The organism is Streptomyces sp. NPDC032161 (assembly GCF_040636995.1).
GTDB lineage: Bacteria > Actinomycetota > Actinomycetes > Streptomycetales > Streptomycetaceae > Streptomyces.
On the sequence record NZ_JBEZVN010000001.1, the window covers coordinates 115,344 to 173,014 of the forward strand.

At 71.8% G+C, this 57,671-nt stretch carries 48 protein-coding genes, 5 tRNA genes and 2 pseudogenes (1 of these 55 only partly in view); 12 read left to right on the plus strand and 43 right to left on the minus strand.

Annotated features, from left to right (window positions below; genetic code table 11):
- Positions 1-158 precede the first annotated feature (158 nt).
- The 5 genes from trmD to AB0E67_RS00495 all read right to left on the minus strand — a co-directional run bounded on the left by trmD (position 159) and on the right by AB0E67_RS00495 (position 3,157).
- Complete coding sequence (gene trmD / locus AB0E67_RS00475) at positions 159-980, minus strand: tRNA (guanosine(37)-N1)-methyltransferase TrmD (protein WP_362019028.1); 822 nt, start codon at positions 978-980, stop codon at positions 159-161.
- Positions 980-1,597, minus strand: a complete 618-nt coding sequence (gene rimM / locus AB0E67_RS00480) for a ribosome maturation factor RimM (RefSeq protein ID WP_362019031.1) — start codon at positions 1,595-1,597, stop codon at positions 980-982. Before rimM ends, trmD begins: the two co-directional genes overlap by 1 nt.
- A gap of 130 nt (positions 1,598-1,727) precedes the next feature.
- Positions 1,728-1,967 (minus strand): RNA-binding protein, encoded by a 240-nt coding sequence (locus tag AB0E67_RS00485; protein ID WP_005311361.1) that lies wholly within the window; start codon positions 1,965-1,967, stop codon positions 1,728-1,730.
- 2 nt (positions 1,968-1,969) lie between these two features.
- Positions 1,970-2,407, minus strand: coding sequence for a 30S ribosomal protein S16 (rpsP, locus tag AB0E67_RS00490; RefSeq protein ID WP_073784878.1), 438 nt, complete (start codon positions 2,405-2,407; stop codon positions 1,970-1,972).
- A gap of 156 nt (positions 2,408-2,563) precedes the next feature.
- Positions 2,564-3,157, minus strand: a complete 594-nt coding sequence (locus AB0E67_RS00495) for a hypothetical protein (protein ID WP_073784876.1) — start codon at positions 3,155-3,157, stop codon at positions 2,564-2,566.
- 618 nt (positions 3,158-3,775) lie between these two features.
- On the opposite strand from AB0E67_RS00495, the gene AB0E67_RS00500 reads away from it, so the two are divergent.
- Positions 3,776-4,636 (plus strand): class I SAM-dependent methyltransferase, encoded by an 861-nt coding sequence (locus AB0E67_RS00500; RefSeq protein WP_362019034.1) that lies wholly within the window; start codon positions 3,776-3,778, stop codon positions 4,634-4,636.
- A gap of 204 nt (positions 4,637-4,840) precedes the next feature.
- Here AB0E67_RS00500 and ftsH read toward each other — a convergent pair.
- The 6 genes and pseudogenes from ftsH to AB0E67_RS00530 form a co-directional block, all read right to left on the minus strand.
- Positions 4,841-6,666, minus strand: a pseudogene (gene ftsH / locus AB0E67_RS00505) (ATP-dependent zinc metalloprotease FtsH).
- Positions 6,667-6,795: 129 nt separating this feature from the next.
- Positions 6,796-8,343, minus strand: a complete 1,548-nt coding sequence (gene ffh, locus AB0E67_RS00510; protein WP_360104065.1) for a signal recognition particle protein — start codon at positions 8,341-8,343, stop codon at positions 6,796-6,798.
- A gap of 339 nt (positions 8,344-8,682) precedes the next feature.
- Positions 8,683-11,277, minus strand: a complete 2,595-nt coding sequence (locus AB0E67_RS00515; protein ID WP_362019036.1) for a [protein-PII] uridylyltransferase — start codon at positions 11,275-11,277, stop codon at positions 8,683-8,685.
- Positions 11,278-11,414: 137 nt separating this feature from the next.
- Positions 11,415-11,753 carry a P-II family nitrogen regulator gene (locus AB0E67_RS00520; RefSeq protein ID WP_362019039.1) on the minus strand — a complete coding sequence of 113 codons (339 nt, stop codon included), beginning with the start codon at positions 11,751-11,753 and terminating at the stop codon, positions 11,415-11,417.
- The gene (locus AB0E67_RS00525) at positions 11,750-13,120 is read right to left on the minus strand and encodes an ammonium transporter (protein ID WP_362019042.1); all 1,371 of its coding nucleotides are present in this window, start codon (positions 13,118-13,120) and stop codon (positions 11,750-11,752) included. The genes AB0E67_RS00520 and AB0E67_RS00525 overlap by 4 nt, the downstream gene beginning before the upstream one ends.
- Before the next feature lie 528 nt (positions 13,121-13,648).
- Positions 13,649-15,124, minus strand: coding sequence for a hypothetical protein (locus tag AB0E67_RS00530; protein ID WP_362019045.1), 1,476 nt, complete (start codon positions 15,122-15,124; stop codon positions 13,649-13,651).
- A gap of 444 nt (positions 15,125-15,568) precedes the next feature.
- Here AB0E67_RS00530 and AB0E67_RS00535 point away from each other — a divergent pair, with 444 nt between their 5' ends.
- On the plus strand, positions 15,569-16,228 hold the full coding sequence (locus AB0E67_RS00535) for a bifunctional DNA primase/polymerase (RefSeq protein WP_362019048.1): 660 nt from the start codon (positions 15,569-15,571) through the stop codon (positions 16,226-16,228).
- Between the two features lie 224 nt (positions 16,229-16,452).
- Here AB0E67_RS00535 and ftsY read toward each other — a convergent pair whose 3' ends face one another.
- Entirely contained in the window at positions 16,453-17,664 is a 1,212-nt protein-coding gene (gene ftsY, locus AB0E67_RS00540; RefSeq protein WP_362019051.1) for a signal recognition particle-docking protein FtsY, read from the minus strand.
- Between the two features lie 144 nt (positions 17,665-17,808).
- Between ftsY and AB0E67_RS00545 the strand changes: the two are divergent.
- Together AB0E67_RS00545 and AB0E67_RS00550 are read left to right on the plus strand one after the other, a co-directional pair.
- Positions 17,809-18,117, plus strand: a pseudogene (locus AB0E67_RS00545) (cytosine permease); the annotation flags it as partial.
- Between the two features lie 379 nt (positions 18,118-18,496).
- On the plus strand, positions 18,497-19,465 hold the full coding sequence (locus AB0E67_RS00550; protein ID WP_362019054.1) for an LLM class flavin-dependent oxidoreductase: 969 nt from the start codon (positions 18,497-18,499) through the stop codon (positions 19,463-19,465).
- A gap of 54 nt (positions 19,466-19,519) precedes the next feature.
- On the opposite strand, the gene AB0E67_RS00555 is transcribed toward AB0E67_RS00550, so the two are convergent.
- From AB0E67_RS00555 to AB0E67_RS00570, 4 genes are all read right to left on the minus strand, one after another.
- Positions 19,520-20,938 carry a sugar porter family MFS transporter gene (locus AB0E67_RS00555; RefSeq protein ID WP_362019057.1) on the minus strand — a complete coding sequence of 473 codons (1,419 nt, stop codon included), beginning with the start codon at positions 20,936-20,938 and terminating at the stop codon, positions 19,520-19,522.
- A gap of 248 nt (positions 20,939-21,186) precedes the next feature.
- Positions 21,187-24,762 carry a chromosome segregation protein SMC gene (gene smc / locus AB0E67_RS00560; RefSeq protein ID WP_362019060.1) on the minus strand — a complete coding sequence of 1,192 codons (3,576 nt, stop codon included), beginning with the start codon at positions 24,760-24,762 and terminating at the stop codon, positions 21,187-21,189.
- A gap of 450 nt (positions 24,763-25,212) precedes the next feature.
- Positions 25,213-25,425: a hypothetical protein gene (locus tag AB0E67_RS00565; protein ID WP_362019063.1), complete on the minus strand. Its 213-nt coding sequence runs from the start codon at positions 25,423-25,425 to the stop codon at positions 25,213-25,215.
- A 438-nt stretch (positions 25,426-25,863) separates the two neighbouring features.
- On the minus strand, positions 25,864-26,145 hold the full coding sequence (locus tag AB0E67_RS00570; RefSeq protein ID WP_351516806.1) for an acylphosphatase: 282 nt from the start codon (positions 26,143-26,145) through the stop codon (positions 25,864-25,866).
- A 168-nt stretch (positions 26,146-26,313) separates the two neighbouring features.
- Here AB0E67_RS00570 and AB0E67_RS00575 point away from each other — a divergent pair, with 168 nt between their 5' ends.
- Positions 26,314-27,246 (plus strand): CAP domain-containing protein, encoded by a 933-nt coding sequence (locus AB0E67_RS00575; protein ID WP_362019066.1) that lies wholly within the window; start codon positions 26,314-26,316, stop codon positions 27,244-27,246.
- Between the two features lie 47 nt (positions 27,247-27,293).
- Here AB0E67_RS00575 and mutM read toward each other — a convergent pair whose 3' ends face one another.
- From mutM to AB0E67_RS00620, 9 genes are all read right to left on the minus strand, one after another.
- Positions 27,294-28,154 (minus strand): bifunctional DNA-formamidopyrimidine glycosylase/DNA-(apurinic or apyrimidinic site) lyase, encoded by an 861-nt coding sequence (mutM, locus tag AB0E67_RS00580; protein ID WP_362019069.1) that lies wholly within the window; start codon positions 28,152-28,154, stop codon positions 27,294-27,296.
- An 81-nt stretch (positions 28,155-28,235) separates the two neighbouring features.
- The gene (rnc, locus tag AB0E67_RS00585; protein WP_362019072.1) at positions 28,236-29,057 is read right to left on the minus strand and encodes a ribonuclease III; all 822 of its coding nucleotides are present in this window, start codon (positions 29,055-29,057) and stop codon (positions 28,236-28,238) included.
- Between the two features lie 19 nt (positions 29,058-29,076).
- Entirely contained in the window at positions 29,077-29,250 is a 174-nt protein-coding gene (gene rpmF, locus AB0E67_RS00590; protein ID WP_003965982.1) for a 50S ribosomal protein L32, read from the minus strand.
- Positions 29,251-29,252: 2 nt separating this feature from the next.
- Positions 29,253-29,924, minus strand: coding sequence for a DUF177 domain-containing protein (locus AB0E67_RS00595; RefSeq protein WP_362019075.1), 672 nt, complete (start codon positions 29,922-29,924; stop codon positions 29,253-29,255).
- 184 nt (positions 29,925-30,108) lie between these two features.
- Entirely contained in the window at positions 30,109-31,197 is a 1,089-nt protein-coding gene (locus tag AB0E67_RS00600; RefSeq protein ID WP_362019078.1) for a cell division initiation protein, read from the minus strand.
- 98 nt (positions 31,198-31,295) lie between these two features.
- On the minus strand, positions 31,296-31,775 hold the full coding sequence (gene coaD / locus AB0E67_RS00605; protein WP_362021325.1) for a pantetheine-phosphate adenylyltransferase: 480 nt from the start codon (positions 31,773-31,775) through the stop codon (positions 31,296-31,298).
- A gap of 26 nt (positions 31,776-31,801) precedes the next feature.
- Positions 31,802-32,386, minus strand: a complete 585-nt coding sequence (gene rsmD, locus AB0E67_RS00610) for a 16S rRNA (guanine(966)-N(2))-methyltransferase RsmD (RefSeq protein ID WP_362019081.1) — start codon at positions 32,384-32,386, stop codon at positions 31,802-31,804.
- 168 nt (positions 32,387-32,554) lie between these two features.
- Entirely contained in the window at positions 32,555-34,870 is a 2,316-nt protein-coding gene (gene recG, locus AB0E67_RS00615; RefSeq protein WP_362019084.1) for an ATP-dependent DNA helicase RecG, read from the minus strand.
- A gap of 291 nt (positions 34,871-35,161) precedes the next feature.
- The gene (locus AB0E67_RS00620) at positions 35,162-36,784 is read right to left on the minus strand and encodes a DAK2 domain-containing protein (protein WP_362019087.1); all 1,623 of its coding nucleotides are present in this window, start codon (positions 36,782-36,784) and stop codon (positions 35,162-35,164) included.
- A gap of 257 nt (positions 36,785-37,041) precedes the next feature.
- On the opposite strand from AB0E67_RS00620, the gene rpmB reads away from it, so the two are divergent.
- Complete coding sequence (gene rpmB / locus AB0E67_RS00625) at positions 37,042-37,227, plus strand: 50S ribosomal protein L28 (RefSeq protein WP_030928661.1); 186 nt, start codon at positions 37,042-37,044, stop codon at positions 37,225-37,227.
- Positions 37,228-37,349: 122 nt separating this feature from the next.
- Here rpmB and thiD read toward each other — a convergent pair whose 3' ends face one another.
- Both thiD and AB0E67_RS00635 read right to left on the minus strand, forming a co-directional pair.
- Entirely contained in the window at positions 37,350-38,168 is an 819-nt protein-coding gene (gene thiD, locus AB0E67_RS00630; protein ID WP_362019090.1) for a bifunctional hydroxymethylpyrimidine kinase/phosphomethylpyrimidine kinase, read from the minus strand.
- Between the two features lie 80 nt (positions 38,169-38,248).
- Positions 38,249-39,220, minus strand: a complete 972-nt coding sequence (locus AB0E67_RS00635) for a thiamine-phosphate kinase (protein ID WP_073784825.1) — start codon at positions 39,218-39,220, stop codon at positions 38,249-38,251.
- A 323-nt stretch (positions 39,221-39,543) separates the two neighbouring features.
- Here AB0E67_RS00635 and AB0E67_RS00640 point away from each other — a divergent pair, with 323 nt between their 5' ends.
- The gene (locus AB0E67_RS00640) at positions 39,544-39,777 is read left to right on the plus strand and encodes an Lrp/AsnC ligand binding domain-containing protein (protein ID WP_362019094.1); all 234 of its coding nucleotides are present in this window, start codon (positions 39,544-39,546) and stop codon (positions 39,775-39,777) included.
- Positions 39,778-39,797: 20 nt separating this feature from the next.
- Positions 39,798-40,283, plus strand: a complete 486-nt coding sequence (locus AB0E67_RS00645) for a DUF3515 domain-containing protein (protein ID WP_362019096.1) — start codon at positions 39,798-39,800, stop codon at positions 40,281-40,283.
- A 140-nt stretch (positions 40,284-40,423) separates the two neighbouring features.
- On the opposite strand, the gene AB0E67_RS00650 is transcribed toward AB0E67_RS00645, so the two are convergent.
- From AB0E67_RS00650 to AB0E67_RS00660, 3 genes are all read right to left on the minus strand, one after another.
- Positions 40,424-41,581, minus strand: a complete 1,158-nt coding sequence (locus AB0E67_RS00650) for a D-alanine--D-alanine ligase family protein (RefSeq protein ID WP_073784819.1) — start codon at positions 41,579-41,581, stop codon at positions 40,424-40,426.
- A gap of 233 nt (positions 41,582-41,814) precedes the next feature.
- A complete protein-coding gene (locus AB0E67_RS00655) occupies positions 41,815-42,825 on the minus strand; it encodes an NAD(P)H-dependent glycerol-3-phosphate dehydrogenase (protein ID WP_362019099.1) in 1,011 nt (336 codons plus the stop codon).
- Positions 42,822-43,574 (minus strand): lysophospholipid acyltransferase family protein, encoded by a 753-nt coding sequence (locus tag AB0E67_RS00660; protein WP_362019102.1) that lies wholly within the window; start codon positions 43,572-43,574, stop codon positions 42,822-42,824. The genes AB0E67_RS00655 and AB0E67_RS00660 overlap by 4 nt, the downstream gene beginning before the upstream one ends.
- Before the next feature lie 178 nt (positions 43,575-43,752).
- Here AB0E67_RS00660 and cofC point away from each other — a divergent pair, with 178 nt between their 5' ends.
- Together cofC and AB0E67_RS00670 are read left to right on the plus strand one after the other, a co-directional pair.
- A complete protein-coding gene (gene cofC / locus AB0E67_RS00665; RefSeq protein ID WP_362021328.1) occupies positions 43,753-44,427 on the plus strand; it encodes a 2-phospho-L-lactate guanylyltransferase in 675 nt (224 codons plus the stop codon).
- 10 nt (positions 44,428-44,437) lie between these two features.
- Positions 44,438-44,641: a hypothetical protein gene (locus AB0E67_RS00670; protein WP_362019105.1), complete on the plus strand. Its 204-nt coding sequence runs from the start codon at positions 44,438-44,440 to the stop codon at positions 44,639-44,641.
- Between the two features lie 146 nt (positions 44,642-44,787).
- Here AB0E67_RS00670 and AB0E67_RS00675 read toward each other — a convergent pair whose 3' ends face one another.
- The 4 genes from AB0E67_RS00675 to leuC all read right to left on the minus strand — a co-directional run bounded on the left by AB0E67_RS00675 (position 44,788) and on the right by leuC (position 47,925).
- Complete coding sequence (locus tag AB0E67_RS00675; RefSeq protein WP_362019108.1) at positions 44,788-45,420, minus strand: HU family DNA-binding protein; 633 nt, start codon at positions 45,418-45,420, stop codon at positions 44,788-44,790.
- Between the two features lie 143 nt (positions 45,421-45,563).
- Positions 45,564-45,791 carry a hypothetical protein gene (locus tag AB0E67_RS00680; RefSeq protein WP_073784807.1) on the minus strand — a complete coding sequence of 76 codons (228 nt, stop codon included), beginning with the start codon at positions 45,789-45,791 and terminating at the stop codon, positions 45,564-45,566.
- A gap of 104 nt (positions 45,792-45,895) precedes the next feature.
- Positions 45,896-46,489 carry a 3-isopropylmalate dehydratase small subunit gene (gene leuD / locus AB0E67_RS00685; protein ID WP_362019111.1) on the minus strand — a complete coding sequence of 198 codons (594 nt, stop codon included), beginning with the start codon at positions 46,487-46,489 and terminating at the stop codon, positions 45,896-45,898.
- 5 nt (positions 46,490-46,494) lie between these two features.
- Entirely contained in the window at positions 46,495-47,925 is a 1,431-nt protein-coding gene (gene leuC, locus AB0E67_RS00690; protein ID WP_362019114.1) for a 3-isopropylmalate dehydratase large subunit, read from the minus strand.
- Between the two features lie 174 nt (positions 47,926-48,099).
- Between leuC and ndgR the strand changes: the two genes are divergently transcribed.
- Positions 48,100-48,816: an IclR family transcriptional regulator NdgR gene (ndgR, locus tag AB0E67_RS00695; RefSeq protein WP_073784801.1), complete on the plus strand. Its 717-nt coding sequence runs from the start codon at positions 48,100-48,102 to the stop codon at positions 48,814-48,816.
- 262 nt (positions 48,817-49,078) lie between these two features.
- Here the strand turns inward: ndgR and AB0E67_RS00700 are convergent.
- The 9 genes from AB0E67_RS00700 to AB0E67_RS00740 form a co-directional block, all read right to left on the minus strand.
- Positions 49,079-49,151, minus strand: a tRNA-Glu gene (locus AB0E67_RS00700).
- Between the two features lie 26 nt (positions 49,152-49,177).
- Positions 49,178-49,249: transfer RNA gene (locus tag AB0E67_RS00705), tRNA-Gln, on the minus strand.
- Between the two features lie 12 nt (positions 49,250-49,261).
- A tRNA-Glu gene (locus tag AB0E67_RS00710) sits at positions 49,262-49,334 on the minus strand.
- A gap of 61 nt (positions 49,335-49,395) precedes the next feature.
- Positions 49,396-49,468 (minus strand) — tRNA-Glu (locus AB0E67_RS00715).
- A gap of 26 nt (positions 49,469-49,494) precedes the next feature.
- Positions 49,495-49,566, minus strand: a tRNA-Gln gene (locus AB0E67_RS00720).
- An 87-nt stretch (positions 49,567-49,653) separates the two neighbouring features.
- Positions 49,654-50,373: an HAD family hydrolase gene (locus AB0E67_RS00725; RefSeq protein WP_362019117.1), complete on the minus strand. Its 720-nt coding sequence runs from the start codon at positions 50,371-50,373 to the stop codon at positions 49,654-49,656.
- A gap of 333 nt (positions 50,374-50,706) precedes the next feature.
- Positions 50,707-52,182, minus strand: a complete 1,476-nt coding sequence (gene gltX, locus AB0E67_RS00730; protein ID WP_362019120.1) for a glutamate--tRNA ligase — start codon at positions 52,180-52,182, stop codon at positions 50,707-50,709.
- Complete coding sequence (locus AB0E67_RS00735) at positions 52,175-52,951, minus strand: fumarylacetoacetate hydrolase family protein (protein ID WP_360103984.1); 777 nt, start codon at positions 52,949-52,951, stop codon at positions 52,175-52,177. The genes gltX and AB0E67_RS00735 overlap by 8 nt, the downstream gene beginning before the upstream one ends.
- Positions 52,952-53,097: 146 nt before the next feature.
- Positions 53,098-53,286, minus strand: coding sequence for a hypothetical protein (locus AB0E67_RS00740; RefSeq protein ID WP_362019123.1), 189 nt, complete (start codon positions 53,284-53,286; stop codon positions 53,098-53,100).
- Positions 53,287-54,108: 822 nt separating this feature from the next.
- Here AB0E67_RS00740 and AB0E67_RS00745 point away from each other — a divergent pair.
- Positions 54,109-57,671 carry the 5' portion of a nitrate- and nitrite sensing domain-containing protein gene (locus AB0E67_RS00745; protein WP_362019126.1) on the plus strand. It continues 22 nt past the right edge of the window, so only the first 3,563 of its 3,585 coding nucleotides appear in the window; the start codon lies at positions 54,109-54,111; its stop codon lies off the right edge, out of view.

Consider the following 57,671-nt stretch of genomic DNA (forward strand, 5'->3'; position numbering starts at 1 on the left):
TCTGCTTTCTTCGCCGATGCCACAGGTCATCGACGGAAGGTCGTGAGGATGGGATGCCGCGCGCGCCGGACGGGCGTCTGGATCGCTCCCCCGCGTACGGAGGAGGCGGGGGCCGTTCCCCCTGTGGCAGGGGCGCACGCCGGACGCACAGCAGCGGCCTATTCTTCCACGGCCTCGGGTCTGCGCCAAAATCGGCCCCCGGGTTCCGGGGACCAGCCGAGGATGGAGAGGATCTCGCGGTCCTTCCTGTCGAAGCCGCTCGCCTCGCAGCGCTCGATGAGGTCGGGCCGGTTGAGCGCGGTGCGGCGGAACGCCTCGTCCCGGCGCCAGCGCGCGATCCTGCCGTGGTGACCGCTGAGCAGGACTTCCGGGACGCTCCGGCCGCGCCACTCGGGCGGCTTGGTGTAGACGGGCCCTTCCAGCAGGTTGGCCATCGCGCCGGGGGCGAAGGAGTCGTCCTGGTGCGACTCCGCGTTGCCGAGCACTCCGGGCAGCAGCCGGGCCACCGCCTCCGTGATCACCAGCACCGCGGCTTCCCCGCCGGCCAGCACGTAGTCGCCGATGGACACCTCGACGACCGGTATGCGGGTCGCGTACTCGTCCATCACCCGTCGGTCGATGCCCTCGTAGCGGGCCGGGGTGAAAATCAGCCACGGCCGCTCGGAGAGCTCGACGGCGAGTTCCTGGGTGAACGGACGGCCGCTGGGCGTGGGCACCACGAGCACCGGGGCGTGCGCCCCCGCCTCGTAACCGCTCGCGAGGACGTCGTCCAGTGCGTCCCCCCAGGGCTCGGTCTTCATGACCATGCCGGGGCCGCCGCCGTACGGGGTGTCGTCGACCGTGTTGTGCCGGTCGTACGTCCAGCCCCGCAGATCGTGGACGTGCACGTCGAGCCGGCCGCGGGCGCGGGCCTTGCCGACCAGGGAGACGTTCAGCGGTTCCAGGTACTCGGGAAAGATCGTGACGACGTCGAGACGCATCAGGCGTCCTCTCCGGAGCCGGACGCCCGGGTCCCGTCGACTCCGGTTCCGTCCTTCCGGACCTCGTCCGCCGCGTCCTCGTCGCGCGAGGAGGCGATCACGGCCTGGGTCTCGTCGATCAGTCCCGGCGGCGGAGCGATCACCGCGCGCTGCTCCTCCAGATCGATCTCGGTGACGATCTCCTCGACGAACGGGATCATCACCTCGCCCCCGTCCGGACGCTCCACGATGAGCAGGTCCTGGGACGGCAGATGCGTGATCTCGACGATCCGGCCGATCTCCGTGCCGTCGGCGAGGACGACGTCGAGGTCGATCAGCTGGTGGTCGTAGAACTCCTCGGGGTCCTCGGGGAGCTCGGCCGGGTCGACCTCGGCGATCAGGAGCGTGTTGCGCAGCGCCTCGGCGGCGTTGCGGTCGCGCACACCCTCGAAGCGCAGCAGCAGCCGCCCGCTGTGCACCCGGCCGGTCTCGATCGTCAGCGGTCCGGCGGAGGCCGGATCGGTGGCGAGCACGGCCCCCGGTGCGAGCCTCAGCTCCGGCTCGTCCGTACGCACCTCGACCGTGACCTCGCCCTTGATGCCATGGGCACGGCCGATCCGCGCGACTACCAACTGCACCTTGTGTTTCTCCTGTCCCTACGACCCTGTTCCACCCGACCCCGTCCCACGACGCCCCGCCCCCTGTCGTACGACGACGGGCCGGGGCGGGCGTATGGCCCTCCCCGGCCCGTGCCGGTGTTCAACTCTCTCAGCGAACCTGGTCCACATCGACGAGGTCGACGCGGATACCACGACCGCCGATGGCGCCCACGACGGTACGCAGCGCGCGTGCGGTGCGGCCGTTGCGGCCGATCACCTTGCCGAGGTCATCGGGGTGGACCCGGACCTCCAGCACGCGACCGCGGCGCAGGTTGCGCGAGGCGACCTGCACGTCGTCGGGGTTGTCGACGATGCCCTTCACGAGGTGCTCGAGAGCCTCCTCGAGCATGCTCAGGCCTCGGTCGACTCGGCGGGAGCGGCCGCGTCAGCAGCCTCGTCCGCCTTCTTGTCGGACTTCTTCGCCTTCTGCGTGATGGCCTCGCCCTTGGCCTCCTCGCCGTCGCCCAGGCTCTCGAAGAGGGCCCGCTTGTCGGCCTTCGGCTCCGGCTGCAGCAGCGGCGCGGGGGCCGGGAGACCCTTGTGGGCCTGCCAGTCACCGGTGAGCTTCAGGATCGCGAGAACCGGCTCGGTCGGCTGGGCGCCGACGGAGAGCCAGTAACGCGCACGCTCCGAGTTGACCTCGATGCGCGAGGGGTTCTGCACCGGGTGGTACAGGCCGATCTCCTCGATGGCCCGGCCGTCACGGCGGGTACGGGAGTCGGCGACGACGATGCGGTAGTGAGGCGAACGGATCTTGCCCAGACGCTTCAGCTTGATCTTGACTGCCACGGGAGTGGTGTCTCCTGGTCTATGACGTGATTGGGCACGACGAAATGCCACGTGGGGTTGCGGTACTCGGGTGCCCGATGGACGCGTCAGCCGGAGGAGAGAGGGGTCCTGTGCGGCTGTCGAGTACAGCTAGCCATTGTGCCACACCCCATGAGGTCACCTCACAGCGACCGCCGGTTCCGGAATACGGAACGGCTTTCCGCATCCTCCGCAGACGATCGGCGCCTGCGCCAGGACCGACGGGACGACCCGCACGTTGCGACCGCAGTCGCAGACGGCCTTGACGCGGACACCTCCTCCGGAGGAGCCGTGCCGGGCGGCGGGCCCGCGGAACGAACGCTTGGTGTCGGCGGCGGTGGCGACGGTGTGCGCCTTGAGGGCGCGCTGCAGCCGCTCGATCGTCGGGCGGTACCGGCGCTTGGCCTCGGGATTGAGCGTGACCAGCGAGAAGCCGCTGCTGGGGTGGGGCTCCTCGGCGTGGTCGAGACCCAGTTCCTCGGCGATCGCGAGGAATCGACGGTTGTGATAACGGCCGGCCCGCGAGGTGTCACGCACACCTCGCGCGGCGGCGATGCCATGGACTGCCTCGTGCAGCAGTCGCTCGAATGAGAGTTCGGCGCCACAGGCGGACGAGGACTCTCCGATCAGGGACTCGGGAGCGGCGAGATCCGGCAGCTCGGGGTGGTACCGCTGAATGTCGGCCCACGCCTGCGCCAGCTCCGCGGCAAGTACAGGTGGTGTCGTGCTCACGTCGTGACAACGAGCGCGAGTGCCCCGGTGTTCCGATTCCGGGCCATCCCAAATAATTTGCACGTACCAGTCAGTTGCCGTTGATGCGTCCTGACGAGGGCGGGTGCGCAGATCTGCGGAGAACTCTCACAGCTCACGCCAAGGTGGTACGTAGCGACTCGTACGCCTGGACGCGTAGACGGGTGTGTAGACGGCAACCGTACGCGGGCCGCCTGGCGGCCTCCGAGGCGGGTGCGTGTTCCCTGGACGGGTACGGCGCCGCCGACGGGCGCACCGGCGACGAGGAGTAGCCGTCGGCCGGGCGGGTGTGCGCCGACGGCGCGGCGTCCTCGACGTGCCCGGTTCCGCGTGTCGGGTAAGACTGGGTGAGGAACGGGCAACAGGCGTACGGAACACCCGCTTTCCGGTGTTCGCCTGTGGGCGCCCGTCGTCGGCGCCCGCGCGCCGACGGGGCGTGCCGCGCCGCGTGCCCTCGACGAGGAGGCCGCCTCCCGGAGGCGAGTGGCGGGCGCGCGGTTCCCCGGCCCGCGGAGGGCGGCGCGGACGGACGCGACGGGGGCACCACTCGGGCACGACCGATCGGACAGGACCGACCTCTCGGCGGATTGGGGCGCTTCCATGACACGTACGCTCGTCCGGCACCACGGCCACGCGGACACGGCCGGCACGGTGGCCCCCGGTACTCGCGCCCGGGACTGGGCCGAGATCCAGGAGCGGATGCTCGCACCGCTGTACGAGGCGGTCTACGAGCGGCTCGAAGTGGGAAAGGGCACCCGATTGCTCTCCCTCGGCTGCGGCTCCGGTCTCGCGCTGCTGATCGCCGCCGCGCGCGGGGCGCGGGTCACCGGCGTCGACGCCGACCCGGACCGGCTGGAGCTCGCACGGGCCCGGCTGCTGCCCGATGCGTCGGGCGACGAGGGCCCCGGCACGGCGCGGCATCGGCTCGTGGCCGGTGATCCCTCGGAGGCGACCCCGCTGGACGGAACGCCGTACGACCTGATCACGGCGTTCACCCCGCTCGGGTGCTCGGACGGCGACGACGAGCGGCTCGTGGCGACGCTGCGCGCCGCCGTACCACTGGCCGCCCGGGGAAGCGCGGTCGTCCTGACCGGGTGGGGTCCGCCGGAGCGGTGCGCGACGGCGCCGGTGCTGCGGGTGGCGGGCCGGGGTTCCGACGGGGGCCGGGCGTCACGTTCCGGCGGCTGGCGTCCGCCGCGCCGGGACGACCTCGAAGAAGTGGCGTTCCGGGCGGGTCTGATGCCGGACGGTTCCGGGAGGGTGGCGTGCCCGTTCGGTTACGCGGACATGGAGAGCGCGGTCCGGGGACTGCTGTCCACCCGGCTGTTCGACAGGGCGGTGCGGGCGAGGGACCGGCGCCGGGTGGAGAGCGAGGTGGCGCGGGCCCTGCGTCCGCACCGGCGGCGGGACGGCAGCGTCTGGATGCCGAACGTCTTCCGCTATCTCGTGTGCACCGTCTGAGGCCGCTGTCCTGCCCGCGCGCGGCTACGACCTGCTGGACGTGTCCTGTCGCATCCTCCGAGGCGTCGGCCTCCCGCGCCTCCGAAGGGTCTCCCCCCTTCTGCACGCCGCCGCCCGTGCGCGGTCCCATCCGTACGCCTCCGTACGCGGGCCGGGGCGTCTTGAAACCTCGTCCCCCCGCACACGTCCGGGTGGTGGCGGTCGCTATTCGCCCAGGCGGGTGATGCCCGCTGCCTGGTACGCCTCGGCCTCGTCCAGGGTCTCGTTCGCCAGCAGGGCATCGGCCAGCGCGTCCAGCCGGTCCCGGTTCTCGCGCAGCAGCCCGCACGCCGCCTCGTAGCACTCGTCGACGATGCGCCGCATCTCGCCGTCCACGGCGTCCAGCGTCGCGGGGGCGGCCGACAGTCCGTACGCCTGCGGGCGTCGGCCGGGATGGCCGTCAGTCTGCCGGCCCTGGGGCTCATGCCCCAGCGGCCGACCATGCCCCGGGCCAGTCGGGTGACCTGCTCCAGGTCGCTCTCGGCGCCGGTGGTGATGACTCCGAAGACGACCTGTTCGGCGGCCATCCCGCCGAGCGCGCCGATGATCCGGCCGCGCAGATACTCCTCCGTGTACGCGTACTTGTCGGCCTCCGGTGTGGAGAGGGTGACGCCCAGGGCCCGGCCGCGCGGCACGATGGTGACCTTGCGGACCGGGTCCGCCCCCGGCTGGACCATGCCGAGCAGGGCGTGGCCGCTCTCGTGGTACGCGGTCCTGCGGCGTTCCTCGTCGGACATGACCAGCGAGCGTTCGGCACCGAGCTGGATCTTCTCCAGGGCGTCCGAGATGTCGGAACGGTTCACCTCGGCCTGCCCGCGCTTGACGGCGAGCAGCGCGGCCTCGTTGGCCAGGTTGGCGAGATCGGCGCCGGTCATGCCGGGGGTCGTGGTGGCCACCTGGCCCAGGTCCACGTTGTCGGCAAGCGGGATCCGGCGGGTGTGGATCTCCAGGATCGCCTCCCTGCCGTTCCGGTCGGGCGGGCTGGCCTGGACGATCCGGTCGAAGCGGCCGGGCCGGGTCAGGGCGGGGGCGAGGACGTCCGCGCGGTTGGTGGCGGCGAGGACGACGACGCCCTCGGAGCCGGAGAAGCCGTCCATCTCGGTGAGGATCTGGTTCAGTGTCTGCTCGCGCTCGTCGTGGCCGCCCATGCCGGCGCCGCCTCCCCGGGCCCGCCCGATGGTGTCGATCTCGTCGATGAAGACGATCGCGGGGGCGACCTTGCGCGCTTCCTCGAACAGTTCCCGGACCCGGCTCGCGCCGACGCCGACGATCATCTCGATGAACTCGGAGGCCGACGCCGAGAAGAACGGCACCCCCGCCTCGCCCGCGACGGCCCGGGCGAGCAGGGTCTTGCCGGTGCCGGGCGGTCCGACGAGGAGCACGCCCCCGGGCATCCGGGCGCCCATCCTCCGGTACGCCTGAGGGTTCTTCAGGAAGTCCACGACGTCGTCGAGTTCGCCCTCGACCTCGTCGATCCCGGCCACGTCCTTGAAGGTGGTGCGCTTGTCGGCCTCCAGTGCGACGGGCTTGGGCGGGGCCTTGCGGCCGAGGCCGCCGAGCCCGCCGCCCATGCCCCGGGCCATCCGCCGGGCGAAGAACACCCAGAGCAGCACGAGCAGCAGCATCGGGGCCAGCGAGATCAGCAGGTTCGCGAGGAAGCTCCGCTGGTGCACGACGGGCTCGGCCGTGACCGTGACATCGCTCCTGACCAGTTCGGCCCAGAGGTTGTCGTCCGCGAAGGCGGGGCGCTGGGTGACGAACCTGGTGTACTTGTGGTCGGTCCCCGGGGCCTTCGCCTCCTTCTTGAGCTGCCCCTCGATGGCATCGCCCTTGGAGTAGATCTTGGCCACGTTCCCCGAGGTGACCTGCTTGCTGAACTCCGTGTAGGAGATCGACCGTTCCCCTGCGCCATTGAAGAAGGACAGCACCAGGTTGGCGAGCAGGTAGACGGCGAGCGCGGTCAGCAGCAGCCCGCCCCAGCCTCCCGGCATCTTCCGGCCCTGCGGCGGGGGCGGCGGGGCGCCCTCGGATTCCAGGAGTCGTTCGCTGGAAACCGGGGTCGGCGGGCGCCCCTCGCGTACGGGCCGTCGCACGGCCCGCGTCCACAATCGGCGGTGCGGTCAGCCCATGAACTTCTTGAACTCGTCCGGCAGCTCGAAGCCCTTGTCCCCCGGGGCCGGAAGGCCGGGCGCACCGCCCTGCGCGGCCTGGGCGCGACGGGCGGCGGCGGCCTGCTCCTCGGCCTTGCGCTTCATCGGGTTGCCGCTCTTGCGCTTGCCCTTGGCCTGCTTGACCTGCTTCTTCTGACGGCCGGGGCCACCACCCATGCCGGGCATCCCCGGCATACCGGGCATACCGCCGCCCTGCGCCATCTTCGACATCATCTTGCGCGCCTCGAAGAACCGCTCCACCAGGTTCTTCACCGCGCTGACCTCGACGCCGGAACCCTTGGCGATGCGCGCCCGGCGCGAGCCGTTGATGATCGTCGGCTCGGCCCGCTCCTTCGGGGTCATCGACTTGATGATCGCGGCGGTGCGGTCCACGTCGCGCTCGTCGATGTTGTTGATCTGGTCCTTGATCTGACCCATGCCGGGCAGCATCCCGAGCAGCTTGGAGATGGAGCCCATCTTCCTGACCTGTTCCATCTGGGCCAGGAAGTCGTCGAGCGTGAAGTCCTGCCCCTTCTTGGACGCCAGCTTGGAGGCCATCTTGGCGGCCTCTTCCTGGCTGAAGGTCTTCTCCGCCTGCTCGATCAGGGTGAGCAGGTCACCCATGTCGAGGATGCGGGACGCCATGCGGTCGGGGTGGAAGGCGTCGAAGTCGTCGAGCTTCTCACCGTTCGACGCGAACATGATCTGCTTGCCCGTGACATGGGCGATCGACAGGGCCGCACCACCGCGGGCGTCGCCGTCGAGCTTGGAGAGCACCACGCCGTCGAAGCCGACGCCGTCGCGGAACGCCTCGGCGGTGTTGACCGCGTCCTGACCGATCATCGCGTCGACGACGAAGAGGATCTCGTCGGGGCTGACGGCGTCACGGATGTCCGCGGCCTGCTGCATCAGCTCCTGGTCGATGCCGAGACGGCCGGCGGTGTCGACGATCACGACGTCGTACTGCTTGGACCGGGCGTGCTCGATCGAGTCCTTGGCGACCTGGACCGGGTCGCCGACGCCGTTGCCCGGCTCGGGGGCGTACACCGCGACACCGGCGCGGTCGGCGACGACGCTGAGCTGGTTGACGGCGTTGGGGCGCTGGAGGTCACAGGCGACGAGCAGCGGGGAGTGGCCCTGGCCCTTGAGCCAGCGGCCGAGCTTTCCGGCCAGGGTGGTCTTACCGGCACCCTGGAGACCCGCGAGCATGATCACGGTCGGCGGGTTCTTGGCGAACCGCAGCCGCCGGGTCTCGCCACCGAGGATGGAGACGAGCTCCTCGTTGACGATCTTGACGACCTGCTGGGCCGGGTTCAGCGCCTGGGAGACCTCGGCGCCGCGCGCCCGCTCCTTCACGTTGGCGATGAAGGCCCGGACGACGGGGAGGGCGACGTCCGCTTCGAGCAGGGCGATACGGATCTCGCGTGCCGTGGCGTCGATGTCCGCCTCGGACAAGCGGCCCTTGCCCCGGAGGTTCTTGAAAGTCGCGCTAAGACGGTCGGAGAGAGTATCGAACACGGCGCTCGTCGGTCCTCGGGGTCGGGGGCATAGCAGATCGCTCTCTAGAGTATCCGGCTCGGGCAAGCGGCAGCCCTTGCCCGCCCTCTCCGGCCGACGAGGGCCGCGGCGCGGCGGTGGCGGGGAGCGGTGTCCGCCCCGGCGGGGAGCGGGATGTCCGCACCGGGCGCGCACGCAGTGGACGGTGATCGACGCCGGAACGTCCTGCGGCCGACGGGGAACATGTCCATCGGCACTCGCCCGGTGTCCACCCGGACGAGCACGCCGTCCACGCGGGCGAGCATGCCGTCCACGCGGGCGAGCATGCCGTCCACGCGGGCGAGCGCGCTCCCCCATGTCTCAGCGCAAGGCGTCCTCCAGAGCCTTCGCGAGGGTCGCCGCCTCCTCGTCCGCCAGCACCGAGCCGTCCTCCCGTGTGACGTAGACCGTGTCCACCGCGTTCGCCCCCAGCGTCGACACACGCGCGCCGCGAACCCGCACCGCGCTCCCCTCGAGCGCGCGGCCGATCCGGTGCAGCAGCCCGGGGGCGTCCTGTGCCCGCACCTCGATCACCGTCGCCAGCCGTGAGGCGGCCGGCGCGACCGTCACCCTGGGCGGCGGGGCCTGTGCCCCGCGCCGCCTCGGCCGGGCGGCCTCGCGTTCGGCCAGGCGGGCGCCGAGGTCCAGGCCGCCGTCCAGGGCCCGTACGAGATCGGCGCGGAGCCGGGCGGCCTGCGGCAGCGAGCCGTACTCGGCCGCGACCCGCCAGCGCAGCAGGAGCAGGCGCGGGCCGCCGGGTGCGCCGACGGCGGCCTCGGCGACCCCGGCGGGGAGTTCCAGGGTGCGCAGGTCGGCGGCGCGCACGGTGAGCCGGTGCAGAGCGAGGACGCCCGCGGTGGCGGGAAGCACGCCGGGGCGGTCGGGCAGGACGACGAGGAGTTCGGCACCGACCGGTTCCGGTGTGCCGTCCGGATCACGTGCGTGGCCCCGGGCCGGATCGGCGTCCGGATGCGGTGTGCCGCCCCGAACCGGTTCGCCCTCCCGGACCGGGGCCCCTGTCCGGGCGTGCAGGGCGAGGGCGGGCCCGCCGGTGCGCAGGGTCTCGACGGCGAGCCGTTCCTCCTCGGCGCCGGGCCCGACGGGTTCCGGTTCCTCGGGTTCCCGGCCGGCGAGCACGGCGGCGACGCGCCCGACGAGGTCGTCGACGAGCTGGGCGCGCCAGGCGGACCAGGCGGCGGGGCCGGTGGCGAGGGCGTCCGCCTCCGTGAGGGCGTGCAGGAGCTCCAGGGTGGACGGGGTGGGGACGGCCTCGGCGACGGAGCGGACGGTCGCGGGGTCGTCGAGGTCGCGCCGGGTCGCGGTCCCGACGAGCAGCAGGTGATGGCGTACGAGAGTGGCGATCACGCCCACGTCGTGCCGGTCGAATCCGATCCGGGCCGCCGTGTCGCGGGCGATGACCTCACCGGTGACCGAATGGTCGCCCGGCCGGCCCTTGCCGATGTCGTGCAGGAGCGCGGCGACGAGCAGGAGGTCGGGCCGTCCGACGCGCCGGGCGAGCGAGGAGGCCCGGACCGCCGTCTCGACGAGGTGGCGGTCGACGGTCCAGGTGTGGACGGGGTTGCGCTGGGGGCGGCAGCGGACACGTTCCCAGTCCGGGAGCAGTCGGCCGATCAGCCCCTCGGCTTCGAGCGCCTCCCAGACGGGGACGGCGGCCTCGCCCGCGCCGAGGAGGATGACGAGTTCCTCGCGGGCCTCGGCCGGCCAGGGCACCGGGAGCGGGCGGGCGGTGGCGGCGAGGCGGCGTACGGCGTGCCGGGAGAGCACGAGCCCGGAACGGGCCGCCGCCGCGGCGGCGCGCAACGGCAGCACCGGGTCGCGTTCGGGGCGGGCTGTCCGGGCGAGGACGGCCTCGCCATCGGCCTCGACCACGCCGTCGGCGAGCGGGGTGCGCTCGGTCCCCGCGGGCCTGCCGCCGTTGAGGAGGGCACGCGGCCGGGGGCGGGCGGAGCGGGCGCGCAGGACGCGGTCGACCTCGCGCCAGGTGGTGTCCGCCGCGTACGAGACCGTGCCGGCGGCCTCGTACACCTGCCGGAGCAGGGCGTCGGCGTCGAGGAGTCCGAGGGCGGCGGCGACCTGGTCCTGTTCCTGGAGGGCGAGGCGGTCGGTGGCGCGGCCGGTGGCGAGGTGGAGTGCGTCCCTGGTGTCGAGGAGGACGCGGCGGGCCCCGGCGAGGCCCTCGCGCGGGGCGTCGGCGATCCACGAGGCGGCCACGGCCCGCAGGGCGGTGAGGTCGCGCAGACCGCCGCGCGACTCCTTGAGGTCGGGTTCGAGGAGGAAGCGCAGCTCGCCGTGGCGTTCGGCCCGTGCGCGGCAGAGTTCGGCGAGGGCGGGGAGCCGCCCGGGAGCCTGATCGCGCCAGTCGGCGAGGACCGCGGTGCGCAGGGCGGCGACGAGGCCCGGGTCCCCGGCGACCGGCCGGGCGTCCAGCAGTCCGAGCTGGACCCTGAGGTCCCGGCCGGCCGTCCGGCGGGCTTCCGCGGGGGTGCGTACGGAGTGGTCGAGCGCGATGCCGAGGTCCCAGACGGGGTACCAGAGGTGGTCGGCGAGGGCGGCGACGGCTCCGGCGTCGGCCCTGCCGTCGTGCAGGAGCAGCAGATCGAGGTCGCTGCGCGGGGAGAGTTCGCCGCGTCCGTAGCCGCCGACCGCGACGAGGGCGGCGCCCCCGACGCCGGTCCGCCCGGTGGCGGTGGTGAACAGCGCGGTGAGCCAGTCGTCGGTGAGCGACGCGAGGGCGGTGCGGCGCCGCGGCCCGGACCGCTCCGCCGCCCGGAGGAGGCGCAGCCGGGCCGCCGCGTAGCCGCCGTGCCCCGAGGCCGTGGGTGCGATGGTCGCGTCGGTGGTCGCATCGGTGGTTGCACCGGCGTTCACGTCGGGGGTCGCTTCGGTGCTCGTCATCCGGGTGCCTTTCGTTTCGGGGCCCCGGGGAGGCCGTGCGGGCCGCCCCGGGGTCCGGGCCGGTCCCGGGCGGTGTGCGCCCGGTCCTCGGCCGGCCGGAACGCGCCCCAGCACGCGTCCGGTCGGAGATGGTCCGTTCAGAGCGCGTCCGGGCCGCGTTCGCCCGTCCGGACCCGGACGGCGGTGTCGACCGGCACGCTCCAGACCTTGCCGTCACCGATCTTGCCGGTCCGGGCCGCCTTCACCACGACGTCGATGAGCTGTTCGGCGTCGTCGTCCTCGACGAGGACCTCGATGCGGATCTTGGGGACGAGGTCGACGGTGTACTCGGCGCCTCGGTAGACCTCGGTGTGGCCGCGCTGCCGTCCGTATCCGCTGGCCTCCGTGACCGTGAGTCCCTGGACGCCGAAGGCGTGCAGGGCCTCCTTGATCTCGTCGAGCCGGTGCGGTTTCACGACCGCCGTGATGAGCTTCATGCGTCCACCTTCCTGGTGTGCGCTACCGCCGTGGAGCCGGATCCCGGGGCCGTGGCCGTGGCCGTGGCTGCGGCGCGCGGCGACGTTCCGCCGCCCGCACCACCGAAGTCGTAGGCGGTCTCGGCGTGTTCGGCCCGGTCGATACCGGAGATCTCGTCGTCCTCGCCGACCCGCATCCCGATCGTCCGGTCCAGGAGGAAGGCCAGGGCCGCGGAGACGACCAGGGAGTACGCGAGGACGGAGAAGACCCCGACGGCCTGCTTGCCGAGCTGTTCGAGGCCACCGCCGTAGAAGAGGCCCTTGGCGTGGGACTGGACGCCGCCGGTGGCGAAGAGACCGACGAGGAGGGAGCCGACGACACCGCCGACGAGGTGGACGCCCACGACGTCCAGGGAGTCGTCGTAGCCGAACCGGTACTTCAGGCCGACGGCCGTGGCGCACAGCACCCCGGCGACGGCCCCGACCGCGAGGGCACCGAGCGGGCTGACGGCGCCGCCGGACGGTGTGATGGCGACGAGGCCCGCGACCGCGCCGGAGGCCGCGCCGAGCGTGGTGAAGGAGCCGTGGCGGAGCTTCTCGTAAGCGAGCCAGGAAAGCATCGCGGCGGCGGCGGCGACCTGGGTGTTGACGAACATGACCGCGGCGACGCCGTCGTCGTTGCCCAGCCACGATCCGGCGTTGAAGCCGAACCAGCCGAACCAGAGCAGTCCGGCGCCGAGCATCACCAGCGGCAGGCTGTGCGGCCGCATCGGGTCCTTCGCGAAGCCGACGCGCCTGCCGATGACGAGGACGACGCCGAGGGCGGCGGCGCCCGCGTTGATGTGGACGGCCGTACCGCCCGCGAAGTCGATGACGCCCATCTCGTAGAGCCAGCCGCCCGAGCCCCAGACCCAGTGGGCCACGGGGAAGTACACGACGGAGGCCCACAGCGTGATGAACAGGGCCCAGGAGGTGAACTTCACCCGGTCGGCGAGGGCGCCGCTGATCAGTGCCGGGGTGATGACGGCGAACATCAGCTGGAAGACGGCGAAGACGTACACGGGGATGGTGCGGCCGTCCCAGAGCCGGTTCGGGCCGATCCCGCTCAGACCCACGTAGTCCGAGGCCCAGCCGACGACCGAACCGACGTCGTTGCCGAAGGCGACACTGAACCCGTAGAGCACCCACAGGACGGTGACGATCCCGAGGCTGATGAAGCTCATCATCAGCATGTTGAGGGTGCTCTTGACGCGGACCATTCCGCCGTAGAAGAAGGCCAGGGCCGGGGTCATGAGCATCACCAGGGCCGAGCAGATGAGCATGAACCCGGTGTTGGCGGCAGACAGGCTCGGGGGGTCTGCGGCGAGCGTCGTGATGCCTGGGGGCATCGGCGCCTCCTCGTCGTCGGAGCGGCCGCGGCGCGACGGACGGGCCGTGTGCGCGACCGCTGGGAAGGACCCGTGCGGGACCGTCGGGAAGGCCGCGTGCGGGACCGCCGGGAAGGACAGGTGCGGACCGCGGGGAGGGTGCGGGCCGTCGTTGCACCACGAGATTCGCCCGGCGCGGTTTCCGGCGATGCCGCACGGTGTTTCACGGCGGTGACGAACGGGTCCGGTGTGTTAAGTCCCCATGAACCGCCGATGGCGCCCGCGCCCCGGGTACGTGCGACGCCCGACGCCGCACACGGGCCGCTCCGGCGCCCGCGAGCAGGGCCCGGCCGGACCCTTCCGTGTTCCGCCGGGCTCACTCACCGGCTTCGCGCGCCGGTCTCCCGTGCGCGCGCCTCGCGTCGGCTTCCGCACCAGGGGCGGGAACGCGAACCGGCCACGCCGACCGCCCCGCGACTTGGCGATTGGGGGAGCCGAAGTCGATGTGTGCGGGGCGGCCGTCGTGGCCGGTGTCCGGGGCGTCGCCCGTCAAACCGCGTCGGCGGTTTCGGGCAGCTGCTCGGTGAGGAGGTCGGTCAGCCTGGCGACCTCGGGGAGGTCCCCGAAGTCCCTGGCCGCGGTGTCGACGGTCTTGCGGAGTCGGGTGTTGACGCGTTCGGAACGGATCTTCTTGGCGATCCGGAGCGCCTTCTCGGCGAGCGTCGTGGACTCCTCGGGCTCGCGTTTGAGCAGGTGGACGGTGGCGAGACCGATCAGGTTGAGCGCGTAGGACCGCTGATGCTCGTTGTCCTCGCTGAACAACTGGACCGCCTTGCGCATGCGCGGTTCGGCGAGCCCGGCGTACGTGGGCCTGCGGCCCGCGATGTAGGCGAGGTCGCGGAACGAGTGGGAGTTCTCGCCGTTGAGCTCGGCCTCCGAGAAGAAGCGGATCCAGTCGGGTTCGGGCTCGCCGTCGATCCCGACGTCGAGGAACGTGTCCTCGGCCATCCGGACGGCCCGCTTGCACTTGGCCGCCTGGCCCATGTTGGCGTACGCGCGGGCCTCCATCGCGTACAGCATGGCCTGGGTGCGCGGGGTGGCGCAGTCGCGGCTGCCGTACTGGGCGAGGTGGATCAGTTCGAGGGCGTCGTCGGGCCGTCCGAGGTGGATCATCTGCCGGCTCATGCTGGACAGAACATACGAACCGAGCGGTTTGTCCCCGGCCTCTTTCGACGCGTGCAGCGCCAGAACGAAGTACTTCTGAGCCGTGGGCTGGAGACCGACGTCGTAGCTCATCCAGCCCGCCAGCTCGGCCAGCTCGGCCGCGCAGCGGAAGAGGCGCTTGGCGGTGGCCTCCGGCTGAGGCTCCTGCAGGAGGTCGGTGACCTCGTGGAGCTGGCCGACGACGGCCTTGCGGCGCAGACCGCCGCCGCACTGCGCGTCCCACTGGCGGAACATCGCCGTGGTCGACTCCAGCAGGTCGAGCTCGGGCCCCGAGAGCTTGGAGGGACGACGGGCCGCCGCGGCCGGCTCGGGCTCCGAGGGTCCGGAGGCGGCCACGGGCACCAGCCAGCGCTGCATGGGTTCGACGAGGGCGGGTCCGGCGGCGAGAGCGAGCGAGGACCCGAGGAACCCGCGCCGCGCGAGCATCAGATCGCTGCGGGAGAACTCGCTGAGCAGGGCGACGGTCTGCGGTCCTGCCCAGGGCAGATCGACCCCGGACACGGAGGGCGACTGGTGCGCGGCGCGCAGTCCGAGATCCTCGACCGCCACGACCGAACCGAAACGCTCCGAGAACAGCTCGGACAGAATGCGCGGAATGGGCTCGCGCGGCTGCTCGCCGTCGAGCCAGCGCCGCACCCGGGAGGTGTCGGTGCTGATGTGATGCGCGCCCATTTGCCGCGCCCGCCGATTGACCTGCCGCGCCAGCTCGCCCTTCGACCAGCCGCTGCGCACGAACCACGAGCTCAATTGCTCGTTGGGGCGCTTACCGGCATTCGTATCGCCTGCGCCGCTGCCACTCACTGGAACGCCCCCATCCCACTGAAACCGTCGCGATCCCGACGAACGCTGTCGCGCGAACCGCTATCAGAATGCCCTGATCCGATGACGCTCATACGGAGACCGCACGCGATCGAACAGGAAATCGGGTTGCCTCCGGCATACCCATGCGCGCACATACTTCCATGGTTCGTGTACCGACGGTAATCCTACGATCACCACCTCGGCGAGGGTGCTCACGGAAACGCCACCATTCGCCACCCCTTCGGATGAACGCGAACGCCACGGGGCGCGATTCACTTGACACACGGTCGATCAATTGTGGTTGCAGCGACGCACGAAAGGGGCGCACGGCTCACGCCGCGCCACCGCGTGCGCACCGGCGCATCACGGATCGCGACGACGACGGGGTGTCATGCCGTCATTCCGCGTCGTAACCACCGGCGAGTCGGACCCGTTGGAGGGGGCATGGGCTTCACGATCGGCGGCATCCGCGAGATGCGCACCGGCTCACGACGCCGCGGCCGCACGGCCGAGAGCACGGCGGTGGCCGAGTACACGGGACTGTGGGGCTGGGCCGTGGCACCCGGAGCGCGCGTCGTGGACGGCCGCTGCTCGTGCGGGAAGGACCGGTGCCCCTCCCCCGGCGCCCATCCCCTCGACTTCGCGCCCGAGATCCCGCCGGGCGCCGCGCTCGACGCGGCGGTGGAGGGGTGGGCCCGGGTGCCGGGTGCCTCGCTGCTGCTGCCCGTGGGGCGCGGTTTCGACGTGCTGGACGTCGCGGAGGCCGCCGGGCGCCGGGCCCTGGCGCGCATGGAACGGATGGGGCTGCCGCTCGGCCCGGTCGTGCTGACGCCGTCGGGGCGGGCGCGGTTCTTCGTCGCCCCGGGCGCCGCCGCCGAGCTCCCGCGTCTGCTCTACCGGATGGGCTGGGACGACGCGGGGCTGGACCTGCGGGCGCTGGGCCCGGGCCACCACATCACGGCCCCGCCGTCCGACGAGGGCGGTCTCGGCCCCGCCCGGTGGCTGCGCCCGCCGGTGCTGGACACGGCGGCCGCGCCGCCCCCGGCCCGGCTGCTGCTGGGCACGCTGGCATACAGCTGCCATCGCGCACCCCTGCGCGGCTGACGTCGGCGCGCCGCCCCGCGCATTCGGGGGGCTCGCGCGCACATTCGGGCATCCCCGCGCGTTCGGTGTCCGCCGCGCGCGTTCGCGGCGTCCCCACGCACGAGGGTCCGACACCCGAAAGGATCGGGCACGAAATCGGGCCCGGGAGAGGGTCCGGCACGAAAGAGCCCGACCGCCGGCGTTCCGGCGGTCGGGCTTCTTCGCGAACGGGGACGGCGCGGGCGTCAGTCCCCGATCAGGGCGTCCACGAACGCCTCCGGCTCGAACGGCGCCAGGTCGTCCGGTCCCTCGCCGAGGCCGACCAGCTTCACCGGTACGCCCAGCTCGCGCTGCACGGCGACGACGATGCCCCCCTTCGCGGTGCCGTCCAGCTTCGTCAGCACGATGCCGGTGATGTCGACGACCTCGGCGAACACCCGGGCCTGCACCAGGCCGTTCTGCCCGGTCGTCGCGTCGAGGACGAGCAGGATCTCGTCGAGCGGCCCGTGCTTCTCGACGACCCGCTTGACCTTGCCGAGCTCGTCCATGAGGCCGGTCTTGGTGTGCAGCCGCCCGGCGGTGTCGATGAGGACGACATCGGCGCCCTCGGCGATGCCCTCCTTCACCGCGTCGAAGGCGATCGACGCCGGGTCGCCGCCCTCGGGGCCCCGGACGGTACGGGCGCCGACGCGCTCGCCCCAGGTCTGGAGCTGGTCTGCGGCGGCGGCACGGAAGGTGTCGGCCGCGCCGAGCACGACGCTGCGGCCGTCGGCGACGAGCACCCGGGCCAGCTTGCCGGTGGTGGTGGTCTTGCCGGTGCCGTTGACGCCGACGACCATCACCACACCGGGGGTGTCCAGGCCGCTCTCGGTCTTGACCGCGCGGTCGGCCTCGGTGCCGATCAGTGTGAGGAGTTCCTCGCGCAGCAGGGCGCGCAGCCCTTCGGGGGTACGGGTGCCGAGGACGCGGACGCGCTCGCGGAGCCGTTCCACCAGCTCCTGGGTGGGAGCGACGCCGACGTCCGCGGTGAGGAGGGTGTCCTCGACCTCCTCCCAGGTCTCCTCGTCGAGGTTGTCCCGGGACAGGAGCGTGAGCAGCCCCTTGCCCAGGGAGTTCTGCGAGCGGGCGAGCCGGGCGCGCAGCCGGACGAGCCGGCCGGCGGTGGGCTCGGGTACTTCGAGGGCGGGGACGGCGAGCGCCTCCGGCCCGACCTCCTCGACGGCCTCCGCGGCGGGCGCCTCGGCCGTGGGGGGAGCGACCTCCTCGATGGTGCGGCGCGGTTCCTCGCGCGGCGTCTCGGCTTCCTCGCCGACTTGGGGCTCGGCGGGAGGAGTGATGGTCGGCGTGCTCGGCGGCGCCGGGGGCAGCTGCTTCTTCTTGCGGCCGCTGACCACGAGCCCGCTGATCACGCCGACTGCGACCAGGGCGATGACTACAGCAAGGATGACGAATTCCATAACCCGTCCAGTATCAGCCACACCCGGCCGTGCGGGCTGCCCCGAGGAGCAGGCCGCGCGAGGCACCACGGAGAATCACCCGCACCCCCACATCGCCGTTATGCGCTTTTTCGTGACATCTGCGGCAAAAATATGATCCCGTCCATGGGGACCCGCGGCCTGGAACCCGTCCCCGACAGCCAACGCACCGGCCGGGTCCGGGCCCTCTTCCCCGCCTGGGTCGGCGCGAACCCGACCGTGCTGCCGCTCACCATCGGCGCCGGGCTCGTCGTCTTCGACGGGCAGAACCTCCGGCAGGTGCTCACCGTCGCGCTCGCGGCTTTGGCCATCGGCTTCGGACCGGTCGGACCGATCTCCCTGGCGGGCCGGAGCGGTGGGGCCCCGGGTATGGCGCCCTCACGCACCGTCTTCGGGCCGCGCGGCAATCTGCCGCCCGGCGGGATCGTCCGGGTGCCCGCGGGCCCGGGCTGCGCCCGCCGCCTGCCCCGTTCGACGTCCGGTCCCGCGGTCGTCGGCGCGACCGCGTCCGGCGCCCGGCTCGTCCGCGTACCGCCGGTGTCGCCGGCGGATTCTCCGTACCGGCGGTGGCCGCGGGGCCGGCGACGGGACTGCTCCTGACCGGCGTGGAGTGGTTCTCCGGCACCTGGGCCGGGCGGCACGTGGCTGAGGTGGGTGGCCACGATCGCCGTCTCCGCGACGCTGTACGCGGCCCTGCCGCGGCCCGTCCCCGGGCGCGCGGGCGGACCGCGGAACGACACACCCCTACACTTCTGATGGTGCGTCAGATAGTGTCCGGTCTCGCCGAGTCCGACCGACGAAGAGGACACGCCTCATGGCCTTCACAGTGGTCCGGTTCAATCTCGTCGATCCCGCCGCAGGCCCCGAGTCGCTCTCGGCCCGCTACCGCGCCTCGCTGGAGATGGCCGCGTACGCCGACGAGCACGGGATCGACACCGTGCAGACCGAGGAGCACCACGGCGCCGAGAACTCCTGGCTGCCCTCCCCCTTCGTCTTCGCCGGGGCGGTCCTCGGCTCCACCCGCCGGATCGCCGTCACCGTCTCGGCGATCATCGGACCGTTGCACGACCCGCTGCGGCTGGCCGAGGACATCGCGGTCCTGGACCTGCTGGGCGCGGGCCGTCTGATCACGGTGGCGGGGATCGGATACCGGCCGCAGGAGTACGAACGGGCGGGCGTCGAGTGGACGAACCGCGGCAGGCTCCAGGACGAGCTGCTGGAGACCCTGGTGCGGGCGTGGACCGGGGACCCCTTCCCGTACCGCGGCCGTACGGTCCGGGTCACGCCGCGCCCGTACACCCGTCCGCACCCTCCGTTGCTGGTGGGCGGCAGTTCGCGGGCGGCGGCGCGGCGTGCGGCGCGGTTCGGTCTGCCGTTCTTCCCGAGCGCGCATCTGCCGGAGCTGGAGGCGTACTACCACGAGCGTCGGGCGGAGCTCGGGACGGACGGGTTCTGCATGATGCCGTCGGCCGAGACGCCCCTGCTGCACGTGTCCGAGGACCCGGACCGGACGTGGGCGGAGCACGGCGAGCACTTCCTGCACGAGGCGCGCACGTACGCCTCCTGGCAGTCCGCGGGCATCCGTTCCGCCGTACGCTCGGCGGCGGGCACGGTGGGCGCGCTGCGGAACGAGGGCGTCTACCGGGTCGTCACCCCGCGGGAGTGCGCCGCTCTGGCCGGGAAGCTCGACAGTCTGGTGCTGCATCCGCTGTGCGGCGGGATGCCCCTCGAAGAGGGGTGGCGCAGCCTGCGGCTGTTCTGCGAGGCGGTCGCGTCGCACTGATCCGGCGCGTGGGCGGTCCGCGCCAGGGACGGAACGCGGAGGAACGGGCACAGGTCAGCCCATCTCCTCCAGCGCCTTGCCCTTGGTCTCCCGCACGAACCTGAGCACGAACGGGATGGAGAGCGTGGCGAAGCACGCGTAGATGATGTACGTGCCCGAGAGGTTCCAGTCGGACAGGCTCGGGAAGCTCGCGGTGATCAGCCAGTTGGCCATCCACTGCGCGGAGGCGGCGACCCCGAGCGCCGCCGCACGGATCCGGTTCGGGAACATCTCGCCCAGGAAGACCCAGACGACGACGCCCCACGACAGGGCGAAGAAGAGCACGAACACATGGGCCGCGACGAGCGCCACGACGCCCTGGGTGTGCGGCAGCTTCCCGCCGACGAGCGGGGCGGAGAAGGCCCATGCCTCGAAAGCGAGGGCGACGGCCATGCCGGTGGAGCCGACCAGCGCGAGCGGCTTGCGCCCCACCCGGTCCACCAGCGTCATCGCGATGACGGTACCGATGATGTTGATGATCGACGTGGTGAACGAGTAGAGGAACGACTCGCTCGGGTCGATGCCGACGGACTGCCACAGCGTCGCCGAGTAGTAGAACGCCACGTTGATGCCGACGAGTTGCTGGAAGACCGACAGACCGATGCCGATCCAGACGATCGGCAGGAAGCCGAAGCGCCCGCCGAGCAGGTCCTTGAACGTGGACTTGTGCTCCCGGTGCATGGCGGTCTCGATATCGGCCACCCGCGCGTCGAGGTCGACGCCCTTGCCCTCGACCTCCTCCAGGATCTTCCGGGCCCGGTCCTTGCGGCCGATCGAGATCAGGAACCGGGGCGATTCCGGGATCGCCAGCGACAGCAGCCCGTACAGGGCGGCGGGGACGACCATCACACCGAGCATCCACTGCCACGCCTCCAGACCACCGATCCGGCCGCGCTGATCCCCTCCGGCGAATTGCAGGATGCCGTAGTTGACCAGCTGCGAGATGGCGATGCCGACGACGATCGCCGCCTGCTGGAAGGAGCCGAGGCGGCCCCGGTAGGCGGGCGGCGAGACCTCTGCGATGTACGCGGGGCCGATCACGGACGCCATGCCGATGGCGAAGCCTCCGATGATCCGCCACATGGCCAGGTCCCAGAGCGCGAACGGGAGTGCGGAACCGACGGCGCTGATGGTGAAGAGCACGGCGGCGATCTGCATGCAGCGGATCCGGCCGATGCGGTCGGCGATGCGTCCCGCCGTGGCCGCGCCCAGCGCACAGCCGATCAGGGCGATGGCGATGACCTGGGCGAGTGTCGCCGAGCCGATGGCGTACCGGCTGCGGATCGCCTCCACGGCGCCGTTGATGACCGAACTGTCGTAGCCGAAGAGGAAGCCGCCCATGGCGGCGGCGGCCGTGATGAAGACGACATGGCCGAGGTGATCCGGTTGGGCGGCGCGGGCTCCGGACGCCGGTCCCTGCGCGGTGTCGGTCACATGAACTCCTGATGCCTGGACGCGTCGTCAGGTGCGGGCAACGAGCCGTGCGGGAAGCGTGCTCCCCACAGGGGACACACCCCAGTGGGGCACAACTTTCCGGCTGCCACCACTTGAAGAGGTGGAGCGGGCCGTACGGCCGTCGCGTTCGGCTCCCGAAGACGTCGTCGCCGCATCGGCACCCGTCCGTTTCGGGACAACGCGCGAGAGGGGTTGGAGTGTCGGAGACCGACAAACCCTGGCGGGACTCAGCGCAGCCGCTGGCTGATGACCTTGGAGACCCCGTCCCCCTGCATCGACACGCCGTACAGCGCGTCGGCGACCTCCATCGTCCGCTTCTGATGCGTGATCACGATCAGCTGCGAGCTCTCCTGGAGCTCCTCCATGATCCGGATCAGCCGCCGCAGATTGGTGTCGTCGAGGGCCGCCTCGACCTCGTCCATCACATAGAACGGGCTGGGCCGGGCTTTGAAGATCGAGACCAGCAGGGCCACCGCCGTCAGCGAGCGCTCCCCCCCGGACAGCAGCGAGAGCCGCTTGACCTTCTTGCCCGGCGGCCGGGCCTCGACGTCCACCCCGGTCGCGAGCATGTCGTCCGGGTCGGTCAGGACGAGCCGCCCCTCACCGCCCGGGAACAGCCGCGAGAACACGCCCTCGAACTCCCGGGCCGTGTCCCGGTACGCCTCCGTGAACACCTGCTCGACCCGCTCGTCGACCTCCTTGATGACCTGCACCAGATGGGCCCGGGTCTTCTTCAGGTCTTCGAGCTGCTCGGAGAGGAACTTGTGCCGCTCCTCCAGGGCCGAGAACTCCTCCAGGGCGAGCGGATTCACCTTTCCGAGTTGCTGATACGCCCGTTCGGCCGCCTTCAGCCGCTTCTCCTGCTCGGCCCTGACGAACGGCCTCGGCCGGTTGCGCGGATGTCCGGGATCGTCCGGCACCTCCTCGCCCACCGCGGCGGGCGAGGGGGGTACGGGCTGGTCGGGACCGTACTCGGCGACCAGGGCGGCCGGCTCGACGCCCAGCTCCTCCAGCGCCCTCGCCTCCAGCTGCTCCATCCGCAGCCGCTTCTCGGCGCCGAGCACCTCGCCCCGGTGGACCGAGTCGGTGAGCTTGTCCAGCTCGTCCTTGAGCGCGCGGCCCTGGTCGCGCTCGGCCGTCAGCTCGCGCTCGCGCTCCGCCTTCGCCTCCTCGGCCGCGGACCGCTCGCGCTCGGCCCGTACGACGGACACCTCGACGTGGGCGAGCAGCTGACGCGCCCCGGTCGCGACGGCGGAGGCCACATGGGCCTCGTGCCGCCGCCGGGCGCGGCGCCGCTCGGCACGGGCCCGGGCCTCGCGTTCGGCGCGGGCCGCCCGGTCGAGGGAGTCCGCGCGGCCCGCGAGCCCCTTGACCCGCTCCTCGTGGGTACGCACCTGGAGGCGGGCCTCCATCTCGGTCTGGCGGGCGTTGGCCCCGTCGGCGGCGAGCCGGTCGCGCACGGAGGTGTCCGGCTCCTCCTCGATGGGCGTCTCCTGGGCGACGAGCAGCCGTTCGGCCAGCTCCTCGGCCTCTTCCGTCGCCCGGTCGAGGGCTTCCTGGGCACGCGCGGCGGACGCGGTCGTGCGCTCGGCCTCACCCGCCGCGCCACGCGCCTGCCCGGCGAGCCGTCCCAGCCGCTGGGCCACCCCGGACTTCTCCCGTTCGGCGGCCCGGCGCCGTTCCCCCAGCTCCTCGACCTGCCGGGCGCAGGCCTCACGCCGTTCCCCCGCGATCCGCTGGGCCTCGGTCAACTCCGCACAGCGCAGGGCAAGTTCCTCCATCTGGGCGGCGGCCTCGTCGACCGACGCCTGCACTTCGAGGAGGCTGGGCGCCCCGGCGGAACCGCCGTGCGCGAAGTGGGCCGAGAGGACGTCGCCCTCGGCGGTCACGGCGGTCAGTCCGGGATGCTCGGCGACGAGGTCCTCGGCGTCCTCCAGCGTGCCGACCACCACGGTGTCCCGCACCAGTCCGCGTACGGCGTCCACCAGTTCGACGGGGCCGCTGACCAGGTCGGCCACGGCCGGCGGCGTCCCGACCGGTCCCGCACCGGCCCCCTCGGCCGGCCCCGCCACCGGGCCTCCGACGGGGGCGCCCAGCAGCAGGGCCGCCCGCCCCGCGTCCTGCTTGCGCAGCAGCCGGATCGCCTCCGCCGCCGTGGCCGGGTCGGTCACCGCGACCGCGTCCGCCGCGGCGCCCAGGGCCGCCGCCACCGCCACCTCGTACCCGGGCTCCACGGACAGGAGCTCCGCGGCCGGCCCGAGCAGGCCGGGCAGCCGGCCCCGTGCGCCGAGCAGCGCGCCCGTGCCGTCCTTGCGGCGCAGCCCGAGGGCCAGGGCCTCGTGACGTGCCGCGACGGCCGCCCGCTTTCGTTCGGCGGCGGTGGCGGCCTCCCGGGCCGCGGAGAGCGCCGCCTCCGCCTCCGCGAGTTCCCGCCGGGCGTCCTCGTACCGCTCGCCGAGCTCCGCGTCGCCCACGTCCAGACCCTCGACCTCGGCCCTGAGCTGCTCGTACTCCTCCTGAGCGGCGACCGCCCGCTCCTGGGCCTCGTCGCGTGCGGCGGCGAGCCGGTCGATCTCGGCCTGGGCCGAAGCGGCCCTGCCGCGGGCCGCGTTGACCTGTCCGCCGAGCCGGGCGAGCCCTTCGCGGCGATCGGCGATGGCCCGGGCGGCGTCCTTGAGCCCGCGCTCCTCGGCGGCCAATCGCCGTTCCAGCTCGGCGCGGTGGGCGGCGGTGTCCTCCAGCGCGTGTTCCGCCGCCTCCAGGGCGGCCGTCAGCTCCGCCTCCTGCTCACGGATGCGGGTGGCCTCCCGTTCCATGTCCTCCGGATCGCGGCCGCGCCGCTCCTCCTCGACGGGCGCGGTGGCGCTCTTCACCCGGGCATCGGCCAGCGAGATCGTGCCGCGCACCCGTTCGGCCAGCTGCGACAGCTCGTACCAGGTCTGCTGGGCCCGCTGGAGTCGTGGCGCCAGCCGCCGCACCTCGTCCTCCAGGCTCGCCTCGCGCGCCAGAGCCGTCTTGAGCTCCGCCTCCGCGGCCTCCCGGCGCTCCTTGAGCGCCGCCTCGTCCGCGAGTTCGCTGCGCAGCGCGGCACGCAGCGCGACCAGGTCGTCGGCGAGCAACCGCAGCCGTGCGTCGCGCAGATCCGCCTGGATGACGGCGGCCCGCCGTGCCACGGCCGCCTGCCTGCCCAGCGGCTTCAACTGCCGTCGCAGTTCGTCGGTCAGGTCCTGGACGCGGGCCAGATTGGCTCCCATCGCGTCCAGCTTCCGCAGCGCCTTCTCCTTCCGCTTGCGGTGCTTGAGCACACCCGCGGCCTCCTCGATGAACGCGCGCCGCCCTGAGGGGTCGGCGTGGAGCACCGAGTCCAGCTGCCCCTGGCCGACGATGACGTGCATCTCCCGGCCGATACCGGAATCCGAGAGGAGTTCCTGGATGTCCAGGAGCCGGCAGGTGTCACCGTTGATCTGGTACTCGCTGCCGCCGTTGCGGAACATGATCCGAGTGATCGTCACCTCGGCGTATTCGATGGGCAGTGCGCCGTCGGAATTGTCGATGGTCAGCGAGACCTCGGCCCGCCCGAGCGGCGGCCGCCCGGTGGTGCCGGCGAAGATCACGTCCTCCATCTTGCCGCCGCGCAGGGATTTGGCCCCCTGTTCCCCCATGACCCAGGAAAGCGCGTCCACCACATTGGACTTGCCCGACCCGTTCGGGCCGACGACGCACGTGATACCGGGTTCGAACCGCAGCGTCGTGGCGGAGGCGAACGATTTGAAACCACGCAGGGTCAGGGCCTTGAGATGCACGCCGCCGGACTCTACCTTTCGCGCTCGGTTTCACCGATGAAGGTGCAGGGCACATCAGACGGTAAGGGAAGGGGTGTATGCCGGGGGGGACCGGTCCCGTTCACCCTGTGGGCACCGCGGCCGTCCGGGCCCGGCGCACGCGGGAAGCCGGAGCGAAGAAGCCCGGCCTGGGACACCGAAAAGGCTCGGCCGCGGGGGCCGGAAACCGGTCGCGGAGGAAACCGGTCGCGCAGACCGGGAAAGAAAGAAGGGACGCCGGGGCGCCCCTTGTGAAATCTTGCCGCGTTGTTGCGTATGCGATCTCGCTGGCGCAGCGGCACATGGTGGACCACGGACTTGTCACGCAGGTGACAGATCAAGAGCGATGATCTTCAATGATCCGGCGACGATCCGGGTGATGATCTCGAACGGTTGACGCGAGCGTCCCGACCTGGCCCCGAGGGCCATCGGTCAGGTCAGCGCCGGCTGCGCCCGAGGTACGTCGATGTCCATGCTGTCGAGCAGCGACTCTTGGTGCTGGGCGGCGGCGTTGAGCGCGTCGTTCTCGTGCTGAATCCGTACGAGCTCGGATTCGAGGTCCTGCACGCGCTGCTGGAGCCGTCGCATCTCGGCGAGGAGTCGCGGGTCGGAACCGCCGACGTAACCGAGAAGCGCCTTTGCCATGATGGATGGTCCTCCACACTGAGTGACCGACCGATGCGGTGTGGGTCGTGAGGGATTCGCACCCGCGGTGCTCGGCAGTGCTTCCATTCACTACTGTTCTGCTGCCAAACAGTTCTGCCGAACAGCTCAGGTGCGCGGGGATTTCAGCGTCTCACCAAAAAGTTTGACGGTCAACACGATCACACCCTGCGGCGCCGGGCGGCCCCGGGCGCGCGGCTTGTGCGATCATGCGGCGCGACTCTCCTGCGGGACCCTCGGGGGCGTGGAGATCATCCTTACTGCCGCAGCCTGGCACGCCAACCGAATCTTGGCAACCATCTGGTCATTCCGCAGGTCATTTCATGTGCACGGAGACGTGCGCACCTTCCGTCACCGCACGCCATTTATCGAACACGCACCGAACATCCACCCTCGAAAGAATGACGGACCGGGGCCGGGTCAGCGGATCTCGAAGCCCTCGTAACCACCGCGCGGCGTGTCCCATATCTCAGTCACTCCGTCCACGCGCCCGGGTGTGTCGTCCGAGCGCAGCCACTCCAGCAGACGGTGGCAATTTTCACGCCGCCCCTCGGCCACGACCTGCACCCTGCCGTCGTCGAGGTTGAGGGCGAACCCGGTGAGACCGCCGATCTCCAGGGCGTTCTCCCTGGTGAACCAGCGGAAACCGACCCTCTGCACCCGACCGCGCACCCATGCGGTGAGCCGTACGTCTTCGTCCATGCACGAACGCTAACCGGTCGATCGCCCACCACCGACCGGCCGATCGTCCTCGGAGCGCCTGTGGCCGAACGGTCATGGCGTACAGTCCCCCACGCACCTGACCTCACTCCAACGGGTGAAGCGCGTTGACGCCGAGGGTGGCGTCCATACCCCAGAAGGGCTCAGCAGATGGGACGCCATCGACGCTCCGCCGCAACTCCTGTCGTCCAGGACCGCACGACGGGCGACGCGGACCGGCACCGGAGCGCGCACCGCGGACAGCGGCGCGGCGCTCCCGTCCGCACGGGACTGATCGGCGTCTCCGCCGCCCTCGCGGTGGGAGCGGTCGCGGTGGCCTCGGGTCTGCTGCCCGGCGGCGACACCGACACGCTCGGCGGCGCGCCCTCGGACCGGGTGCGTACCGAGGGGGTCTCGGACCCGCTGGGCGGGGGCGGGTCCCCCGCCGACCGCTCCGATCCGGCCGTCGGCCGTGGTGCCGGGCGTACGGAAGCCCCCGAGGCCCAGTCCCCCACCGCCTCACCGTCCTCCGCCTCCCCGTCGGCCCCTTCCCGCGCCCCGGAGGCGTCCGCGTCGGCCGGCCGCACCGAGCCGTCCCGTTCCCCGGGCCCGGCGGACTCCGGCCGGGGCTCCGCCCCGAGCGAGGCCGGAAAGTCGTCGGCCGCGACGCGGACCCCCGCCGCATCCGCCCCGTCCGCCCGGAGGTCGAAGGCTGCCTCTCCCGCCACCGACCCGGCCCGGGCCGGGGTCCTCGCCCTGGTCAACGAGGAACGGGCGAAGGCCGGTTGCAGCCCGGTCACCACCAGCACCTCACTCACCTCGCTCGCCCAGGACTTCAGCGAGGACATGGCCGCCCGCGGCTTCTTCGACCACACCGACCCCGACGGCCGGTCCCCCTGGGACCGCGCCTCGGACGCCGGGGTGCGCGGGCTGGCGGCCGAGAACATAGCCCGGGGCCAGACCGACGCCCGCGCCGTGATGGATGCCTGGATGCACAGCGAGGGCCACCGCAGGAACATCCTCAACTGCGACTACAGGACCCTCGGCGTCGGTGTGCACCGTGGCCCCGGCGGCCCCTGGTGGACCCAGGAGTTCGGCTTCTGAGCGCACCGGAGGCCGGTCCCCTCACCCGGAGCACCTGCCGGGCGGGGTCAAGCAGCGGCGCGCGGGGGCCGCTGGCAGCGCGGGCAGAAGTAGCTGGAGCGGTTCATCCACGCCCGGCGCCGTATCGGCGCACCACAGCGCCGACAGGGCTCGTCCTCCCGGCCGTACGCGTCCAGCGAGCGGTCGAAGTAGCCGGACTCGCCGTTCACATTGACGTAGAGGCTGTCGAAGCTGGTGCCGCCCTGGTCGAGCGCCGCGTTCATCACCTCGCGCACATGGCCGAGCAGCTCGGCCGACTTCGGGCGGGTCAGGGTGGCGGTCGGCCGGTCGTAGTGGAGCCGGGTGCGCCACAGCGCCTCGTCGGCGTAGATGTTGCCGACCCCGCTGATCAGCGACTGGTCGAGCAGGGCGCGCTTGATCGTCGTACGGCGCAGGCGCAGGGCCGTGTGGAACGCCGCGTCGTCGAAGGAAGGGTCCAGCGGGTCGCGCGCGATGTGCGCGATGGTGTCGGGCAGCCCGTCGGCGGTGTTCCCGTGGACCGAGAGGCCGCCGAAGGTGCGCTGGTCGACGAAGCGCAGCTCGGTGCCGAGGTCGTCGTCGAAGCGGATCCGTACCCGCAGGTGCTTCTCGTCGGGGGCGTCCTGCGGCTGCACGAGGAGCTGGCCGCTCATGCCGAGGTGGCCCAGCAGCGAGCTGGAGGCTTCGTTCAGCGGGACCCAGAGGTACTTGCCGCGGCGCATGGCCGCTCCGAAGCGGGCACCGCCGAGCCGGGCCGCGAAGTCCACCCCGCCCGCGAGGTGGCGCCGGACCGCGCGCGGATGCAGCACCTCGACGTCCGTGACCGTGCGGCCGGAGACCCAGCGCTCCAGTCCCCGTCGTACGACTTCGACCTCGGGCAGCTCGGGCACGGTATGGCTCCTCAGGGACTTTTCCAGGGTATCCGGACAGGGAGAACCCCCCGGTGCGCGGTGCACCGAGGGGTTCTGGGGTCAGGCCGGAGCGATGCCCGCGGACGACGGGTCGGCAGGGGTGTCGGCGGCCCCTCCGTCGGCGGCGGATCCGGCTGCCGCCTCCCGTGCCTCCACGGCGGCGCTGATCTCGCGCCAGGCGGACTCCGCCGCTTGCTGCTCCGCTTCCTTCTTGCTACGGCCGGTGCCGGTGCCGTACGAGACACCACCGACGCGGGCGGCAGCGGTGAAGGTCTTCTCGTGGTCCGGTCCGGTCTCCGTGACGAGGTACTCGGGAACGCCGAGGTTCTCGCTCGCGGTGAGTTCCTGGAGGCTGGTCTTCCAGTCCAGGCCGGCGCCGAGGTTCGAGGACCTGTCGATCAACGGGTCGAAGAGCCGGTGGACCAGCTCCGAGGCCGCGTCGAGGCCCTGGTCGAGATAGACCGCGCCGATCACCGCTTCGAGGGTGTCGGCGAGGATGGACGCCTTGTCCCTGCCACCCGTGCCCTCTTCACCGCGGCCGAGCCGGATGAAGGAGCCGAGTTCGAGGCCGCGGCCCACTTCCGCAAGTGCACGCGAGTTGACCACCGCGGCCCGCAACTTGGCCAGCTGCCCCTCGGGCAGATCGGGGTGGGTGCGGTACAGCGTGTCCGTGACCACGAGACCGAGCACCGAGTCCCCGAGGAACTCGAGCCGCTCGTTGGTGGGCAGACCGCCGTTCTCGTACGCGTACGAACGATGGGTCAGCGCACGCACCAGAAGGGCGGACTCAAGGTGATACCCGAGCCGCCCTTCCAGAAGCGTGTGGGACGAGGCCGTGTTGACGTTGTCTGTCTGCTTCTTGCCGTTCGACAACTCAGACATCGAGCCTCTCACCAGCCGCTCAGACCTCGAGGACCTGGCGCTTGTTGTACGTGCCGCAGCTGGGGCACGCGATGTGCTGCAGCTTCGGCTCCTGGCAGCGCTCGCACGAAACCAGGGTGGGGACCGCAGCCTTCCACTGCGACCGGCGGTGGCGCGTGTTGCTGCGCGACATCTTCCGCTTCGGAACAGCCACGGCTACTTCTCCTGCTTCTTGTCGACGCCCGCTTCGGCGCCGCCCATGTTGTCCTTCTCGCCGTCCTGAATGGTGTCGGCGAGTCCTTGCAGTGCCGCCCAGCGAATGTCGACGGCATCGTGGTGGTGACCGGGGTTCTCGTCCAGCCTGACCCCGCATTCGGAGCACAGACCGGCACAGGACTCCCGGCACACCGGCTGCATCGGCAGTGCGAGCACCACCGCGTCACGCAGCACTGGTTCGAGGTCGAACAGGCCGTCCTCGAGGAAGAGCCTGTCCTCGTCGTCCTCGGCGTCGACGCCCGGTTCCGGCTTGATCGCACGGCCCCGGTCGTCGGCGTCAGGGTACGAGAACAGCTCCTGGAAGTCCGCCGCGACCTCCTGGCGCAGCGGCTCCAGACACCTTACGCACTCCCCCTCGGCCGACGCACGGGCGGTGCCTGTGACAAGCACCCCTTCCATGACCGATTCGAGGCGGAGCTCAAGCTCCACGGGCGAGCCTTCCGGCACGCCGATGACTCCGTCGATGCCGAGAGCCGGTGAACCGAGTGCGTCCACCGTGCGGGTCAGCCGCTGGAGCGCACCTGGCCGCCGACCCAGCTCGTGCGTGTCGAACACGAGGGGGCTGCGGTGGTCGAGGTGGCCGTTCAGGGCTTTTCCTGCTTTCGAGATCATGAGCGTCACGCATCGTGGGAGGGCCGACCGGTTCCGGATCCGAAACGGGCAGCCGGGATCGCGGACATAGCGCGACCGAGGAGCCAGGATACTGGACACACCGCCCAGCTCCCAATCCGGTCCGCCCCGCCGCGGGCCCCTCCCGCTCCGCGGGGCGCACCGATCGGGGCTCCTCACCGGCCGGTCAGCGGTCCTGCTCGTACTGCCGGAGCCGGTCCAGATCGATCATGCTGGTGTCGAACAGGCTGGTCTCGTCGAGGGCGCTCCCGCCCTGCGCCTGCTGGGGCTGTCCGGGCTGCTGCGCGGGCTGGTGCTGCTGCCAGCCGTCGTAGCCCTGGCCGGGCAGCTGGGCCCCGTTCTGGTCGTAGCCCTGCTGCTGGTGCTGCTGGTAGGCGGCGTACGGGTCCGGCTGCGGATGGTACCCGTAGGGGTCCTGTTGCGGCTGTTCCCGGTACCCGTACGTCTCCGCGTAGGCCGGCTGGGCCTGGGCCGGGAAGTGCGACGAGGTCTGCTGCGCGCCGGACTGCGGCTCCGGGGCGGCCAGCTCGGCGAGGCCGGCCCAGTGGTCCTCGTCGCTGACGTGCACCGGGTTGCCCGCCGCGTCCTGGGCCGCCATGTGCGCGCCGAGCTCGTCGGTGGCGACCCGGCCGTGCAGTTTCTGCCTGCCCCGGCCGACCGCCTCCAGGGTCTTGGCGAGCACCGCTTCGAAGGCGCCGAACTTGGCGTCCACGTACTCGTCCGCGCGGCGCCGGAGGGTGTCCGGGTCGGTGCTGCGCTCGGGGGCCTCGGCGAAGTCCGGGTCCTCGTACCCCTGCTCGTCGTACGCCTGGCCGCGGCCGAGGAGCTTCTCGCGCCCCCGGTCGACGGACCCGATGGTCTTGGTGAGGACGACCTCGAAGTTGGCGAGCTTGCTGTCGACGTATTCGTCGGCCTCGGCGCGGACCTCGGCGGCCTCCCGGCGGGCCTCTTCGAGGATGCGGTCGGCCTCGGCCTGCGACTGCCGGGCGACCTCCGTCCCGGAGATCAGCGAGCTGCGCTCGGCGTGCGCGGCCTCGACGATCCGCCCGGCCTCCTGGCGGGCCTGCTCGACCATCTGTTCCTGGCCGCCGATGAGCTCCCGCGCCTGGGCGAGCGAGCCGGGCAGGGCCTCGCGCACCTCTTCGAGCATCGCGAGCAGTTCGGCGCGGTTGACCACGCACGAAGCCGACATGGGCATGGACCGGGCACTGCCCACCACCTCGACGATCTCGTCGAGTCTCTTCTGCACGTCCACCGTGTGCTCGCCACTCTCTACAGCCGATTGGAGACGGACGGGACGACTGTACGGCCAGTCGGCTCCCACCCGACACCTGGTGACCGGCCGTCGGTCGATCAGCGGGACCGCAACCGTTCGGCCAGGGCCTCCTGGACCACCGGGGGAAGCAGGTGGGAGACGTCGCCGCCCCAGGCGGCGACCTCCTTGACCAGGGAGGACGACAGGAAGCTGTAGGCGGGATTGGTCGGCACGAAGAGCGTCTCGACGCCGGACAGGCCGATGTTCATCTGGGCCATCTGCAGCTCGTAGTCGAAGTCGCTGACCGCGCGCAGCCCCTTCACGATCGCCGGGATGTCGCGCTGCTTGCAGAAGTCCACCAGGAGGCCGTGGAAGGACTCGACCTGGACGTTGTCGAACTCCGCGGTGGCCTGGCGGATCAGGTCGATGCGCTCGTCGATCGTGAACAGCCCCTGCTTGGACTTGTTGATCATCACCGCGACGTGTACGACGTCGTACAGCTTCGAGGCGCGGCCAATGATGTCGAGATGTCCGTTGGTGATGGGGTCGAACGACCCCGGACAGACGGCGCGGCGCAACGTGATTCCCTCGCTCTCCGGTGCGGTCATCGTGCGTCTTCGCACGTAGAGGCGGCGTGACCGTACCAAAGCGTGCCCTCGCCGTAGCGACGGGACCGCAGTGGCTCGAATCCCGTGGGCCAGCCGAATTCTCCGCCTCGGGTGCTGCGTTCCACGGTGACGAGTGCGTCCGGCGTGAGCCACCCCTGAGTACGGAGTGTGATCAGGATCTCGCAGAGGTCGCCATCGGTCACGGCGTAGGGCGGGTCGAGGAACACGATGTCGTAGGGCACCGCGGGCGGGGGGCCCGAGACGATCTGCTCGGCCCTGCCGGTGCGGACCTCGGCTCCGGGCAGCCCGAGGGCGCGGACGTTGTCCCGGACGACACGGACGGCCCTGGGGTCGGCCTCGACGAGCAGGGCGTGGGCCGCGCCCCGGGAGAGCGCCTCCAGGCCGACGGCACCCGACCCCGCGTACAGGTCCGCGACCCTGGTGTCGTCGAGACCGCCCAGGAGGGATTCCCAGGTGGAGAAGAGGCCCTCGCGCGCACGGTCGGAGGTGGGGCGGGTGCCGGTGCCGGGCGGGACGGCCAGGAGGCGTCCGCCGGCCGCGCCGGCGATCACGCGGGTCATGGGTGTCTGGTCCTCGGTTCGTGGGTGGTCCGCAGGATGGTCGCGGTGCCGTGCCACCCACGATATGGCGTCGCGGCGGATCGGGCCGCGCCCGTGCTCGCCCGCCTCCTCGTCGCCCGGCCTCGTCCCTCGGCCCCGTCTCCCGTCCCCCGGCCGGGCTCGCCCCCCTCAGCCCTTGTCCAGGTACTGCTCGCGCTCCTTGTCCAGCAGGGCGTCCAGCGCGGTGCGCAGCTCGGGCAGGTGCTCCAGCTCGGGGTCGCCGGCGACGATGGTCGTGGCCTCCTCCCGGGCGGCGGCGATGACCTCCTCGTCGTCGATGACGGTGAGCACCCGCAGGGAGGAGCGCACCCCGGACTGGGCCTGGCCGAGGACATCGCCCTCGCGCCGCTGCTCCAGGTCGATCCGGGACAGTTCGAAGCCGTCGAGGGTGGACGCGACCGCGGAGAGCCGCGCACGGGCGGGACCGGCCTCGTGGGCCTCGGTGACCAGCAGACAGAGTCCGGCGGCCGATCCGCGGCCGACCCGGCCGCGCAGCTGGTGCAGCTGGGAGACGCCGAACCGGTCGGCGTCCATGATCACCATGACGGTGGCGTTGGGGACGTTCACCCCGACCTCGATGACGGTGGTGGCGACGAGGACGTCGGCCTGCCCCGCGGCGAACCGGCGCATCACCTCGTCCTTGTGGTCGGGGTTCATCCTGCCGTGCAGGACCTCGACGCGCAGACCGGCCAGGGGGCCCTTGGCGAGCTGTTCGGCGATGTCCAGGACGGCGAGCGGCGGACGCTTCTCGCCGTCGTCCCCGCCGTCTGTGCCTTCTCCGCCGTTCGCGGCGCTCTCCGCGCCGTCGGCGGCCTTCTTCCGGGGCTTCGCCTTCCCGGCCGGCGCCTCGTCGTCGGCGTCGTCCCCGATGCGGGGGCAGACCACGTACGCCTGGTGGCCGTTCTCCACCTCCTCGCGGACCCGCTCCCACGCGCGGCTGAGGAAGTGCGGCTTGTCCTTGGCGGGCACGACATGGCTGGCGATCGGCGAACGGCCGGCCGGCAACTGGTCGAGCACGGAGGTCTCGAGGTCGCCGAAGACGGTCATGGCGACCGTACGGGGAATGGGGGTGGCCGTCATGACCAGCAGGTGCGGCGGCTGCTTGCCCTTGGAGCGCAGGGCGTCGCGCTGTTCCACCCCGAAGCGGTGCTGTTCGTCGACGACCACCAGGCCCAGGTCGTGGAACTTCACCTTGTCCTCGATCAGGGCATGGGTGCCGATCACGATCCCGGCCTCGCCGGTGACGAGGTCCAGCAGGGCCTGGCGGCGGGCGGCTGCGCCCATGGAACCGGTGAGCAGCACCACTTTCGTGCCCTGCTCGGAGCCGCCCGGCGCCCGCCCGTCGCCCGACCGCCGCCCTTCCTGAGGAGGCGCTTCGCGCCATAGTCCCCAATTCTCGGCCAGTTCCCCCATCATCTCGGTGATGGAGCGGTGGTGCTGCTGGGCGAGCACCTCGGTGGGGGCCAGCATGGCGGCCTGCCCGCCCGCGTCGACGACGCCCAGCATCGCGCGCAGCGCGACCATGGTCTTGCCCGAACCCACCTCTCCCTGGAGCAGCCGGTGCATCGGGTGCTCGGTCGCCAGGTCGTCGAAGATCTCGGCGGATACCTTCCGCTGGCCCTCGGTGAGGGTGAAGGGCAGCTTGGCGTCGAAGGCGTCGAGCAGCCCGCCGGACCGGGGCCTGCGGGCCACGGCCGGAAGCTGGGTGTCCGTGTAGCGGCGGCGGGCCAGCGCGACCTGGAGGACGAACGCCTCGTCCCACTTCAGGCGGTCCCTGGCGAGGGCGATGTCCGCCTTGGTCTGCGGACGATGGATCTTCAGCAACGCCTCCGGGAGCGACGCGAATCCACGGCCCTCGCGCAGGGCGGGCGGCAGCGGGTCGACGGCCTCCTGGGCGCTGGGCAGCACCGTGTCGACGGCCTTCGCGATCCGCCACGAGTCCAGTTGCTTGCAGGCGGGGTAGATCGGCAGCAGCCGCCCGGCGAAGGCGTCCACCGCCTCCGCGGCCTCGTCGGTGTCCTGGACGTCCAGCAGCTGGTAGGTGGGATGAGCCAGCTGGAGCTTCCGGTTGAAGACGGACACCTTGCCCGCGAACATGGCCCGCCGCCCCGGCAGCAGCTCCTTGTGCGGCTTGTGGACCCCGTGGCCGAAGAAGACCAGCTGGAGGCGGCCGTGCCCGTCCGTGAGGGTCACTTCGAGCCGCTTGCCGCGGCCGTTGTTGAACGTCAGCACGCGGGCGTCGGCGACCTGGGCGACCACCGTCACGTGCTCGTCCAGCGGGAGGTCGGTCAGCGCCGTGAGCCGGCCGCGCTCCTCGTACCGCCGCGGGTAGTGGTGCAGCAGATCACCGACCGTGTGCAGGTCGAGATGGTCGGCCATCACCTTCGCGGTGGCTCCGCCGAGCAGCTTCCTGAGGGGTTCATCGAACGCAGACACGCGATCCATTGCACACCACACCACTGACAGATGCCGGACGCGCACCACTGGGAACGTCCGATTCCGCTGCTCGGGGCAGTGAGTGCCTCCGTCGGCGGCCGGTTCGGGCGGCGCCCCGGGGACGGCGCCGGCGAAGACGGGCCGGCCGGGTCCCCGCCGTCACGTACGGGACGGGGCGACAGCCGGTGCCCCTGTCCGGATCGTCGGCCGACCGGGCGTCCGGGAGCACCTCGCCCGTGGTCCGTCGTCCCGCACGGACACTCACGGAGCGGCACCGTCCGGCGGGCCGGCGGTGGGCGGCTACTCCACCCCGATCAGCAACGGGGCGCTCTGCCGGCCGCCCCGGTACACCACCGTGTCGACCGCCAGATACCCCTCGCGCACGTGTTCCTCCAGCGCGTCGGCCAGGCCGTCCGGGACGTCTTCGCCCAGGACGAGGGTGACCAGTTCGCCGCCCGCCGCCAGCATGCGGTCGAGCACGCCGCAGGCGGTCTCCGGCACGTCCTGGCCGATGACCGCGACGTCGCCGTCGATCAGGCCCAGCACGTCGCCGGCCTGGCAGATGCCCGCCATGGTCCACGACTGCCGTTCGGCGAGGGCGAGTTCGGCGTAGCGGGTGGCACCGGCCGCGGCGGTCATGGCCACCACGTCCTCGTCGAAGCTGCGGCCGGGTTCGTGGACGGCGAGGGCGGCGACGCCCTGGACGGCGGCCCGGGTCGGGATCAGGGCGACCCTGATCCCCTCGGCGCGGGCCTGCTCGGCGGCGGCAGCGGCGGTGTGCCGCAACTCGGCGTCGTTGGGCAGCAGAACGACCTCGCGGGCGTGCGCCCGGCGGATGGCGTCGACGATCTCGCCGCTGGCGGGCGGCTCCCCCGGGCGCGCCAGAACCGTCGTCGCCCCGGCCTCCTCGCACAGGCCGCGCAGCCCCTCGCCGGGGACCACCACGACGACGGCACGCTGCACGGGTTCGACGTGGGGCGGCACCCGGTCCGCGCCGAAGTGGGTGATCCGGATGCGGTACGGGCGCCCGGCCTCGACGCCCGCCTCCACCGCCGCGCCCGCGTCGTCGACGTGCACATGGACGTTCCACAGTCCGTCGCCGCCGACCACCACCAGCGAGTCGCCGAGCCCGTCGAGCCGCGCGCGCAGCCGGTCCACGGCGTCGTCGTCCGCCTCCAGCAGGTAGATGACCTCGAACGCCGGTCCGCCCGCCGCGCAGTCCCCCGGCACCGGCGCGACGGGCAGCGGGGCCACCGGCCCGGCGGCGTACGCGGGTTCGGGCGCCCGCCCGGAGACCGCCTCGACGAGTGCCCCGAGCACCGTCACCAGGCCCCGGCCCCCGGCGTCCACGACCCCGGCCCGGCCCAGCACCGCGAGTTGCCCGGGGGTCGCCTCCAGGGCCGCTCGCGCCCCCTCGTACGCCGCCCGCGCCACCGCCGCGGTCCCGGCGGCGCCCGCCGTGCGCGCGGCGGCCTCGGCGGCCCGGTCGGCCACGGTGAGCACGGTGCCCTCGACGGGGTGGGCGACGGCCCGCCGGGCGGCGACGGCGGCGGCGGACAACGCCCGGCACAGGTGATGCGCGTCGTGTCCGTCGGCCAGCACCCCGGCCATCCCGCGCAGCAGTTGGGCCAGGATCGTGCCGGAGTTCCCCCGGGCTCCGATCAGCGCCCCGTGCGCCATGGCCTGTACCGCATCGACGGTCGCGGGCACGGTCGCGCCGGTCTCGTGGGCGGCGAAGACGGCTTCGACGGCCCGGACCGCGGACTCCGCGGTCAGATAGAGGTTGGTGCCGGTGTCCCCGTCGGCGACCGGGTAGACGTTGATCGCGTCGATCGCCGCGCGCTCCCGGCCCAGCGCCTCCAGAGCCAGCGAGCACCAGGTGCGCACCGCGACGGCGTCCAGGTCGTCGGCGGGGTGTGGCACCTGTGGTCCTCCTCGGAATCGGCCGGTGGGGGGTCGGCTGCACCGCAGAGTAGTCCCCGCACGGCGGTCCCAGGCCGGGACGGGCGGGACCGGGGCGGTGGAAGCCATGGTAGTTTCGTTCTGCCGAAGCGGTCGTTGTATGCTGCTTCGGTTGCCCGATGCGAATCGGGCCATTCCTCCGGTACCGCCACTTCAGTCATATGATTCCGGCGCGCCGGAATTCACTGTAAGTGCATCTGAAGTCTTTGGAGTGACCCGTGGCTGCCAACTGCGACGTCTGCGGCAAGGGGCCGGGCTTCGGCAACAACATTTCGCACTCGCACCGCCGTACGTCCCGTCGCTGGAACCCCAACATCCAGCGCGTGCGTGCCGTGGTCGGTCGGACGCCGAAGCGGCTCAACGTCTGCACCTCGTGCATCAAGGCCGGCAAGGTCGCGCGCTGACGTTCCCGTCGTAGCGCAGCCTTCCGGTTGCCCGAAAAGCCGGTCCATCTCGGTGGACCGGCTTTTTGTTGTGCGCTCGCGCCATGGCCGGGCGCGGGGCCGTTCACGGCGCGCGGGACCGCTCACGCGCCGCGCGCCCGCCAGCCGTGGTCGACGGGCCCGATCCCGGCGCCCAGCGGGAAGCCCGCCGCGATCGCCCCGGTGACGTACTCCTTCGCGTTCCGCACCGCCGTGGGCACGTCGTGTCCCAGGGCCAGCCCGCAGGCGATCGCGGAGGCGAGGGTGCAGCCGGTGCCGTGGGTGTGGCGGTTGTGGTGCCTGGGTGCGCGCAGCCAGTGTTCCCGGTCGCCGTCCGTGAGGAGGTCGACGGGGTCGCCCGGCAGATGGCCGCCCTTGATGACGACCCAGCGCGGCCCGAAGCCCAGGACCGCGTCGGCCGCCCGCCGCATCCCGGTCTCGTCCGTGATGGTCGACCCGGTGAGCTGCGCCACTTCGTCCAGGTTCGGGGTGGCGACCGTGGCGACCGGCAGCAGCCGCGTGCGTACGGAGTCGAGTGCTTCGGCGGCCAGCAGCGGATCTCCGTGCTTGGACACACCGACCGGGTCGACGACGACGGGGGCGTCCGTGCCGGCGAGGAGTCCGGACACGGTCTCCACGAGCGCGGCCGACGACAGCATGCCGGTCTTCACCGCCCGCACCCCGATGTCGTCCACCACGGCACGGTACTGGGCGCGCACCGCCTCGGCCGGCAGTTCCCAGGCGCCCCGCACCCCCAGGGAGTTCTGCGCGGTGACGGCGGTCAGCACACTCATTCCGTGCACGCCGAACGCCATCATCGTCTTCAGGTCGGCCTGGATGCCCGCGCCGCCGCCGGAGTCGGATCCGGCGACGGTGAGCACACGGGCGGGCACGGTGGCAGGCGTGGGGGCGGGTGTGGGCATGTGCCGAATCTACTGGGCGCTCGTCGCGCCCCTGCCGCGGGGCGACGCCCCGCGGGGGGCGGCGACTTCGGCGCTCCGGATCACCGGGCGTCCTCTATGCCCCCGAAATGGTCCCAGCCGCTCTTGCTGGTCCAGGGCGCGCCGTCGACCGTCACCTGGGGCAGCGCCGAGGAGTTGAGGACCTCCCCGATCACCTTCCAACGGGCGGGCAGCTTCACGTCCGGCGGGAACGTGGCGACGATCGCGTGGTCCTCTCCCCCGGTCAGCACCCACTGGAGCGGGTCCACGCCGACGGCCTGACCGATGTCGGACATCTGCGTGGGGATGTCGATGAGGCCGGAGCGGATGTCGATCCGGACCCCGCTGGCCTCCGCGATGTGCCCGAGGTCGGCGACCAGTCCGTCGCTCACGTCGGTCATCGCGGTGGCGCCGAGCCCGGCGGCGGCGGGGCCCGCGTGGTACGGCGGTTCGGGGCGCCGGTGGGCCTCGACGAAGGCGCGGGGCGAGCGGAAGCCGCGTGAGAGGACGGCGTATCCGGCGGCGGACCAGCCGAGCCAGCCGGTCACGGCGACGACGTCGCCGGGACGGGCCCCGGACCGGGTGACCGGTTCGTGGTTGCGCAGATCGCCGAGCGCGGTGATCGAGACGGTGATCATGTCGCCGCGCACCACGTCCCCGCCGACCACGGCCGCTCCGGCGACCTGGCACTCGTCGCGGAGGCCGTCCATCAACTCCCCGGCCCAGGTGACCGGGAGTTCGGCCGGGACCACCAGGCCGAGCAGCAGCGCCGTCGGCACGGCGCCCATGGCGGCGATGTCGGCGAGGTTCTGCGCGGCGGCCTTGCGGCCGACGTCGTAGGCCGTCGACCAGTCACGGCGGAAGTGCCGTCCCTCCAGCAGGATGTCCGTGCTGGCCACGACCCTGCGGTCGGGAGCGGAGACGACCGCGGCGTCGTCGCCGGGGCCGAGCCGTACCGCCGGAGTGGTGGTGAGCCGGGACGTCAACTCCCTGATGAGCCCGAACTCCCCCAACTCGCCCACGGTTCCCTTCACCGAGTCCCACCTCTCATCTGTCGCGCCGGACGGTCGCCCGGGCCGCCTCGACGGCCCGGGATCCGGTTCGTGGACCGGCCGCCGCCGCAGGGAGCAGTCTGCACCGGTTCCCGTCGGCGCGCCCCACCCCCTCCCGCACCGCCGCGCCAGCGGTCGCGGGCCGTCATTGCTGTCGGTACTGTCAAGGCATACGTCAACTCGAGCCGTGCCCGTGCCACGCTGTGGGCGGCAACCGGCCCCCGGGTCTCCCCGCGGCCCGCGGCGACGCGATACCGTGGCGTCCCTTTCCCCCACATGATCCTCGTGGCCGCCCTGGAGGTTCCGTGGTACAGGCGTACATCCTCATTCAGACCGAGGTGGGCAAGGCGTCGACCGTCGCCGAGACCATCTCCAGCGTTCCGGGAGTGATCCAGGCGGAGGACGTCACCGGCCCCTACGACGTGATCGTGCGCGCGCAGGCCGACACGGTCGACGAACTCGGCCGCATGGTGGTCGCGAAGATCCAGCAGGTGGAAGGCATCACCAGAACCCTGACCTGCCCGGTCGTCCATCTGTAGTCCCCGTCTACGCTGGGCCGGTGACATCATCATGCCGCCGGTTCGGCCACCCCGTGCTTCTCGGTCCGTCCGTCGCCGCGCTGCTGCTGGCCGCGGTGGGCTGTTCCTCGGACGCGGCCCCGTCGGTCACGATTCCCACGCCGTCCGCGGAAGCCGCGGCGTACTGCCGCGCGCTGCACGAGGAGCTGCCGGAGACCGTCGCCGGACTCGACCGCGGTGACACCGCGACGAAGTCCGAACTGACCGCCCAGTGGGGGGACGGAGCGATCGTACTGCGCTGCGGCGTCCCCCGGCCCGCCAAGATGGACGACCCCTCGGCCAAGGCCGTCGAGGCGAACGGCGTCGACTGGATGCTGGAGCAGCGGGACGACGGCGGCCCGCTGTTCACGACCACCTACCGCAAGGCGTACGTCGAGGTGCGGCTCTCCGAGGCGTACGCCCATGACGCGAGCCCGCTGGCCGCGTTCGGCCCGGCCGTGCTGAAGACGGTGCCCGCCGCCCTGTGACCCCGGCGGCGGGGTGTCACCCGCTCCGTGGTGCCGTACAGGGGCGTGCGCGGGTGCGTGCACCGCAGGGCGCGGGCGCCGTCCGTGGAACACACGCCCCGCGCGGACGGCACACGCACCGCGCGTGAACGGCGCCTGTCTCAGCGCAGGCCGGTCGGCCGGTTCAGTGCTGCCTGGATCAGCCGGTCCACCAGCTCCGGGTAGCTCACGCCGCTCTCCCGCCACATCCGCGGGTACATGGAGATCGGGGTGAAGCCGGGCAGGGTGTTGATCTCGTTGATCACGAAGTCGCCGTCCTCGGTGAGGAAGAAGTCGGCGCGCACCAGGCCCTCGCAGGACACGGCCTCGAACGCCTCGATCGCCAGGCGCTGGACCTCGGCGGTCTGCTCCTCGGTGAGCGGGGCGGGCACGATCCCGGAGGCCGAATCGATGTACTTGGCCTCGAAGTCGTAGAAGTCGTGAGAGGTCACCGGCGGGATCTCGGCGGGCACGCTGGCACGCGGCCCGTCCTCGAACTCCAGCACCCCGCACTCGATCTCGCGGCCCCGCAGCAGCGACTCGACCAGGAACTTCGGGTCGTGGCGGCGGGCCTCCTCGATCGCCTCGTCGAGCCCGGACAGATCGTCGACCTTGGTGATGCCGAAGGACGAACCGGCCCGGGAGGGCTTCACGAACAGCGGCCAGCCGTGGTCCCCGGCGAAGTCCACGATGCGCTTGCGGACGGCGGACGGGTCCGCGTCCCACTCTCGGGGGCGCACCACGAGGTACGGGCCGACCGGCAGCCCGAACGAGGTGAAGACCCGCTTCATGTACTCCTTGTCCTGGCCGACCGCCGAGGCGAGCACCCCCGCGCCGACGTACGGCACACCGGAGAGCTCCAGCAGCCCCTGGAGGGTGCCGTCCTCGCCGTACGGGCCGTGCAGCACGGGGAAGACGACGTCGACCTCGCCGAGCGCCTTGGGCACCGAGCCGGGCTCGCTGTACGTCACTTCACGGCTGCCGGGGTCGACGGAGAGCACCACGCCGCCCTCGGTGGACTCGGCCAGTTCGGCCACGTCCGGCATCCTGCGGTCCGCGATGGCCATGCGTTCGGGTTCGTCGGCGGTGAGCGCCCAGCGGCCGTCGGTCGTGATGCCGATCGGCAGGACGTCGTACTTGGTCCGGTCGATGGCGCTCAGGACGGCGCCGGCCGTGACGACCGAGATGCCGTGTTCGGAGCTGCGGCCGCCGAACACGACGGCCACGCGCGGCTTGCGGAGCTGCCGCTCCGGGCTCTGGGGGAGGTTCTCGCTGCTCATATCGCGTTGAGCGTACCTGCTGGTACCACGCGCGTCAGCGCGGCCGGGGCCGTCGGAGCGGTGGCGGCGGACGCCGTTCACCGCACCGCGCGCACTGGGACCCGCCGCCCGGCGCGCCCTTCCCCCGGCTGCCCACGCCCTGCGCGCCGCCCACGCCGTACACGTGGTCGGCGCCTCCCGGCTCACGGCGCCGAGCGGGACCGGCACCGTGCGGGACTCGGGCCGCCCCGGTCTCAGCGCCGCTCGGGCTTCGCGCTGCGCGCCATCAGCTCGCGCAGCGCGACCACCGGCTGTTTGCCCCCGTGGACGATGTCGACGACCGTCTCGGTGATCGGCATGTCGACGTCGTACCTGCGCGCCAGATCCAGCACCGATTCACAGGACTTGACGCCCTCGGCGGTCTGCTTGGTGACCGCGATCGTCTCCTGGAGGGTCATGCCCCGGCCGAGGTTGGTGCCGAAGGTGTGGTTGCGCGAGAGCGGCGAGGAGCAGGTCGCCACCAGGTCGCCGAGGCCCGCGAGCCCGGAGAAGGTGAGCGGGTCGGCGCCCATGGCGAGGCCGAGCCGGGTCGTCTCGGCGAGCCCCCGCGTGATCAGCGAGCCCTTCGCGTTGTCGCCGAGCCCCATGCCGTCCGCGATGCCGACGGCGAGACCGATGACGTTCTTGACCGCACCGCCGAGTTCGCAGCCGACGACGTCGGTGTTGGTGTACGGGCGGAAGTACGAGGTGTGGCAGGCGGCCTGGAGGCGGCAAGCCACGGACTCGTCCCGGCAGGCGACGACCGCCGTGGTCGGGCGGCGTTCGGCGACCTCCTTGGCGAGGTTGGGGCCGGTGACGACGGCGATGCGGTCCGCGGAGACCTTGGTCACGTCCTCGATCACCTCGCTCATCCGCTTCGCGGTGCCGAGTTCGACGCCCTTCATCATCGAGACGAGGACGGTCTCGGAACCGAGATGCGGGGTCCAGTCGGCGAGGTTGGCGCGCAGGGTCTGCGAGGGCACGACGAGCACGGCGAAGTCGGCGCCGTCCAGCGCCTCGACGGCGTCCGTGGTGGCCCGGAGCGACGCGGGGAGTTCGATCCCGGGCAGGTAGTACGGGTTGGTACGGGTCGTGTTGACGGCCTCGGCGACCTCGGCACGGCGGCCCCAGATCGTGACCTGGCAGCCGGCGTCGGCGAGCACCATGCCGAAGGCCGTACCCCATGAGCCGGTTCCGAAGACGGCCGCCTTCGCGGGGTGCGTCACTTGGATCCCTCTCCTTCGGCCTTGCGGCGCTGTTCCGCACGGGCCGTGCGGTGGTCGTACGGCTGCGCGGGGGCCTTCTCGCCCCGGACGATCTCCAGCTGCTCGGTCACCGCGGCCATGATGACCTCGGTGGCCTCGCGCAGGACCTCGGGCGTCGGCTGCCTGTCGTAGAACCGGGAGAGGTCGACGGGCGGGCCGGCCTGCACCTGGAGCGTCTTGCGGGGGAAGAGCCGGATCTTCTTCTCCTTGGCGTACGGCGGCATCGCCAGATTGGCACCCCACTGCGCGACCGGGATGACCGGGGCCTTCGTGAGCAACGCCACGCGGGCCGCGCCGGTCTTGCCGGCCATCGGCCACATCTCGGGGTCCCGGGTGAGGGTGCCCTCCGGGTAGAAGGCGACGCACTCGCCGCGCTCGATGGCGTCGACTGCGGCGCGGAAGGCGTCCATCGCGTCGGACGTCTCGCGGTACACGGGGATCTGCCCGGTGCCGCGCAGCATCATCCCGACGAAGGGCGTCCTGAAGAGGCCGGCCTTCGCGAGAAGACGCGGCACGCGTCCGGTGTTGTACTGGAAATGGGCATAGGAGAGCGGGTCCAGATAAGAGTTGTGATTGACCGCGGTGATGAATCCGCCGTCGGCCGGAATGTGCTCCATTCCCCGCCAGTCACGCTTGAACAGAACCACCAGCGGCGGTTTCGCGATGACCGCCGCCAGGCGGTACCAGAAGCCGATTCTGCGGCGGGACACTCGGACACCTTCCTCTAAGGACCTGAACTCTGCCTGGACTCTGCCTGGCTACTGACGGTCAAGTCTCGCCCCAGGCCCCTGCTCTGTCGAGAACACCGTACGCCCAGCTCTCCGGACCGACTCCCCGGGTTCTCGCGCCGGCAGGCGAGAATAGGCGGCGACGCGCAGCGAGGGGGAGATCGCCACGAACACCGACCCGGCCGGCCCGACCGGTTCCTGGACCCTGGTGGTCCCGTTGAAGCCCTTGGCCCTGGCCAAGAGCAGGCTCACGCCCACGACCGGCGACGCGCTGCGCCCGCGACTGGCCCTCGCGTTCGCCCGGGACACGGTGGCCGCCGCCCTGTCCTGCCCGGCGGTACGGGATGTGGTGGTCGTCACGGACGACCCCGGGGCCGGTGCGGCGCTCACGGCGCTCGGCGCGGACGTCGTGCCCGACGAACCGGGCCGGGGGCTCAACGCCGCCCTGGCGCACGGCGCGCGGACCGTACGGTCCCGGCGCCCCGGGGCACCCCTCGCCGCACTGGGCGCGGACCTCCCCGCGCTCCGTCCCGCCGAATTGTCCCGGGTACTCGAATTCTCCGCAGCATTTCCCCGCGCATTTGTCACGGATGCGGCGGGAATCGGAACGACATTCCTGTCGGCAGCGCCCGGGGCGGAATTGCGCCCGCATTTCGGCGGCCCCTCCCGGGCCCGGCACCTCGACTCCGGCGCGGTGGAAATCGGCCTGACCGGCATCGATTCGGTACGCCAGGACGTGGACACCGGCGAGGATCTGCGCGCGGCCCTCGGCCTGGGAGTCGGCCCGCACACGGCGGGATACCGGGCCACCGGCGCCGCACCGGCGGACCGATAGGCTGCCGTCCATGCAGGCGACCGCGTACACGTACGACCCCGAGACCCGCACCGGCAGCGTGCTCCTCGACGACGGCACCCCGGTGGAGTTCGACTCCCGGGCCTTCGACGCGGGCGGTCTGCGGCTGCTGCGCCCGGGGCAGCGGGTGCGGATCGAAGGCACCGGCGAGGGCGCGGAGCTGCGGATCACACTGGTGACCCTGCAGACGTTCTGAACGGCCGCGGCTCCTCCACGGCACACCGCGGACTCCATGACGGGCCGCAGGCTCCCTGAGGGGCCGCGGGCCCCGTGACAGCCGCGGGCCGGGCTCCCCGAGAGGAACCCGGCCCGACGCGTATGAGCGGCCTGCGCTGCTCGGCCTCACTTCTTCCGTGCGGTGGCCTTCTTCGCCGTGGTCTTCCGCGCCGTGGTCTTCTTCGCGGGCGCCTTCTTCGCCACGGCCTTCTTGGCCGGCGCGGTCTTCTTGGCCGCCGCCTTCTTCGCCGCGGCCGCCGTGGTCTTCTTGGCCGCCGCCGTCGTCTTCTTCGCCGCCGCGGTGGTCTTCTTCGCCGTGGTCTTCTTGGCCGGCGCGGCCTTCTTCGCCACGGCCTTCTTCGCCACAGCCTTCTTCGCCACAGCCTTCTTGGCCGCGGCCTTGGCCGTCGTGCGGGCGGAAACACCGCCCGTGAGGCTGCCCTTGGGCGCCTTCTTCACGGCCACGTCATGCTTGGGGAGCTTCTTCGAGCCGCTCACCAGGTCCTTGAAGCCCTGTCCCGCGCGGAAACGCGGCACCGAGGTCTTCTTGACCCGCACCCGCTCGCCCGTCTGCGGGTTGCGGGCGTAACGGGCCGGGCGGTCGACCTTCTCGAACGAGCCGAAGCCGGTGACCGAGACCCGGTCCCCCGCGACGACCGCACGGACGATCGCGTCGAGCACCGCGTCGACAGCGTCCGCGGCCTGCTGACGGCCGCCGAGCTTGTCGGCAATCGCTTCTACGAGCTGCGCCTTGTTCACGTCTTCCCCTTCGGAGACATTGCCAGAACGAAAGTGTTCAAGCGTTTTCGCACGTTAGGCAGATATATACCGCAAATCAAACACGAAACGGGCTAATCACCCTAGTGCCGCAACGAAGTCGACCGCTGCGTCGTTCCGCAGAGTCACTCACCTTCGGGGAGTCGGCCCTCGTCGAGGTCCTTCATCAACCGGTCCAGACGCCTTGCCGCATCCGGGAGATCGTGCTTAGCCGCGGCCGTGATGACCAACAGCTTCCGGGACAGCGCCATCCGTACGCCCTCCGGGACTTGCAGTGCGCGCACTCTTGTGTGCGCTTCCTTCAATCGGTCGGCGACTTGGCCGTAAAGCTCGAGTTGGCTGTCGCGTTCCATGCACCGATTGTGCCATCTGGGGCGAGTTGTCGCCCGACGGGGTCTCAACAAGCGACTGCGCCCCCTGCCGGGAGGCAGAGGGCGCAGTCATGGAAACGTCCTGCTCAGACCTTGAGCGTACGCGGTTTGAAGGCCGGCCTGGCCGCCTCGTACGCCGCGATGTCCGCTTCGTTCTGAAGGGTGAGGCTGATGTCGTCCAGCCCGTTCAGCAGACGCCAGCGGGCGTTCTCGTCGAGTTCGAAGTCCGCCGTGATTCCCTCGGCGCGGACCTGCCGGGCCTCCAGGTCGACGGTGATCTCGGCCGTCGGGTCGGTCTCGGTCAGCGCCCAGATCCGGTCGACGGTGTCCTGGTCGAGCACGACGGTCAGCAGGCCGTTCTTCAGCGAGTTGCCGCGGAAGATGTCGGCGAACCGGGAGGAGATGACGGCCTTGAAACCGTAGTTCTGCAGCGCCCACACGGCGTGTTCGCGGGACGAACCGGTGCCGAAGTCGGGACCGGCCACCAGGACCGTCGCACCCTCGCGCTCGGGGCGGTTGAGGACGAAGTCGGCGTCCTTGCGCCATGCCTCGAAGAGCCCGTCCTCGAAGCCGTCGCGGGTGACCTTCTTCAGCCAGTGGGCGGGGATGATCTGGTCGGTGTCGACGTTGCTGCGGCGCAGCGGGACGGCCCGGCCGGTGTGCGTGGTGAAGGCTTCCATGTTTCTCAGACTCCAGCGGGCGTACGGACGTCGGCATCGGACAGGTCGGCGGGCGAGGCCAGGTGGCCCAGCACGGCGGTGGCGGCTGCGACCTGCGGGGAGACCAGGTGCGTACGGCCGCCCTTGCCCTGCCGGCCCTCGAAGTTGCGGTTCGAGGTGGAGGCGGAGCGCTCACCGGGGGCCAGCTGGTCGGGGTTCATGCCGAGACACATCGAGCAGCCGGCGTGCCGCCACTCGGCGCCCGCGGCGGTGAAGACCTTGTCCAGGCCCTCCTCGACGGCCTGGAGGGCGACGCGGACGGAGCCCGGAACGACCAGCATCCGTACTCCGTCGGCGACTTTGCGGCCACCCAGGACGGCGGCCGCGCCCCGCAGGTCCTCGATCCGGCCGTTGGTGCAGGAACCGACGAAGACGGTGTCCACGTTGATGTCGCGCAGCGGCTGCCCGGCGGTCAACCCCATGTATTCCAGGGCCTTTTCGGCGGCGAGCCGCTCCGATGCGTCTTCGTACGAAGCCGGGTCGGGGACGCTGGCCGACAGGGGCGCGCCCTGGCCGGGGTTGGTGCCCCAGGTGACGAACGGCGCCAGTTCGGCGGCGTCGATGACGACCTCGGCGTCGAAGACCGCGTCGTCGTCGGTGCGCAGCGTCTTCCAGTACGCGACGGCGGCGTCCCAGTCCTCGCCCTGCGGGGCGTGGTCGCGGCCCTTGAGATAGGCGAAGGTGGTCTCGTCCGGGGCGATCATGCCGGCGCGGGCCCCGGCCTCGATCGACATGTTGCAGACGGTCATCCGGGCCTCCATCGAGAGCTTCTCGACGGCGGAGCCGCGGTACTCGATGATGTAGCCCTGGCCGCCGCCGGTGCCGATCCGGGCGATGATCGCGAGGATCAGGTCCTTGGCGGTGACACCCTCGGGCAGTTCGCCGTCGACGGTGATCGCCATGGTCTTCGGGCGGGCCATCGGCAGCGTCTGGGTGGCCAGGACGTGCTCGACCTGGCTGGTGCCGATGCCGAACGCCAGCGCGCCGAACGCGCCGTGCGTGGACGTGTGGGAGTCGCCGCACACGACCGTCGTGCCGGGCTGGGTCAGGCCCAGCTGCGGGCCGACCACGTGCACGACGCCCTGCTCGACGTCGCCCAGCGGGTGCAGCCGCACGCCGAACTCCGCGCAGTTCTTGCGCAGGGTCTCCAGCTGGGCGCGCGAGACCGGGTCGGCGATCGGCTTGTCGATGTCGAGGGTCGGGGTGTTGTGATCCTCGGTGGCGATGGTGAGGTCGAGGCGCCGCACCCGGCGGCCGGCCTGGCGGAGGCCGTCGAACGCCTGCGGGCTGGTGACCTCGTGCAGCAGGTGCAGATCGATGAAGAGGAGGTCGGGCTCGCCCTCGGCGCGCCGGACGACGTGGTCGTCCCAGACCTTCTCCGCGAGTGTCCTACCCATCGCTTTCCCTCCGGCCGGCGTCTTCGCCGGCCCAACTAGAGATGTGGTGCGCCACCGTCCGGACCCCCGAGCGGGGCGGTGGCCGCGGGCCGTTGTGCGGCCGCCCTTCCAGGTTGGCAACTTCCGCCGAAAATTGAACTTGCGTTTCACAGAGTGAGACGGGAGTATCGTCGTATGGACAACTCTAGCGGCGTCGGCGTTCTCGACAAGGCGGCTCTGGTCCTGAGCGCCCTGGAGTCCGGCCCGGCCACCCTCGCCGGGCTGGTCGCGGCGACCGGGCTCGCACGACCCACGGCCCATCGACTCGCCGTGGCACTGGAACACCACCGTCTGGTGGCGAGGGACATGCAGGGCCGTTTCATCCTCGGCCCCCGGCTGGCCGAGCTGGCCGCGGCGGCGGGCGAGGACCGTCTGCTGGCGACGGCCGGGCCGGTGCTCACGCATCTGCGTGACATCACGGGCGAGAGCGCGCAGCTCTACCGGCGCCAGGGCGACATGCGGATCTGCGTGGCGGCGGCGGAGCGGCTGTCCGGTCTGCGGGACACCGTGCCGGTCGGCTCCACGCTCACCATGAAGGCCGGCTCGTCGGCCCAGATCCTGCTGGCCTGGGAGGAGCCGGAGCGCCTGCACCGCGGCCTCCAGGGTGCCCGCTTCACGGCGACGGCGCTCTCGGGCGTGCGGCGGCGGGGCTGGGCCCAGTCGATCGGTGAGCGCGAGCCGGGCGTGGCCTCGGTCTCGGCGCCGGTGCGCGGTCCCTCCAACCGCGTGGTCGCCGCCGTCTCGGTCTCCGGACCCATCGAGCGGCTGACCCGTCACCCGGGCCGGATGCACGCCCAGGCGGTCATCGACTCGGCGGCGCGACTCAGCGAGGCCCTGCGCCGGAACGGCTGACGGCCGTACGCTCCCCGGTCGCACACCCCGTCACGCGCTCTCCCGCGCGGTGTGCGACTCCTCCCCCGGCCGCCCCAGCGTCGTGGCGGCCCCATCCAGCTCTCCGCCGGAGCCAAGTCCCTCATGGGGCAACGGACATGACGGAACGACACCCCGAACGCCGGGAACACGCCACGCTGCGCCGGACACGGGTCGACCCGCCTCGCGCACAAGCGGAAGGGTCCTTCACCGGAGTGAAGGACCCTTGTCCGTCCTGCTGTTGTACCCCCGACCGGATTCGAACCGGCGCTACTGCCGTGAGAGGGCAGCGTGCTAGGCCGCTACACAACGGGGGCTTGCTTCTTGCGTTTGCATTTCTGCGCTGGGCTACCAGGACTCGAACCTAGAATGACGGTACCAGAAACCGTAGTGTTGCCAATTACACCATAGCCCACAGTGATACAAGTACCCCCGACCGGATTCGAACCGGCGCTACTGCCGTGAGAGGGCAGCGTGCTAGGCCGCTACACAACGGGGGCCCTAGCGATCCTGCATCGAGTTCGACGGGAGCTACCCTGACGATCTCGCGGGAAGGATCTGTACCCCCGACCGGATTCGAACCGGCGCTACTGCCGTGAGAGGGCAGCGTGCTAGGCCGCTACACAACGGGGGCTTGTTTCTTGCGTTTGCATTTCTGCGCTGGGCTACCAGGACTCGAACCTAGAATGACGGTACCAGAAACCGTAGTGTTGCCAATTACACCATAGCCCACTGGAACGCAACCCCTTGCGGAGTCTTTGTTCCTTTTGCGCTTCCCGTTCGGATCTTTCGTCCCGCTCGGGCGGCGCAGGAAGAACATTACCCGAAGGTGTCCGGCGCTCCAAAACGGGTATCGCCCACCAGCAGCGCGGGCAGCTGATCGAGCCCGCTGATGCGGACGAGTTCGGGCCGTCCGCCGCGTCCGTCCCGGTCCAGCCAGATCCCCATGAGCCCCGCGGCGCCCGCGCCGCGGGCGTCGATGTCCGGCTCGTCCCCGACGTACGCGACCTCCCCCGGCTCCAGCGCGAGCGCGTCGCACGCGGCGTGGAAGGCGCCGGGCTCGGGCTTGGAGACGCCCAACTCCACCGCGCACACCACGGCCTCGAACCGGTCCCGCACGCCGAGTACGCGCAGCTTCCGGTCCTGGTTGTGGATGCTGGAGTTCGACAGCACCGCGTGCCGGAACCGGCCGGCCAGCCGGTCCAGGACGGGCAGGACGTCCGGGAAGAGCGACCAGGCGGCCTCGTAGTGGGCCGCGTGCCGGGCGAACCAGTCGTCGGCCTCGGCGTCGTCCAGCGCCCGCGAGAGGAATTCCCGGACCCGGTCCCTGCGCTGCCCCGAAAAGTCCGTCTCCCCGGCCGCGAACCGCGCCCAGTGCACATCGGTGATCGCCCGCCATGCGACGAGGGCCTGCTCGACGGAGCCGTATCCGTCGGGCAGGCCCTCCTGTTCGAGGTGCGTGCGCATGCCGACGCGGTCGGCGCCGCTGTAGTCGAAGATCGTGTCGTCGATGTCCCAGAGCACGGCTCGGATGACCATGCCCGAAACCTAACCCGGCCGGGGCCCCGCCGTCCCGGACTTCCCGATGCCGGGGGCCTGTCGGTACGGGCCGTGCGGATGGCCGCGTGTCGCGGCCCGCGTCCTTCCGCTCCCCGGTCCCGGCCGCCCGGGACGCCGCGTGACGAGCCCTCACCGTGCCCGGAGAGCAGGCTGGGCACCAGCTGGTCGGACGTCCACGAGGCGTCCCCGGCACGACGTTCCCGGAGCTCGGCCGACCGGCCGGGTCCGGCGGTGCCTCGCGGCCTGGAAACGCCCGGGGGCGGCGCCCGGTGGTGATCCGGGTGCCGCCCCCTGCGGGCGTACGGCCAGGGCCTACGCGGCCGCCAGCTTCGCCAGGGCCGCGTCGATGCGGGCGATGGTCTTCTCGCGGCCCAGGATCTCCAGGGACTCGAAGAGCGGCAGGCCGATCGTGCGGCCGGTGACCGCGACGCGGACCGGCGCCTGGGCCTTGCCGAGCTTCAGGCCGTGCTCCTCGCCGGCGGTGAGGATCGCGTTCTTCAGTGCGTCCGCGTTCCACTCGGCGTTGATCAGGTTGGCGCGGGCCGTGACGAGCAGGGCGTCGGAGCCCTCCTTCATCGCCTTGTTCCAGGACGCCTCGTCCTCCACCGGCGCGTCCAGGAAGAGGAAGTCGACGTTGGCCGTGATGTCGGAGAGGACCGTGACACGGGTCTGCGCGTGCGGGGCGATCGCGGCGAACCGCTCCGCGTCGAAGGACTCCGGGGCCCAGGGGGCGAACGGGGCCTTCAGCCAGGGGCCGCACGCCTCGGTGAACGCCTTCACCTCCATCCTGCGGATGTGCTCGGCGTTGATGTGCTCGCACTTCTTCAGGTCGAAGCGCGCCGGGTTGGCGTTGACGTCCTTGATGTCGAACGCGGCCACCATCTCCTCGACGGAGAAGATGTCACGGTCCTCGGAGATCGACCAGCCGAGCAGGGACAGGTAGTTGAGCAGTCCCTCCGGCACGAAGCCGCGCTCGCGGTAGAGGTTGAGGGAGGCCTGCGGGTCGCGCTTGGAGAGCTTCTTGTTGCCCTCGCCCATGACGTACGGGAGGTGGCCGAAGGCGGGGATGTCCTTGGCGATGCCCAGCTCGATGAGCGCCTTGTAGAGGGCGATCTGGCGCGGGGTGGAGGAGAGCAGGTCCTCGCCGCGCAGGACGTGGGTGATCTCCATCAGGGCGTCGTCGACCGGGTTGACCAGCGTGTAGAGCGGGGCGCCGTTGGCACGGACGATGCCGTAGTCCGGCACGTTCTCCGGCTGGAAGGTCAGCTCGCCGCGGACCAGGTCGGTGAAGGTGAGCGCCTCGTCGGGCATCCGGAAGCGGACGATGGAGGTGCGGCCCTCGCTCTCGTACGCGGCGGTCTGCTCGGCCGTGAGCTCGCGGCAGTGACCGTCGTAGCCGGACGGCTTCCCGGCGGCGCGGGCGGCGTCGCGGCGGGCGTCGAGCTCCTCGGTGGTGCAGTAGCAGTGGTACGCGTAGCCGCCCGCGAGGAGCTTCTCGGCGACGTCCTTGTAGAGGTCCATGCGCTGCGACTGGCGGTACGGGGCGTGCGGACCGCCCACCTCGGGGCCCTCGTCCCAGTCGAAGCCGAGCCAGCGCATCGAGTCCAGGAGCTGGCCGTAGGACTCCTCGGAGTCGCGGGCGGCGTCGGTGTCCTCGATGCGGAAGACGAGGGTGCCGCCGTGGTGCCGGGCGAAGGCCCAGTTGAACAGTGCGGTGCGGACCAGGCCCACATGGGGGTTGCCGGTCGGGGAGGGACAGAAACGTACGCGTACAGGTGCGTTAGCCACGCTTGATCACCTTGTTGGTGAGAGTGCCGATGCCTTCGATGGTGACGGCGACCTCGTCGCCGACATGGAGGGGGCCGACCCCCGCGGGGGTGCCGGTGAGGATCACGTCGCCCGGAAGCAGCGTCATCGCTTCCGTGATGTGGACGACCAGGTCCTCGATCGAGCGGATCATGTCGCTCGTCCGGCCGAGTTGTCGTTGCTCGCCGTTGACCGTGGCCTGAATGGTCAGATCGCGGGGGTCGAGGTCGGTCTCCACCCAGGGGCCGAGGGGGCAGGAGGTGTCGAATCCCTTGGCCCGGGCCCACTGCTTCTCGCGCTTCTGGGCGTCGCGGGCGGTGACGTCGTTGGCGCACGTGTAACCGAAGATGACGTCCTTCACGCGCTCGCGCGGCACTTCGCGGCACATGCGGCCGATGACCACGGCCAGTTCGGCCTCGTGGTGGAGCTCGTTCGAGAAGGAGGGGTACTCGATGGCGTCGCCGGAGCCGATCACCGAGGTGGTGGGCTTGAAGAAGGCGACGGGGACGTCCGGTACCTCGTTGCCGAGCTCCTTGGCGTGCTCCGCGTAGTTGCGGCCGATGGCCACGACCTTGTTGGGGAGCACCGGCGGGAGGAGGCGGACCTTGCTCAGCGGGACCTTGGTGCCGGAGAGCTCGAACTCGGCATACGGGATGCCCTTGATGATGTCGAGGACGAGCCCGTCGGGACCCTCGCCCTCGACGGCGCCGAAGGCGACATTGCCGTCGATGGAGAACCTGGCGATGCGCACGGGATGCTGTCGCCCCTCACTTGCTGGCTGACTGAAGACTGACGCTCCAGGCTAACGCCTCAGCCTGCGGGATCCGCCCGAAAGGAAGGTCGTCCGGCGCGGGGTCGCGGGGCGGCGCGCGGGGTCGTGAGGGGCGGCCGTGCGTACTACTCCCCGGCCACGGCCGCGGCCGGGGCCTCCATCAGGATGGTGCGGCGGGGGTTGGCCGTCTGGGAGGGCAGCTCGACGGAGTGCTCCGGGCGTTCCGGCGTCCGCAGTTCGGCGACGTCCTCGAGGTGCGCCAGCGTGGTGCGGCGGGGGTTGGCGATGTTGCGGAGCGTCTTCGTCGTCTTCATCTGTCGCTGGGACCCTGTCGGTACGGGCGCCGCCCGGAGGGGCGCCGGTTGTCGGATTTGCCATCCCTGTAAAACGCCAGGCTAAACATCGAATTCCCTTGGAAAGCCCGGATGAGGCGGCGATCATCGTGTGAGTTTGCTCACCACTCCAGGGATAAAAGCCCCAATTCAGGCGCGTCATTACCTCCGACAAAACAGACATTCAGTAACTGAATCAGTCATTCCGCTCCTGATCATGTCGACTGGGACACCCTGCACCACCCGCCCATTGATGATCAATATTCCGTTTTGTCCATGATCACCGTCCACCACTGGTTACCCCTCCATCACAACGGGTCACCCGCATCCCGCCCTGGCACGGGGCCCTTGTTGGAGATCCGGCACTGTGCTGGAATTCCACGCACCGCCGCGGGTTTCAGGCCGGCGCGCAGGGGCGCAAGCAGCGCCGAGTGGCGGCGGGAAGGGGGAAGAGCGCCGGTCACTCACGACCGACAGGGGCGGACACCTCGCCCCATGACGCCGACACCGTCCCACCCGCCTCGCGCGGAGGGGGCGCCTGGTCCAGAGGTTGCGACGCTAGTGCAGGGACGTTTCAAGAGGGATGGCACCGGGTCTCCCCAGGCCCGTCAGGGCCGGGGGGAAGCCGCGGCTGAGCCGGAGCCGCACGGCGGGACCGACCGCGGCTCCTCGCCCCAGCACGCCCAGGGCCCCGGACCCGCCAGACCCGGCGACGGGGACGACCGCCGTCCCGGCAGCGCGCCGGACGCCGGCGAGCCGGACGCGTCGTCCAAGTCCCGCGAGCCCTCCGGCGCGGGTTCGCGCATGGCCCTTCGCAACTGGCGCATCAGCACGCGCCTGGTCTCGCTGCTCGCACTGCCCGTGGTCGCGGCGACCACACTCGGCGGTCTGCGGATCAACGAGTCCATGAACGACATGCAGCAGCTGGACCACATGCAGCTGCTCACCAAGCTGACCATGCAGGCGACCCAGCTCGCCCAGGCGCTCCAGATGGAGCGCGACAGCTCGGCCGGTCCGCTGTCCCACGGCGGGACCACCAGCAACTACAAGGTCAGCGTCCCCCGCGACAAGACCGACAAGGCGCAGGCCGCCTTCCTCGACGCGACGACCTCCATCGGCGACCCCTCCGGTGACGAGGCCCTCGAAGGCATCCACTCCAGCGTCAACCAGATCGCCACCCAGCTGGGCGAGATCCGCGAGATCCGCAAGAACGCGTACGCCAAGGACGCACCGAGCCTCCAGACCATCGACCGGTACAGCCAGCTGATCACCTCGCTGCTGAGCCTCTCGCAGGACATGGCCCAGGCCACCAGCAACTCGGAGATGATCAAGCGGACCCGCGCACTGGCGGCCTTCTCCTCCGCCAAGGAGTACGCCTCGATCCAGCGGGCGGTCATCGCCGCGGCCCTGCCCGTCGGCGACAAGAAACCGCACCTCGACCCGAACGACCAGCAGTTCGGCAAAGGGGCACTGGGCAAGGAGGGCGCGGCCATGCGTTCCTTCGTGGCGGTCTACTCGGCCACCGGCAACAACGCCGCCGACCTGACCTCCACGCTGACCAACGGCAACCCGGAGATCAAGGCCGCCGAGACCTACGCGAGGAAGGTGCTGGAGAGCCCCACGGGCCTGAGCGGCACGGCGCGCCGTTCCTACATGGACTGGTACGACCAGAGCTCCACCAAGATCAATGCCATGACGACCATCGAGGCCACCCTCCTCGGTGACATGGAGAGCAAGGCCCGCGAGCTGCGCGACGAGTCGAAGCGCGAGGCGATCATCAGCGGTGCGCTCATCCTGCTGGTGCTCGGCGTCTCCCTGGTCGGCGCCTTCGTCGTCGCCCGGTCGATGATCCGTTCGCTGCGGCGGCTCCAGGACACCGCTACGCGTGTCGCACAGGACCGGCTGCCCGAGATCGTCAAGCAGCTGTCCGAGGCCGACCCGCAGGACGTCGACACCTCGGTCGAGTCCGTCGGTGTGCACTCCCGGGACGAGATCGGCCAGGTGGCCGCGGCCTTCGACGACGTGCACCGCGAGGCGGTCCGGCTCGCCGCCGAGCAGGCGCTCCTGCGGGGCAACGTCAACGCGATGTTCACCAACCTCTCGCGCCGCAGCCAGGGCCTCATCCAGCGTCAGCTCTCGCTCATCTCCGAGCTGGAGTCGCGCGAGGCCGACCCGGACCAGCTGTCCTCGCTCTTCAAGCTGGACCACCTCGCGACCCGCATGCGCCGCAACGGCGAGAACCTCCTCGTCCTCGCGGGCGAGGAGCCGGGCCGCCGGTGGACGCGGCCCGTCCCGCTGGTCGACGTGCTCCGCGCCGCCGCCTCCGAGGTGGAGCAGTACGAGCGCATCGAACTGGCCGCGGTGCCCGCCACCGAGGTCGCGGGCCGGGTCGTCAACGACCTCGTGCACCTGCTCGCCGAGCTGCTGGAGAACGCGACGTCGTTCTCCTCCCCGCAGACGAAGGTCCGGGTCACCGGTCACGCGCTGCCCGACGGCCGGGTGCTGGTCGAGATCCACGACACCGGCATCGGTCTCTCCCCCGAGGACCTGGCCGCGATCAACGAGCGGCTGGCCTCGCCGCCCACCGTGGACGTCTCCGTCTCCCGCCGCATGGGTCTGTTCGTGGTCGGCCGCCTGTCGCTGCGCCACGGCATCCGGATCCAGCTGCGGCCCTCCGACTCCGGTGGGACGACCGCGCTGGTCATGCTGCCCGTCGAGGTGGCGCACGGCGGCAACCGCCCGGCCCCCGGTCAGGGGCCCGGGCAGCAGCCCGCCGGGACCCCCGGCGGGGCCCTGGGCGCGGGCGGCGGCCCCGGCGCGGCGGGCGGCCCCCGCCCCGGCCCGGGTGGCGCTCCCGCGGTCCCGGGGGGCCAGAACGGTCCGCGCGGCCAGGTCGGCGCGGGCCCCGGTCCGCGTGCGGCGCTGCCCACGCGGGACGGCGGCGCCCGGCGTTCCCCGGACGAGCAGGGCCAGCAGAACGCCGGTTTCCCGGCCGACGGCGGTCCGCAGGACGTCTCGCGCCCGGCGCCGCGTCAGGGCGGCGGCCTCGCCGGTGCCTTCGGCAACGCCGCCCGGCTCGGCGCCCGCGGCCAGGGCGGCAACACCGGACGTACGGAGCCGAACGGGCCCGACCTGTTCGACGCGAACCGCGGCAGAGGCCACCAGGACGCGCGTGGCCCGCAGGGCCGGCCGGACCTGGCCGCGTGGCAGCCTCCGCAGGCCCCGCAGCCTCAGCAGGCCCCGCAGGACCCGTTCGGCCACCCCGGCGCTCCGGTGGACTCCGGTCGTCAGCTCCCCCCGGTCGGCGGCCCGCGTGCCGAACTGCCCGGCGGCAACCCCCTGCCGCAGCGCCCGCAGCAGGCCGGGTGGGGCACCGGGGAGCCGGCGCAGCCGGACGCCCCGCGCGGCCACGAGGAGTCCGAGACCACCGGCCGGTTCCAGCTGCCGGGGAACCCGCAGCTCGCGCCGCGGCCGTCGCCGGACGACGACCGGCAGGGCCCCGGCTCCACCGCCGAGTTCGCGCGCCCCGACTTCTCGGCCCCCGCCCCGCAGGGCCGGTCGCCGCTGGACGGGCCGTCCCAGGACCCGGCCGGCACCGGCCAGTTCGCCCGTCCCGACTTCGGACAGCAGCAGGACCCCGCGGGCACCGGCCAGTTCGCCCGCCCGGACTTCGGACAGCAGCAGGACCCGGCGAGCACCGCGCAGTTCGCCCGCCCCGACTTCGGGCAGCAGGCGCCCGCGCCGGTGCGGGACCAGGATCTGTCGGCGCCGCGTCAGCGGAGCCGGGAGGACGAGGACTTCGGTGCCCCGCGTCCGCCCGCCGCACCGACCACCGCCGGTGACGGGCAGTACCGTCCGGTCGCGCCGTCGCAGGCGCAGCCCGAGGCGCTGCCGCCCGCGGCCGGTCCGGGCGACGGCCGTACGCCGCTGTACGACACCCTGGAGACGAACTGGTTCCACGGCCCGCAGCAGGGCGGCCAGCAGCCGCCCGCCGGGACGCAGGGTCCGGCTTCCCCGGGGCGCGCGGAGCAGGAGGACCCCTCGGCTGCCGCAGCGCCGCACCTCACGGGAAGCGACCCCGGTTCCCCCACAAGCTCCTGGCGCCCCTCGCCGAACGACGAACTCGTACGGCAGGCGGAGCGGGCCAAGAATCCCGCGGCAGGCGGAGTCACCACGTCCGGACTGCCTCGCCGGGTCCCTCGCGCCAACCTGGTGCCGGGCACCGCCCAGCAGCAGAACCACCAGTCGGGTCCGCAGGTGTCGCGTGCGCCCGACGACGTGCGCGGGCGGTTGACCAATCTCCGCCGGGGCATCCAGCAGGGTCGGCAGGCCAACAACCAGTCGACCGGCAGTTTTCCACTCGGCCC

Bases quoted from the DNA above. Each gene is read 5' to 3' on its own strand.
- trmD (WP_362019028.1), bottom strand. From the start codon at position 980: ATGCGTCTCGACGTCGTCACGATCTTTCCCGAGTACCTGGAACCGCTG.
- AB0E67_RS00485 (WP_005311361.1), bottom strand. From the start codon at position 1,967: ATGCTCGAGGAGGCTCTCGAGCACCTCGTGAAGGGCATCGTCGACAAC.
- AB0E67_RS00500 (WP_362019034.1), top strand. From the start codon at position 3,776: ATGACACGTACGCTCGTCCGGCACCACGGCCACGCGGACACGGCCGGC.
- AB0E67_RS00515 (WP_362019036.1), bottom strand. From the start codon at position 11,277: ATGACGAGCACCGAAGCGACCCCCGACGTGAACGCCGGTGCAACCACC.
- AB0E67_RS00520 (WP_362019039.1), bottom strand. From the start codon at position 11,753: ATGAAGCTCATCACGGCGGTCGTGAAACCGCACCGGCTCGACGAGATC.
- AB0E67_RS00525 (WP_362019042.1), bottom strand. From the start codon at position 13,120: ATGCCCCCAGGCATCACGACGCTCGCCGCAGACCCCCCGAGCCTGTCT.
- AB0E67_RS00535 (WP_362019048.1), top strand. From the start codon at position 15,569: ATGGGCTTCACGATCGGCGGCATCCGCGAGATGCGCACCGGCTCACGA.
- ftsY (WP_362019051.1), bottom strand. From the start codon at position 17,664: ATGGAATTCGTCATCCTTGCTGTAGTCATCGCCCTGGTCGCAGTCGGC.
- AB0E67_RS00550 (WP_362019054.1), top strand. From the start codon at position 18,497: ATGGCCTTCACAGTGGTCCGGTTCAATCTCGTCGATCCCGCCGCAGGC.
- AB0E67_RS00565 (WP_362019063.1), bottom strand. From the start codon at position 25,425: ATGGCAAAGGCGCTTCTCGGTTACGTCGGCGGTTCCGACCCGCGACTC.
- AB0E67_RS00570 (WP_351516806.1), bottom strand. From the start codon at position 26,145: ATGGACGAAGACGTACGGCTCACCGCATGGGTGCGCGGTCGGGTGCAG.
- AB0E67_RS00575 (WP_362019066.1), top strand. From the start codon at position 26,314: ATGGGACGCCATCGACGCTCCGCCGCAACTCCTGTCGTCCAGGACCGC.
- rnc (WP_362019072.1), bottom strand. From the start codon at position 29,057: ATGTCTGAGTTGTCGAACGGCAAGAAGCAGACAGACAACGTCAACACG.
- AB0E67_RS00595 (WP_362019075.1), bottom strand. From the start codon at position 29,924: ATGATCTCGAAAGCAGGAAAAGCCCTGAACGGCCACCTCGACCACCGC.
- rsmD (WP_362019081.1), bottom strand. From the start codon at position 32,386: ATGACCCGCGTGATCGCCGGCGCGGCCGGCGGACGCCTCCTGGCCGTC.
- recG (WP_362019084.1), bottom strand. From the start codon at position 34,870: ATGGATCGCGTGTCTGCGTTCGATGAACCCCTCAGGAAGCTGCTCGGC.
- thiD (WP_362019090.1), bottom strand. From the start codon at position 38,168: ATGCCCACACCCGCCCCCACGCCTGCCACCGTGCCCGCCCGTGTGCTC.
- AB0E67_RS00650 (WP_073784819.1), bottom strand. From the start codon at position 41,581: ATGAGCAGCGAGAACCTCCCCCAGAGCCCGGAGCGGCAGCTCCGCAAG.
- AB0E67_RS00670 (WP_362019105.1), top strand. From the start codon at position 44,438: ATGCAGGCGACCGCGTACACGTACGACCCCGAGACCCGCACCGGCAGC.
- AB0E67_RS00680 (WP_073784807.1), bottom strand. From the start codon at position 45,791: ATGGAACGCGACAGCCAACTCGAGCTTTACGGCCAAGTCGCCGACCGA.
- leuD (WP_362019111.1), bottom strand. From the start codon at position 46,489: ATGGAAGCCTTCACCACGCACACCGGCCGGGCCGTCCCGCTGCGCCGC.
- leuC (WP_362019114.1), bottom strand. From the start codon at position 47,925: ATGGGTAGGACACTCGCGGAGAAGGTCTGGGACGACCACGTCGTCCGG.
- ndgR (WP_073784801.1), top strand. From the start codon at position 48,100: ATGGACAACTCTAGCGGCGTCGGCGTTCTCGACAAGGCGGCTCTGGTC.
- AB0E67_RS00725 (WP_362019117.1), bottom strand. From the start codon at position 50,373: ATGGTCATCCGAGCCGTGCTCTGGGACATCGACGACACGATCTTCGAC.
- AB0E67_RS00740 (WP_362019123.1), bottom strand. From the start codon at position 53,286: ATGAAGACGACGAAGACGCTCCGCAACATCGCCAACCCCCGCCGCACC.